This window comes from Microbacterium sp. Mcb102, from assembly GCF_024519805.1.
GTDB lineage: Bacteria > Actinomycetota > Actinomycetes > Actinomycetales > Microbacteriaceae > Microbacterium.
The window spans coordinates 115,344-172,217 of sequence record NZ_JALJRG010000008.1; the positions used below are offsets into that span (position 1 = coordinate 115,344).

Here is a 56,874-nt window from a genome sequence, read left to right on the forward strand (position 1 = left end):
TTTGCTGTCTCCTCTCTCATCATCGTTTCAGGTTGCGGCAGCCATCAGTGACATCTCCGCAACCCGCGAGCTTCCTTTGCTCGCCTACTTGGTCGCGGAAGACCTCCTCAGCCGTAAGTCTGGTTCCATCGCCGGCTACCTGCGGTCCGCAGGAACGTCCCTCGAAGACGTGCTGGGCCAACTGAAAGAACGGCTCGGCGAATCGCTTCTAAACGCAGCCTTCTCCGTCACTTGGCAAAGGCGCGCAGTTTTCTCACGGCTGCTGAACGCAGCCCGCTCCTACTTGGATTGGATCCATCAAGGGCAAGTTCTCGAAGGGCGCTCGCCGCGACGCGGCGTCCAAACGAGACTCGGCATCACCGTCGTCCTGGGCGCACGGTTTGGAGCGGTCTCGGAACACGACCTGCGGACCGCTCGACAGATGTTGATCGATTCTCATGTTCAAGGGTCTGAGCGAGCTCTTGAGTACTACGTCGAGGCTTCCATCTGGCTGTATGACCTGTTCGAGGATCGCGAATCGATTCAAGAGGCGGCCCAGCAACTAAAACGCAACCCTGGGTCAGATGCGGCCGAGTCAATCATGGCCGCGCACCTCGCACTTCGTCTCGCTGGCATAGGCTCACGCCCGCATGGGGTTCAGGGCTTTGTCGACCAAGGTCGGTCGATTACGGCCCGCTGGGAAGATTGGGTGACCAACCGCGTCGAAGACGCAACATTAATCCTCCTCGACGCCGCCTTCGATCAGCTCGAAGACGACTTGCTTTCGGGTAGAACGGACTTGTCGACTCGCGGGCTGCTGTTTCCCTTCGGTCACCGCAGACCGGATACGCCAACATCTCCCATCTTCGAACGCAGCCTCCCGCGCCTTATCGCTGGGCTCCAGCAGTCCGAGAAGGCTACCGACTTCGTCTTTCGCGACCTGACCGCGACATTCTTGTCCTTGCTTGCGCGTTCAGAAGAGACTGCTCCGTCGTCGGCGGCACGAATCCTCCAGGAAGCGATTCGGACTCGCGAAGGAAGCCCCCGGGAACGCACGCGCCCTATCAACAGACTTGGAATCGAGGCCGATCAAGCATCCGATCTCTTCCTTCTCAGCCATCTTCTCGGAGGCTCCGAGACAAGACGACGCGGCTTCGCCGATCTCGCGAAAGCAACGACACCCGAAGACCTTCGCCCGCGATACCTCACCATGATCGCAAAAGAGGTTGAAGAACATGGCCCTCTGTCCGGAGGTTTTATACCCGGGCCCGCCGAAGTCGCGCTAGCTATTCGTCAGGGTGACTCCGCCGCGATCTTCGAAGCAGCCGCGCAAGCCGCTTACAACAGTGCGGACCTGACCCAGGTTCTCCTCGGCGGTCGCGGCGGAGTCGTGACATTGCGCGACTCGGACGGCATCGCCGGACAGACCTTCGTCTACAAACGAACTCTGGAGGCTGCGAAAGCGCGCGACGAAGCATACTGTCAGCTGGTTGCACAAGAGGTACAGCGGCGGGAGCTCTCCTCCCGGTTCGGCTTGATCGAGCACCTGACCAACATTCCAGACGTAGGACAGGCTTCCCCAGATCCTGACCTAATTGTGTCTGTGCGCAGATTCCGAGATGGGGTTCCGCTACTGGACCACCTGCAGGTACAAGAGACTCGCGCAGTCTCGGCAACGCTGGCTGATGTCGCTGAGTTCCTCGCACTTATCCACTCGGCAGGCTTGCCCGCGCTGGACATCAACGGCACGCGCACCACCATCAAACAGGCCGAGTTCGGACGATGGTTGCGCTCACTTCAGCTGACGGATGACGAACGAACGGCACAATTCGAAGCGTGGTGGAACGTCGTCCAGACTGCACCCCTCGTCCCTCGACGAGACGCTCATCCGTTGAACTGGATCATTGGCTCCGACGACAAGCTACTGGCGGTCGACCTCGAATCGAAGGGCGCGCGCCCGTTCGGGTATGAATTGGCTCAGCTAGTCGAGGACGGCCAAGTTCTTCCTCCGTCACAGTACGAGTTGCGCCGCGCGATCGTCGATAGATATGCGGACTCCTGGGAGAAATTCACGGGAGACACTACGGACCCTCAGCGGCTCCAGGAGTGGTATGACGCGAGCGCAATCGCTCGCGGGGTTCGTGCAATCTCTCATCCCGACTCATCTCCCAGCCAGCGCGCGTATGGAGGCGAGCTGTTGGCGGCGCTTGTAGATCAGGGAACCACTATCCGCGTTCGAAAGATCGCGGCCGACCTCGCCCAACGATGGAATCGAATTACAGGTCGGGTCGGACAGGAGAATTCCAAAGCACTCTCCGAGGCGGACCGCCGTCGGATCAGTCGAGCAATGTCTTACCACCTGAGACATGACCCCGCGGTTCCGGCCACGAAGTCGGGATGGGTTCATGTAGACGAGCTAGCTCAGTTGATGCGCGCGTCCGGACATAAGGTGTCGTCGGCGCAACTGCTTCTTATCGCCGGAGCGCTCGGCGAGCCTCGTTTTCACCTGGAAGGCGAGGACGTCCGCGCTGCCTATGGTCATTCCGTTCCGATCCAAATCGAGTATGAATCCCGACGTGCCCCTCAGACGTTGTATCACGCGACACCTACACGAAACCTTCGATCAATTTTTGAGGCGAGGGCGGGACTGCTCTCACGTGCGCGGAACTGGGTTCACCTTTCCGAATCATGCGAGGTAGCAGTCAGAGCAGCTCGTCGACAGCATGCGGCCGTTTCAGTGCTTGAAGTGGATGCGCCCAGCGTGATCGGGCTTGTTCACGCCTCTGGGCCAACCTGGTTGGCGCCAACAGTGTCGATCGATTCGATTCGAATCCTTCCCCTCCGACGAGTGCGAGACCTGACCACTGTTCTTACGGTCGGAACGCACTCCTAGCGTGAAGCCTGGGGATCGTCTCAGCCTTTCAAGCGACTCCTTCGATGCCACGTATGACCAAGGTCTTCGCGGCGCACGCTAGGAGATCATCGTCATCGCTCTCGTATCTCTTTCTCCCGCCGCTCAGTGTTGAGCATGACTGAGCAAACATCATTCGTGATGTGCTCGTCCACGTCGAGTACGAGCTGGATATCGCCGACGTGACGAAGCGGAGACCACAGTGTGAGTGCGCCGCCATGTCCATCACTGCTGTGCGCGCTGGGCCTGCTCCTCGCGCCAGCCGGCTTCCTTCTCGATCCACTCGTTGTCGGCCGGGAAGTCCTCGACGCCGGTGACCCGGCGCACTTCGAGGAACGATCCGGCGCCGAGGGGTGCACGGCTCGCCCATTCGGCAGCCTCCTCGCGCGACGAGACCTCGAGGATCCAGAAGCCGTTGAACAGCTCCTTGGTCTCTCCGTAGGGGCCGTCGGTGATGAGCGGCTTCTCCGCGCTGAAGTCGACGACGAAACCCTCGGCGGCATCGGTCAGGCCCTCGCCCGCGACCAGCACGCCGGCCTTCATCATCGACTCGTTGTACTTGCCCATGGCCTCGATGACCTGCTCGAAGGGCATCTCCTTGTATGCCTCGACGGCGGTGTCGTCTGCGCGCATGATGAGCATGAACTTCATGATGTTCTCCTTGTTCGAAGGGCCGTCTCTCGACCCTCTCATTCCAGACGTCGAACGGGAATGCCGCGGATCGACATCGGCGACGGAAATCTTCGAGATTTCTTTCGCGGTCGCGAGGAGCCCCTCGTCACGCCGGCTCCGGCACCGAGGAGAGAGCGGGGTGTCAGCGACGCGGTGGCGCAGAGGCGACCGCAGCGATCACGGCAGTGAGGGCATCGAGTGAGTGCTCCGGGCTCCACGCCGCAGCGACCGTCGGGGCCTCGGCGCTCAGCGCCGCGAGCCGATCGGGTTCGGTCAGCAGGGAACGGATCGCGTCGCCCAGCGCGTCGACGTCTCCGCTCGGCACCAGGGCACCGCCGCCCTGCTGCAGCACGTCGCGGATGCCGTAGCGCACGTCGTACGAGATCACGGGAGTGCCGTGCAGCAGCGCTTCGACCACGCCGAGGGGCTGCCCCTCGAAGGCCGTGGAGGTGACCAGGATCGACGCCCGGTCGAGAACCGTCGCGGGTGAGTCCGTGTATCCGGCGAGCACGACGCGGTCTCCGGCGTCGTGCTCCTCGATCAGCGCGTGCAGGCGCTCCTGCTCCGGGCCGCCGCCCCAGATCTCCATCCGGGCGCCGGGCACGTCGGCCGCGAGGAAGGCGCGGATCGCGTGATCGACGCGCTTGCCCGGTGCGAGGCGGCCCAGCACCACGACGAGGCCGTCTTCGCGCAGGTCGTCCCGACCCTCGACGGGAGCGATCGGATTGGGCACGACCGCGTGCAGAGCCGAATCCCCGAAGCGGGCCACGACGTCGTCACGCTGCGTGGCGGTGGGCCAGATCACGGCGTCGAAGCGGTCGGCCAGGCGGAACCACCGGGTCCAGAGCGTGTTCATCGACGCATCCGGCGTGTAGGGCGCCTCGACGTGCATGGTGTGAATGGTGTGGACGATGCGCACCCGCGGATCCGACCAGTCCGCGATGAGCTCTCCGAGCTGGCGAGACTCACAGATCACGATGATCCTGCGATCACCGAAGGCCGCGGTCACGTGCTCGAGCCACGCGCGGTAGAGACCACGGAAACCGTGCAGGGCGCCGACGACCTCGCCCGCGCCGTCGTAGACCAGGACCGGCTCCGCGGTGAGGTGCCAGTCGGGGTTACCCGGAATGACCGGGAGCGCCGCGAACGGGCGCCCGTCGGCATCGGTCAGCACACGGTACTCGACGTCGGGGTCGGCGGTGACGGCGGCATCCGCTGCCGCACGCAGCCATCCGGCCGCTCCCCCGTCGGACGCGACCGCTTCATCGAAGAGGTTGCGCATCCGCGACGGGTCGGTGAGCGCCCCCTGTTCCGCGAACGTCCTGCGGTGGGCAGCGTGATCGGCCGCGGTTCCCGGGTCGAACGTCAGGAGCTGCGGGCCGGCCCCCTCGGCGACGCCGGCACCGGCCAGCTGCCGGGCGCGCGCGAGCGTCGCGATCGTGTACCCGCCGTCCAGACCCGGGATCAACCGGCTGGACAGCACCAGGTACTCGGCGTCGGGCAGAGCCGGCGCCGCATCAGGGAGCATGGCGCTCCCTACTCCCACTCGATCGTCCCCGGCGGCTTCGACGTGACGTCGAGCACGACGCGGTTGACGTCACGGACGCCGTTCGTGATGCGGTTCGAGATCTTCGACAGCACGTCGTACGGCAGACGCGTCCAGTCCGCCGTCATGGCGTCTTCGCTCGACACGGGGCGCAGCACGATCGGGTGACCGTAGGTGCGGCCGTCGCCCTGCACGCCCACCGAGCGCACGTCGGCCAGCAGCACGACGGGGCATTGCCAGATCTCCTGGTCGAGACCCGCCTTCGTCAGCTCTTCACGGGCGATGGCGTCGGCCTCACGCAGAATCTCGAGACGGTCAGCGGTGACCTCACCGATGATCCGGATGCCGAGACCGGGCCCCGGAAACGGCTGACGTCCGACGATGGCCTCGGGGATGCCGAGCTCGCGACCGATCGCGCGCACCTCGTCCTTGAACAGGGCTCGCAGCGGCTCGATCAACTCGAAGTCGAGGTCGTCGGGAAGGCCGCCCACGTTGTGGTGCGACTTGATGTTCGCGGTACCCGCGCCGCCGCCGGACTCGACGACGTCGGGGTAGAGCGTGCCCTGCACGAGGAACTTCACCGGAGCGCCGCCCGAGGCCTTGGCCTCGGCGACGAGGTCGAGCTGCACCTTCTCGAACGCGCGGATGAACTCGCGGCCGATGATCTTGCGCTTCTCCTCCGGGTCGGTGACACCCTCGAGGTGACCGAGGAAGGTGTCTGCCGCGTCGACGGTGATGAGACGCACACCGGTGGACTCGACGTAGTCGTTCTCGACCTGCTCGCGCTCGCCCTTGCGGAGGAGGCCATGGTCGACGAAGACGGCGGTCAGCTGGTCGCCGATCGCCTTGTGCACGAGTGCCGTGGAGACCGCGGAGTCGACGCCGCCGGAGAGAGCGGAGATGACACGGGCGTCACCGACCTGCTCGCGGATGCGCTCGATCTGCTCGGCGATCACGTTGCCGCTGTTCCAGTCGGAGGCGAGCCCCGCACCCTTGTGCAGGAAGTTCTCGATCACGCGCTGGCCGTGGTCGGAGTGCTTGACCTCGGGGTGCCACTGCACGCCGTAGAACCCGCGCTCCTCGTTCGCGAACGCCGCGACCTTCGTGGCCTCGGTCGTGGCGAGCACGTCGAAGCCCTCAGGCGCCGTGGCGACCTGGTCACCGTGGCTCATCCACACGTTCTGCTCCGCCGGCTGACCGCCGAGCAGCGTGCCGCCGTCGCCGGAGATCGCGGCATCCGTCGCGCCGTACTCGCGCAGTCCGGTGTGCGCGACCTCGCCGCCGAGCGTCTGGGCCATGTACTGGAAGCCGTAGCAGATGCCGAGCGTCGGGACGCCGAGGTCGAAGACCGCCGGGTCGAGCTTCGGCGCGCCCTCCTCGTACACGGACGAGGGCCCGCCGGAGAGGATGATCGCGACGGGGCTCTTGGCGGCGATCTCCTCGGCCGTGGCGGTGTGCGGCACGATCTCGCTGTACACACCCGCTTCGCGGACTCGACGGGCGATCAGCTGCGCGTACTGCGCGCCGAAGTCGACGACGAGCGCAGGACGCTGCTGGGTCTCGGACTGTTCGGTCAACGGACACCTTCCGGGGCGGGGGTGGAGGCCTCGGCGGCCTCTCGGGTGGCGAGATAGGTCTTGACCTCACGGGCGACGACCGCCTCCATGAAGAACGACAGCAGCGGGATGACACCGCCGAGCGCGAGGAGGATGAAGCGCGGGAAGCGCCAGCGCATCAGGCTCCACATGCGGAAGCACGCGAAGAGGTAGACGACGTAGAACCAGCCGTGCGCCACCAGGATGAACAGCGAGAGGTTGAACCCGTCGCCCAGCGAGGTCATCTCGCAGGAGTTGGTCATCGGGGCGAACAGCGACCACCACTGGCAGTCGGGGCCGGCGAGCACGCCGGCGAACCAGAGCGGTCCTCCGGAGCCTCCCAGGAAGAGCTCGAGGTGGATCGGCGTGTACTTCAGCACCATCTCGGTCAGCAGCAGGAGCAGCATGACTCCTGTGATAATCGACGCGATCTGGTAGAACTTCAGCGCACCGCGGATCGCCGGAAAGCTGGCGACTTTCGGTTCGGGCATGTGTCCAGTCTAGCCGCCGGGAAATCGTGCCGATTCCGGCCTCCGAGGCATCGGTCAGGAATCGAGAAGCAGGTGCCGGCGCACGTCCGTAGCGTCGTCGATATGAACACCACGATCGATTCCCTCACCCTCGACGTTCCCGATGTGGACGCCGCCCGCTCCTTCTACGCGCGGGCCTTCGACCTCGGCGATCGTCTGCGCCTTCGCGCCGCGGATGCCGAGTCCTCCGGCTTCCGCGGTTTCACGCTCTCGCTGGTGGTCTCTCAGCCGGCGAACGTGCACGCCCTGATCGATGCGGCCGTCGCCGCTGGGGCCACCGTGATCAAGCCCGTCTCGAAGTCCCTGTGGGGCGTCGGCGGCACGATCCAGGCCCCGGACGGCACGATCTGGAAGGTCGCCACCTCGGCGAAGAAGGACACGGCCGCGCCGAGCCGCACGGTCGACGAGATCATCCTGCTGCTCGGCGCCGCGGACGTGGTCGCCTCGAAGACGTTCTATGCGGACCGCGGCATCCCCGTCGGCAAGAGCTTCGGGCGCAGTTACGTGCAGTTCGACACGGGGTCGGGACCGATCGGCCTCGGCCTCTACCGACATGCCTCGCTCGCCAAGGACGCAGGCGTTCCAGCAGAGGGCTCCGGTTCGCATCGGATCACGGTCAACGGCGTGCTCGGCGCGGCCGTCGACCCAGACGGCTTCGTCTGGGCTCCGGTCGCGGTGACAGCCTGACACGGAGACAAGACGACGAAGGCCGCCGGGATCGCTCCCGACGGCCTTCGCCTGTGTCATCCGACTAGCGGATCAGAAACACTCTTCCCCGATCAGAACCACCGGGTGAGCAGCTCCCAGAGCCAGTCGAGGATCGCACCGATGATGCCGCCGGCGCGGTTGACGGTGACCGTGGCGGTCGCCGCATCCCCGTCGGCCTGAGACGCCGCCACGGTGTACTTGCCCGACGGCGCGCTCTTCGGCACGGTGACCTGGGTGCTGAACGTGCCGTCCGCCCCCACCTGGACCGTGCCGACCTGGACCGGCTTGCCCTTCTTCGGCCGCAGCTCGATGTTCACCGTCTCACCGGGCACGTAGCCTTCGCCGGTGACCTTGAGGTTCTTGCCCGCTGCCACCTTGGAAGACCCCAGGGTGATCGTGCCGGCGAACTCCTCCTCACCGACGATCGTGAACGGCACCTGCACCGTCGTTCCGGTTCCGGCGACCGCGACGGTCAGGACCTGCTCGCCGAAGACGCCCGACGGAACAGTGAATGTCAGGCTCGCGCGCCCGCCCTCATCGGTGGTGTCGACCACGGCCGGGTCGACGGCTCCGGTGGCGAGCACCGTGTCGCCCAGCGAGAGCGTCACCTCGCCCGGTGCCGGCTCACCCGCGCTGAAGGCCAGCGAGGAGAGCGACACCGTCACCTGGTCGCCGGCGCTGTAGCCGTCGGCATCCGCCGCGCTGACGGCGACACCGACTGCCCGCTGGGCGTAGTCGGGGCTCGCGGTCTTGTTCGCGTCGAACCAGTCGACCATCGACTGCAGGTCGATCTTGCCGGTGTCGCGCTTGCCCGCGCCCTCCTTGAAGGTGAAGAAGTTGTCTCCACCCGCGGCGAGGAACGAGTTGGCGGCGACCGTGTAGTTCGCCGCCGGGTCGACCGGCGTCCCGTTGAGCGTGATCGACGTGATCCGCGAGCCCTGTGCCGCGGCGGGGTCGTAGGTGTAGACCAGCCCCTCCGAGACTCCGAGCTTCAAGAACGGACGCGCAGAACCCGCCGGCTGCCACTGCTCCTCGAGCACGCCCTTCAGCTGCGTGCCGGTGAGCGTCAGCGTCACCAGCGTGTTGGCGAACGGCTGGACCGTCGCCGCCTCGCGATAGGTGACGTTGCCGTTCGGGTCGTTCGCGTTGGACGAGGCGTAGGTGAGGTTCGCGCGGATGCCTCCCGGGTTCATGAGTGCCAGGTCGGCGCCCGTGGACCACTGCTGCACATCGGCGACGAAGTTGCCGATGGTGGACTCGCCACCGCGGTTCTCCGTCTTGCCATCGCTCTGGCGTGCACGGTTGAAGTCGGCCGTGATGTCGCCGACCTTGATCGCGCCCAGGACGTCGGCCTCGGCCTTGGCCTGGTCGACGATCGCCTGCACCTCGGGCACCGCCGGGTACAGCGGCTTGCCGGCAGCGGTGAGGGGCTTGATCTCGTTGGTGATCGAGATCAGGTCCGACGTCTCCGGGTCGACCTTGATGTTCATCAGGCCCAGGTTCTCGCCGTACTGCCCCGCGGAGACGACCGGGCGGCCGTCGATCACGTGGTTGTAGGCGAGGTGGGTGTGCGCCGACACGATCGCGTCCACGTCGTCGTCGACGCCGTAGACGATCTCGCCGAGGGGCGAATCCGGGGTGATGCTCGACAGCTCGACGCTGGATGCGCCCTCGTGTACGAGCAGGATGACGACATCCGCCTCACCGTTGGACTCGTCGCCGTCGCGCAGATCGTCGGCCACCGCGTTCACGGAATCGACGATGCTGCGGACCTCGAGATCCTTGATGCCCTCGGGCGAGACGAGCGAGTCGAGGTCTTCGGTCACCGCTCCGACGAAGCCGACCTTCACGCCGTCGAGTTCCTTCACCCAGGCCGGTGCGAGCGCGGGCTCGCCGGTCTCGGTGACGAACACGTTCGACGAGATGTACTCCCAGTCCGCGCGCTCCTGCACGCGGTCGCGCAGATCTTCCCAGCCCTGGTCGAACTCGTGGTTGCCCGCAGCGCTGACATCGAGACCGGCCGCGTTCAGCGCGTCGATCGTCGGGTTGTCGTCGTTGATGAACGAGGTGAACGTCGACGCACCGATCAGGTCGCCGGCACCGGCGAAGATCGTGTTCGGGTTCGCGTCGCGGAACTGCTTCACGGCTCCCGCGAGGACGGCGGCACCGGCGGCGGCACCGTCGGCCTCGACCCGGCCGTGGAAGTCGTTGACCGTGACGACGTCGATGCTCACCGGCGGGATCTCCGAGGAGACGCCGACGATGATCGGGTCATGGTCGCTGGAGCGGTAGGGCGTGCCCTCCTCGGTGGCGCCGTACGCGTAGCCGCGGTCGCTCCATTCCGGCGAGTTGATGCCCCACACGCCCGCGCCCGTGATCGACGACACGAGCGACGGCGACGCGATCACGTGGTCCAGCGAGCCGAGCTCGCCGTCGTACGTGTACGTGTACTGGCCATCGGCCTTGTCGGCGACGAGGTCGCTCCACCCGTTCGACGTGAACACGTCGATCGGGTCTTCCTTGCCGTAGGCGTTGAAGTCGCCGATCAGCAGCATGTCACTGCTGCCGGCGGTCTCCTCGAGGTCGGCAGTGAAGGCGAGGATCGCATTCGCCTGCTTCACGCGGTCGGCGTTGAAGAAGCCCTGGCCGTCGGCCGGCTCGGCACCTGCGCCCTCGGGCGGCGACTTCGACTTCAGGTGGTTCGCCACCACGGTCACGACGCGACCGTCGATGTCGAACGCCTGCGCGATCGGCTCGCGGGCGTTGCCCCACACGGTCTCGTCGGTGACCGTGGCGCTGTCGCCCACGGTCTCGACGGCGTCTTTCTTGTAGATGATCGCGTTGGTGATGAAGTCGGTCGTCGCCGCGTCGTTCAGCGCGGCGGGCGTGGGAACGTAGCCCCACACGTCGCTGCCGGCGTCGGCGTTGAGGCCGGCGACCAGATCCTTGAGGGCCGTGTCGACGGGCTTGCCGAGCTTCACCGAGTTCTCGATCTCCATGAGGGAGACGATCTCGGCGTCGAGTCCGTTGATCGCCGCGACGATCTTGGACTTCTGGATCGCGAACTGCGCCGCGTTCGCGGCCCCGCGGGCGTTCGAGTTCTCGCTCTTCAGCGTCGTGAAGTAGTTGTAGACGTTGAACGACGCGACCTGCACGTCGCCGCCCACCTCGGGGGCGGATTCGGTGCGCGGGTTCGTCGCCTTGAAGCCGACCTTGAGGTCGGCGGACGATGAGTCGTCGATCGGCACGACGGGCTGCAGACGCCAGTCGTTGAAGCCCCACTGCAGCACGTAACCGTTGTCGCCGAAGTCGACCGTGTCGCCATTGCGGACGACGGCATCCTTCGTGAAGTACGGCTGCTCGCCCGGGTGTCCGCTGTTGGACACCTGGATGGACCAGCCGTCGTCGAGCAGGATGCGGTTGGCGCGGTTGGCCGCGGCGATCGCCGCCGCCTCGTCGCCGGGACGAGTGGTCTCGGTGCTCTTCACCGCGAGGTCTGCTCCGGCGTTCAGCCACAGCGTGCCGAAGTTGAAGAGCTGGTGGCTGGAGGCGAGACGGTAGCTGCCCTCGGGAGCCACGTACATGTTCTCGTACTGCTCGCGGTCGGCACCCTGCACCGTGGCGGGCAGCGGCGTGACGGCAGGAACGCCGACGCCGGCAGTCAGCACCTCGATGTCGGCTGCTGCGGCCGGGCTGAGCTGTGTCTGCCCGAAGTACTCGCTCACGGAGCCGGTGACCGAGACGAGGTCTCCGATCTCGAGGCTCGGAGACAGAGCGTTCAGGAAGACGAACACGCCGTCGGAGGCACCGGGAGTCGCGTCCGCCGCGCCGCCGGAGCCCTGCGTCTGGATGACGATGCCCTTGTAGCCGCCGGTGCGGTAGTCGGCCGTGACGACGCCTTCGACCTGCACGGTCTTGCCGCTCAGCGGAGAGACGTCGGTCGTGCCCTGCACCTCGGCGATCGTCGCCTTCGTCGGCTCGCCGCCCGGGTCCGTGCCCGGGTCGGTGTCGCCGGAGTTCTGCGGGGTGATCGTGGCCGAGAGTGTGAAGTCGGCGCTGTTGTCGTCGGTGTCGACGCCGTCGGTGCGGTTCAGCGACTTCACGTCGGTGTTCCCGGCGGGCGGGGTAGCCGCTTTGGTCTCGAACGTGTTGGAGGTGCCGTAGCCGAGCAGGTCGACCACGCCGTCGACGCCGACGACCGAACCGGGAGTGAGAGTCACCGCCGCCGTGCCCTCGACGAGCGCCAGCGTTCCTGTGGTGCCGCTCGGGGTCAGTGTGCTCGTGGCGTCCGGAGCGGGCAGTTCGGCGCCGTTCGCGCCGTTGCTGTTGCCCTGCACGAGGTAGTGGCCGCCGGCCGGGATCACGCCGGAGAGCGTGGCGACGCCGTTGGCGGCGCCGGTCCCGGTGCCGGAGCGGTACTGCAGCGACATGCCGTCGAGGGTGATCGGTGCCGAGGTCGGGTTGTAGAGCTCGACGAACTTGTTCTTGAACGCCGCTCCCGCGCTGCCGCCGGAGAGATACGCCTCGTTGATCACCACCCCCGTACCGGTGGTGTCGGCGGTGGCGGGCACAGCGGCCAGCGAGCCGAGGCTCAACGCGGCGACGCAGGTCACGGCGAGAGCGCCGATGCGCCCCCGACTTCTACGGTGCGAGACGGAACCCATGCGGTTCTCGTCGTCTGGAGCGGACATCATCGGTGCTGTCTCCTCGGTCGGGTTCGACACTTCTCAGGACTGACGCTGCACACAGGGGAAACTCCCAGCATGCTCACATGGTGCGAGCATACGTAGCGGTCCGGACATCCTCAACGGAGTTTTCCGATTCGACATCCAGCGCTCACCGGATGGCCTCGACGACCCCTGACGAAGGTCGCTATCGCGAGGCGGCGGCACGCAATTGCGCACGGACTCGCGCGCCGATGCGCGGATCGATCAGACGGTTTCCGCCGCGGCCGCGTCTTCGAACTCTTCGACCTCGCGCTCCCAGGCATCCTTCGCGAGGCGATACCAGAGGTAGAACGCGAACCCCGCGAAGATCGCCCACTCCACCGCGTAGAAGACGTTGAGCCAGTTCACCGGCGACATCTCCTCGGGGGCCGGCGACGAGATGTCGACCAGACCGGCCGTCGCCGTCGTCGTCGAGGCCAGGTAGGGGCGGTAGACGTCGAGCTGCTCGATGTCGTGCCAACGGCTGAGGAGGGCCGCGGGCGACATCCGATCCAGTTGCTCGGGATCGGAATGCGGCGGGACCTGGGGGCCCTCGTCCGAGATGATGCGCCCGGTGATATCGACAGGAGAGCCGTCGGCACCCGCCTCGAGCTCCTTCACCGCAGCGTCCGCGGTGGCCCGGTCCGGCGCCCAACCGATCGCGACCGCGATGGAGGTGCGCTCGTCGACGCGCAGCTGCCCGGTGACCCAGTAGCCCTGGACGTCGTCGTTGAACCGGCTCGACACGACGATGAAGTCCTCGGGAACCCAGACACCGGAGGTCTCCACACGCTGCCCCACGAGCGGCTCGGGAAGATACTGGCCCGGTTCGAGGACCTCGGTGAGCTGCTGCACCTGCTCGGTGGCGCCGGGGTCGGGCGGATCCGTCTCGATCGCACGCTCGAGCTGCCACTGCCCGAGCCAGGCGAACACGCCGGCGACGAGGAGGCAGAGCAGCAGCATGCCGATCCAGCGTCCCCGGAGCATGACCTCACGCAGGGTCGGGGGGAACAGAGCAGGAGTCGTCACGGTGGTGCGCTGAACCTCAGGCCTCGTACGGTGCGAGCACGACCTCGACCCGCTGGAACTCCTTGAGGTCGGAGTATCCGGTGGTCGCCATCGACTTTCGCAGCGCACCGATCAGGTTCGCGGTGCCGTCGGCGACCGGCGCGGGGCCGTAGAGGATCTCCTCGAGCGTGCCGATGCCGCCGACCTCGACCCGACGACCGCGCGGGAGCTTCGGGTGGTGGGCTTCGGGACCCCAGTGGAATCCGCGGCCGGGCGCATCGGTGGCGCGGGCCAGCGCGACGCCGAGCATGACGGCGTCCGCCCCCATGGCGAGCGCCTTGACGATGTCGCCCGAGGTGCCGACGCCGCCGTCGGCGATCACGTGCACGTAGCGGCCACCGGATTCGTCGAGGTAGTCACGGCGCGCGGCGGCGACGTCGGAGACCGCGGTCGCCATCGGCGCGTGGATGCCGAGGGTCGCGCGGGTCGTGGACGCCGCTCCCCCGCCGAAGCCGACGAGGACGCCGGCTGCTCCGGTGCGCATGAGATGCAGTGCCGCGGTGTAGGTGGCGGCTCCGCCGACGATGACGGGGACGTCGAGGTCGTAGATGAACTTCTTGAGGTTGAGGGGCTCGGCGACGCTGGACACGTGCTCGGCGGAGACCGTGGTGCCGCGGATGACGAACAGGTCGACGCCGGCGCGGGCGACGGTGTCGTAGAACTCCTGCGTGCGCTGCGGCGTGAGCGAGCCCGCCACCGTGACGCCGGCCTCGCGGATCTCCGCGAGGCGACGGGTGATGAGCTCGGGCTTGATCGGCTCGGCGTACAGCTCCTGCATGCGGACCGTGGCCGTGCCCTCGTCGAGACCGGCGATCTCGGCGAGCAGCGGCTCCGGGTTCTCGTACCGGGTCCACAGACCCTCGAGGTCGAGCACACCCAGTCCGCCCAGCTGACCCAGCATGATCGCGGTCTGCGGGCTGACGACGGAGTCCATGGGGGCTCCGAGCACCGGGATGCCGAAACCGAAGGCGTCGATCGTCCAGGCGGTCGACACGTCCTCCGGGTTGCGCGTGCGCCGAGACGGCACCACCGCGATGTCATCGAACGTGTACGCGCGACGTGCGCGCTTTCCTCGGCCGAGCTCGATCTCCATGGTCACCCCTCCAGCCTACCCGGGCGCGGCGGTCGACTCGGGCAGAGCTCGAAGCGTCGCGGAACCGCGACAGCGCTCGAAGACATCGAGCACCGGGTGCACCGCCTTTCACCCGGATGGGGGGATGACCGACCTTCCCATCGCCAGCGATCGTTGGCCTGCGGGATCCGAGCGGGTCCCGTTCTCTATGAGAGGTGACTTCATGACCCTGTGGGCCAGTTTCTGGGACATCGTCTGGTGGTTCCTGGCGGTGTTCGTCCTGTTCGCGTACCTGTTCGCGCTGTTCGCGATCATCACGGACCTGTTCCGCGATCACAAGCTGAACGGGTGGGCGAAGGCGGCCTGGCTGCTCTTCCTTGTCTTCGTCCCGTTCCTCACCGCGCTGATCTACCTGATCGCCCGCGGTGGAGGGATGGCGGAACGCGGCGTCCGCGAAACGCAGGCCGCGCAATCCGCCGCCGCCGACTACATCAAGTCCGTGGCCGGCAGCAGCCCGAGCGACGAGATCGCGAAGGCGAAGGCCCTCCTCGACGGCGGCACCATCACCGCTGCGGAGTACGAGCAGATCAAGACGCGCGTGCTCGCGGGCTGATCCGAGGCGAAGCAGGGGCTCGTGGTCTCACGCGACGGCGAGCCCCTCCCCGTGTCGATCCGGTCAGAGCAGACCGACACGGCGAGCAGCCTCGACCGCCTCGGCACGTCCGTTGACCTGGAGCTTGCTGTAGATGCTTCGCAGCTGTGACTTGACGGTGTTGGCGCTGACGTACCGACGCCCTGCGATCTCGGCGATGCTCTGGTGGGCGGGAAGCTCCCGCAGCAACTCCTGTTCCCGCGCCGTGAGCTTCGCGATCGTGACGGTCGCGGCCTTCTCCGACATCGCCATGTCCGGATGCGCGAGGATCTCCTCTGCCACAGGCCGCCACGCCCCCAACCGTTCGATGCGTGCACGCAGCACGACCGACGGCTCGTTCCCCTCCTGGAGGAACGGCCGCACGGCCCCCAGCGGCGCCGCGCACATCAGCGCGTTCAGGATCGCCGCGGTCGCCGACGCGTCGCGTCTGTGGCGGTGCGCGTGAACGGCAAGAGCCACCCAGGCACAGGCCAGAGCCAGCGGGGTGAATCGTGGAGCACCGCCCGCCAAGGCCTCACGGAGGACGTGATCGCCCTCACGGTTCGGATGCCGGAGGAAAGCCGCTGTCGCCGATTCGACGCTGTATTCGCCGAGAACACGACGACAGCGCGCCAGGAGCCGGTCTGCCAGCGGCACGTCACCCTGGCGGATGGCGGACCCGATCGCAGGAACCACGGCATAGGCGAGGCTGGAGACCGTGTCGGAGAGGTCGTTCTCGATCAGAGCCACCACCCGCGCGAGCGCGGCGCCGCCCCCACGGCGGGTGAGCTCGTCGAGCGCGAGGAGCATCTGCGTCAAGTGGTCGAGGCGTGCGCCGGCACGAGGACTCCAGTGCTCCAGCACGCTCGTCGAGAGAGGGTCGGCCCGGTGATAGGCACGCGTCGCCTGGAGGCAGACGGCGCGCGCAGCCACGGTATCCCGCTCATCGGCGCCACTGAGCCGGTCACGTTCGATCTGGAGGAGGACAGGCTCCATGTCGACCCGACTCGGCGCCCGGGAGACGATCGACAGCGCACTCTCCAGGATGAGCATCCGCAACCACCGCAGTTCCGAGGTGTCGGCGGTCGGCGAGCCGAGGTGCACGAGCGCCGCGCTCATGTTGTCGTTCATCTCGCCATCCACCCCTCCCGTGGTCCACACCTGCACATACTCGAGAAGGAGTGCGGTTCCGCGGGAGCAGGACGCGTCGACGGCTAGTGGCGGCCGGTCCCGCATGTCGCCCCGCCGCCGATTCGCGTGCGCCCACAGCGCGTCCACGATCTCGTCCACGGCGGTCCGCTCAGCCCTCCGCTGGGCGTGGGTGCGGACACGGAGGAGCTGCGCTGCCCCTGGGCGATCGGGGAAGTGCGGAATCGCGAGAAGCAGCCCCATATCCGCCTCCAGCCTCTCGCGGTCCCGGGGCGCGACCGCGCGAACGGCACGCATCACCGGGCCGGATTCGCCTTGGAAGATCAACTCGTAGCCGTGCTGATCGAGGAAGGCGGCGAGCGCGGCCGCGTCTGCGGCCCGGACTGTCTGAGCGAGGGCGCTGCGCAGATCGCCCCTCGCCGAGAACCACCGCGCCGCTGCTGCGTGGGCGCTGTTCGCCCGTGGGAGATCGCGTCGTCGCTGCTCTGCGGCGAGAAACGCCCAGAGGATGGGATGGAACCGATACGAATCCGCGTCCTGTCGCATCACGAGCGAGTTGGCACAGGCGAGCTGCTCGAGAACACGACCGGCGTCGGGACTCCCCGTCACCGTGACGGCGAGTGCTGCCGATACCGTCGGCGCGACAGCCGACCAGACGAGCACTTCTTCCTGCTCCGGATCGAGAGCGGACAGTACCTCGGTGACGAGATAGTCGGCGACAGGGCGACTGTCGCCGTCGAACCGATCCACCACCGAGCCGTCGCCCGTCTCCCGCAGACGGCGCACGAGCACGAGTGCGGTCGCCCACCCACCGGTGCGGGCGAGGAGACCGCGGAGCTGCTTCCCGGTGGGGGCTGTCACATCCGCGAGAAGGCTGGTCGCCTCGTCGGCGGTGAAGGCGAGATCGGCACCGGAGATCTCGCTGGTTCGCACCCACCTGGCGGGCGACACCGGAAGTGCATCGAATCTGCCGGCGAGAACCACCCGAAGGCGGCCATCGCCGCTGTCGACCGCCGCCGCGATGGCCTCCCGCGCTTGCGCCGACGACCGATCCAGCTGGTCGATCACGAGATACACCCGGGAGGCACCTGCCGCCCTGCTCCGCTGGATCGCGTCGAACACCTGCGCCTCATCGGCGGCATCTGCGAAACACACCAGGCCGTCGACGGTGGCCATCCACTGCCGGAGAAGCACGGACTTGCCCGAGCCGGCGGGAGCCCAGATACCCACGACCCTGATCTCACGCTCGAAGGCGTCGAAGATCCGCCGCAACCGAGGTCGGTCGACCAGGCCGCTCCGTTGCAGGAGCGCAACCACTGATCCGCGTGCGTGAGTGATGTCCCCGAGATCTATCATCTCGGTATTATTTCACCCTTTACCCGCGGACTCGCGTCGGTCGTGGTTCTGCTCTCGTCAGCGCGTCCGAGCGACCCGCTTCTCGTCCCACACGGGCTCGTCCGATTCGTAGACGTCGCCGTCCGACCCGAAGACCAGGAAACGGTCGAACGACCGGGCGAACCAGCGGTCGTGCGTCACCGCCAGCACGGTCCCCTCGAATCGCGCCAGGGCCTGCTCCAGCGCCTCGGCCGATTCCAGATCGAGGTTGTCGGTGGGTTCGTCCAGCAGCAGCAGCGTCGCCCCGGAGAGCTCGAGCAGCAGCACCTGGAACCGCGCCTGCTGCCCGCCCGACAGCGAGTCGAACGTCTGCTGCGCCTGCCGCACGAGGCCGTACCGATCGAGCGCCGAACTCGCGGCATCCCGCGGCATCCCCGCCCGACGGTCGTCGCCGCGGTGCAGGATCTCCAGCAGCGTGCGCCCGACGAACTCCGGATGCGCGTGAGTCTGGGCGAACAGTCCGGGCACGACGCGTGCGCCGAGAGTCGCCGTGCCGGTGTGCGCCACCGTGGTCACCTGCTCTCCTGTCGACGTGACGTGACCGAGCGTGGCATCAGGGTCGCTGCCGCCACGGGCGAGCAACCGCAGGAAGTGCGACTTGCCCGATCCGTTGGAACCGAGCACCGCGACCCGGTCGCCGTACCAGACCTCCGCGTCGAAGGGACGCATGAGCCCGGTCAGCTCGAGACGCTGTGCGACCACGGCCCGCTTGCCGGTGCGTGCGCCGCGCAGACGCATGTCGAAGTCCTGTGTGGGCGGACGCTCCTCGGGCGGGCCCGCCTCCTCGAACTTGCGCAGGCGCGTCTGTGCCGCCTGATAGCGCGACGCGAACCCGTCGTTCGCCGACGCCTTGACTTTGAGGTTCGCGACGAGGGTGCGCAGCTTCTCGTGCTGCTCGTCCCAGCGCCGACGCAGCTCGTCCAGTCGGTCCATCCGGTCGGTCCGCGCCTGCTGATACGTCGAGAAGCCTCCGCCGTGCACCCATGCCGTGGCACCGGCGCCGCCGGGCTCCAGCGTGATCAGGCGGTCGACGGCGCGTGCGAGCAACTCGCGGTCGTGCGACACGAGCAGCACGGTCTTCGGCGTCTGACGCAGCTGCTCCTCCAGCCACCGCTTCGTCGGCACGTCGAGGTAGTTGTCCGGCTCGTCGAGCAGCAGCACCTCATCGGGTCCGCGCAGCAGGGCTTCGAGCGCGAGCCGCTTCTGCTCACCCCCCGAGAGGGTGGTGAGTTCGCGATACCGCGCCCGCTCGAACGGCACGCCGAGCGCCGCGACCGTGCACTGATCCCAGACGGTCTCGTGCTCGTAGCCGCCGGCGTCCGCGTACTCGGCGATCGCCGTGGCGTAGGCCATCTGCGTGTCGTGCTCGTCGCGTTCGATCAGTGCGTTCTCGGCGGCCTCGAGAGCCTCGGCCGCCGCGCGGATGCGAGCCGGCGCGACGCGCACCAGCAGCTGGTGCACGGTCTCGCCCGCCTCGCCGTGACCGACGAACTGGTCCATGACACCGAGACCGCCATCGATCGTGACCACGCCGTCATCGGCGGGCTGATCACCGCGGATGATGCGCAGCAGAGTGGTCTTGCCCGCCCCGTTCGGGCCGATCAGGGCGCTGGTGGAGCCGGCGCCGACCCGGAAAGTCGCCTCATCGAGAAGCGGTCTGCCGTCGGGGAGCGTCAGTGAGACGCTGGAGACATCGATGTAGCCCACGGTGCGTGGCCGTCCTTCCGCCCGCGCATGCCGAGCCGACCAGGCTATCAGGCGCGGGTGCCGCGCACCGAACCGCGCTCAGCCGAGAGCGCTCGATGTCGGCACGGGCGCCGCGAAGAGGTCGAGCACGGGGCAGTGCGCATCCACGACGGTTCGCAGGTTCTCGTACTGCTCGGCGCTGTCCGGGCCCGTGATGTCGACCGAGACCCGGACATCGTGGAAACCTGCCCTCCCCGATTCGTCGATGCCGAAGAGCTTGCGCACATCGAGGTCGCCCTCCGCGGTGATCTCGATCTGGTCGATGGTGAGACCGAGCGCCTGCGCGTAGAGCCGGTACACGACCACCTGACACGAGATGAGCGCCCCCAGCGCGTACTCGACGGGGCTCGCCGCCACGTCGTCGCCGGCCAGCGCACCGGGCTCGTCGACCAGGAAGCGGTGCTTCCCTGCGCGGATCTCGGTGGCGACGGAGCCGATGCCCCGCCCGCTCACGCGGTAGGTGAGCTGTGCGTTCGCGGCATCCGCGGCGATCCGCTCGTTCCATGCGGTTCCGGCGTCGGTGAGTCGCCGAGCGCGTTCGGCGGGAGTGACATCGGCGATACCGGCGAGCTGGTCCTGGAGGAGAGTCATGGCCCGACGGTAGCGATCCCTGCGCTCGGGCGGCATGAGGACCGTCATCCGGCTTCACACCCGGAAACGGAGCGTCACGGATGCGACGCTCCGCCGTTCAGATCACCGCCGGAGCTGCTCGACGCGTTCAGATTCGCCCCAGGCGCGATCCGCCGTGAGCGCGACCGCGTCGAGACGCGCCGCCACCGCGAGGCACAGCCGATCGCCGAGCGAGAGGCCGCTCCCACGCTTCCACAGCCGGGCCGCCTCCTCGGCGTCACGGTGCGACACCGGCTCGACGCGCAATCGATAGCTGAGCAGCAGTCCGGACGCCACGCCCCAGTCGGCACCGGATGCGCGCACCTTCTGCGCGACCTCGGACCAGTTCGCCGCTCCGACCACCGCATCGTCGAGAACCTCCTCCACGCGATCGGCTCCGGGTTCGCCCTGCAGGAATGCGAGGAGTGCGGACGCATCCAGGACGATCACGCAGCGGCGTCCTCGGAGCTCGCGGCCGCCCGACGTTCGGCGAGGAGCGATTTCAGAACGTCTTTGCCTTCGAGCTGAGACCTGACGAGGGCCTTGGCCTGCTCGCGGGTGACCAGGATGACCCCACCCACAGTCTCGATCATCAGCAGCGGCACGCCCTGCTCCCAATGCTGGCGGCTGCGGAGCTCAGCGGGGATGACCAGCCGACCGCGATCACCCATCGGCGCGACGAACGTGGTATCCATGGATCCACGGTACCACTCATGCGCACGCAGTGGGATGTCAGTCGGCGCGGCTCAGGCTCGTCAGCACCTCGGTGCGGGGTGCCGACGGGAGGACGAAGCGAAACTCGGTGCCCACGCCCTCCTGACTCGTCACGTCCATGCTCCCGCCGTGCGCCAGGACGATCGCCCGGGTGATCGTGAGCCCGAGACCGACACCCGGCACGGCATTGCGCGTCGCAGTCGACGCACGGAAGAACCGGGTGAACAGCATCCCCTGTTCGTCTTCCGGGATCCCGACGCCCGTGTCCTGCACGGCCAGCTCCACTCCCCCGTCGACCGGACGGACGCGGGCGTTGACGCGCCCGCCACGCGGGGTGAACTTGATCGCGTTGGACAGCAGATTGTCGAGAGCCTGACCGATCCGCCCGGAGTCGATCAGGAGAGGAATGGCGTCGGAACCGACCTCCGCCGCGATCTCTATGCCCTCGCGCTGCGCGTGCGGACCCGCCGAGACAACCGCCGATCGGACGAGCTCGGCGATATCGACCTCTTCGCGCTCGAGCGGGAACCTCCCGGACTCGACCTGCGCGGTGAAGAGCAGATCACCGACGAGGTTGAGCAGACGCTTCGCATTGCGCTCGATGATGCCGACGAACTCCTGCTGGTCGACGGTGAGCGGCTGACCGGGATCGTTCTGCAGCAGATCGAGGAAGCCGATGATCGCGCTCAGCGGCGTGCGGAGCTCGTGGGAGATCATCCCGACGAACTCGTCCTTCATGCGCGCGACCTCGACCGCCCTGGTCTCGTCGGTGAGCACGAACAGGTATCCCTGCTGCGCGCCGGCGCCGTCCTTGTGCGGGGTGACGGTGACCCGGGCGGGAACCGTCGTACCGCCCGCCGTCGTCACCTCGACGTCCCCGTCGACCGGGAGCCCGGCATCAGCCTGCGAGAACAGCGCCTGGATTCCAGGAGAGAGCTCCGCATAGCCGGGCAGAAGCTCGTGGTCCGAGCCGGGACGGTCGACGTTGTCGGCGGCCAGCATCGACAGGACCGCCGTCGAGAAGAAGCGGTCGATGCGCACGTCGTCGCGGGCCTCCTCCGCCGAGAGTCCCAGCAGGCGTTCCGCTCCGGGATTCCAGGCCGTGATCTTCCCACTGCAGTCCGTCGCGATCACCGCCTGCGCCGTGATCGACGCCCACAGGCTCTCGAACGAGTCCAGCAGCTCGCGGTACTGACGTTCCTTGTCGCGGAGCTGCACGATCATCGCGACGTTCTCCGACAACGCTCTCGTGCGTTCGACGACGAGCTCCTCCGCCTGGTCGACGCGCATGCGCTGCTGCCGGGAGAGCTGGTTGATGACCGCGGCCACCGCAGAGAACACCAGCGGACCGACCACCCCGCGCAGCCACTCGACCGAGGTGTCCGGGGGGTTGGTGAAGTACGGCATCAGGAGCGCGATCGAGGTCAACCCGCCGACGACGAACACCCACCGGATGCCGGGAGCCGCGGCCAACCAGACCACGGGCAGGAGCACGAGCGAGGAGAAGAGCGAGGTGGCGCCGCCTGTGCCGGTACGGAAGAGACCGAGACCGACGATATCGACGATGGGGATGAGCAGTACGGCCCAGCCGTCATGCATCCCCCGCGTCGTGAGCACGGCGGCGAGCACGGTGGCCGCGAGGACGACGGCGATCCCTGCCACCGCGGGCATGACATGCGTGATCGGAAGATCGGGGACCCACCAGGTCAGGATCGCCGCGATGATCGTGGCGATGACCGTCGGCGCCTGCTTGAGCAGCGGGCTCGGGTTGTCGAAGACCTGATACCAGCGGTTCTCCGCGCGGCCGAGCGGCGTCGCCCTCATCGTGGCACCCTTTCGACGATGGCGTGCAGGTCGGCGCCCGTGATCGGTTTCGGCAGCGCGGCATCCGCCGGCGGGTAGTCGGCGGCATCGAGCACCGAGCTGATCACGAGGAAGCAGTCGGGGAATCGCTCCTGCACCAGGCGCGCGCAGGCCTGCCCGGAGATTCCCGGGAGCAGCAGATCGAGCACGGCGACGACCGGATCGATGTCCGGGAAGGCCGCGATCGCCGACTCGGCGTCGTGCGCGATGAAGACATCGAAGCCCTCACGATCGAGATAGCGCCGCAGGAGCGCAGCCTGGTCGGGAGCGTCCTCGACGACGAGGGCCAACGGCCTCCCGGTCATCGAAGGAACAGCTCTCGCACGACGACGACCACGACGACGACGACGAGCGCGAGAACAGCCTGCGGGATCAGTCGTCGCTCGCGCCGGGCATCCGCGACGATCTCCTCCCGCTCGGCTTCGGGTGACGGTGCAGCGTTCATGAGTCGACGCGTCCGATCTTCTCGGTCTTGATCCAGGAGGCGTCAGCACGACGCCACTCTTTGATGTAGGAGTCCACGGTGATCGCGCACAGCAGGGAGCCGTAGCCGCAGATGTAGAGCAGGAGCCCGGCGAAGAAACGCCCGCCCGGAAGCTTCTCGACCGCGCGCGCGAGCCAGATCCCGAGCATCGAGATCGGGCCCCAGAGGTAGAAGATCACGGCCCAGAGGATGCGCGTCTCGTCGGTGAGATCCAGTCCGACGGCCTCGAGACCGGATTCGAATGCCCACGGGAAGAGGGCGATCGCCATCAGGAGGAGCGCACCCAGCCCCGGGAACATGATCGCCTCGCGCCAGGAGTGCCGGCCCGTACGGGGATCGAGCTGCACCGCGTACAGCATCGAATACAGGTAGATGCAGGCCGCCGAGATCCACATGAAGCGGAAGACGAACTCCGCGATGTCGCTGTGCAGCACGAGCAGAGCGAGCATTCCCGCCGCGGCGAGCAGCATGAACGCGGGCAGCAGGAGGATGGTGAACCAGGCCAGTCCGAACGAGAAGCTGCCCAGGTTGTGCTCGCGGCTCGGACGGAACCACAGCTTGCGGTAGATCGAGGTCAGCTGCACGTTGCCGCGGGCCCAGCGCAGTCGCTGCTTCCAGAGGCTGTCGATCGTCCGTGGCTCTTCGGCGAGCACGACGGCGTGCGGCTCGAAGACCATCCGGCGCCCCTTGAGCTGGCCCTCGAACGTGGTCATCGTGTCTTCGGCGAGAGTCCCCGTCGGGATCCGCCCGCCGATCGCCTCGAGGTTGGCCCGCGAATGCAGCTGGGCGCCGCCGGCGAGACAGGCGATCGCGCCGCCGACGTTCTGCACCCGACGGGCGGAGAGCTGGCCGATCACGTACTCGATCGCGATGAACCGCGTGAGGTAGTTGCGGTCGCGGCTGCCCTCGGCGATGTAGGCGGTCACCGCCCCGACCTTGTCGTCGGCGAGATGCCGGCTGAGTTTGCGCAGGGAGTCGCGCGCGAAGATCACGTCGGCGTCCATGATGAGCACGGCTTCGGTCCAGACGTCGGCGAGCACCACATCCAGGCCGTGGTTGAGCGTGTGAGCCTTGCCCTCGCCACCCTTCTCGCGCCGCAGGTGCACGACCCGTCCGGGGTGGGCATCAGCCTTGGCCCCGACGATGGCGGGGGTGTCGTCGGTGGACGCGTCGTCGACGACGAACACGCGCAGGCGATCGGCGGGGTACTCCAGCTGGAGCAGCCGCTCGATCGCCGGGCCGATGACAGCCCCCTCGTTCCACGCCGGGATGATGACGGCGACGTTCGGATGGTACGGCGCGGCCTTGCCGTAGTGGTTGCGGAACGCATGCACCGGCAGCATGAGGAACTGCAGTCCCGTGTTGATCACCGGCAGCGTGCCGACCAGGACGCAGAGCAGGAGCACGATGACGAGTGCCGTCTCGAGCCAGGTCAGATCGGCCATCAAGACACCTCCACCGCATCGAGCAGCGGGATCACGCGCGAATAGCGGCCGACCTCGGCGGCGTCGTGGCTGTCGGTGGAGGCGACGATCACGCCCCCGGCGCGGCGGAGGGCCGACAGCGCTTCGGAGCCGGGGCACCCCCACTTCTCATTGACCTCGACCAGGGTGTCGGTCTGCGCCGCAGCGAGCGCCCACGCCTGCGTGCGCTCCGGGCCGAGATCGAACTCGGACAGACCGATCTTGGGGAGGATCGAGAAGCAGTGCGCAAGCTGATTCCCGGGGTACCGACGCATGGTCGCGATGAGCGCGTCGACGAACTGATCCAGCACGTCGTCCGGGGCCCACCCCGCGGCGATCCGATCGCGCACGGTCGAGGGGCCGAGGGGGCCGTCCGTCCCGGGGAACTGGTGGTCGGCGATCAGGATCCGGTCGATGCCCTCCGGCAGCACCGGGATGTCGAGCGACCCCGCAGCATCCAGGATCTTGGCCTCGACGCCCGAGAGCACGGTGAGTCCATCGGGCACCCGCAGCGCGCGCACGGCGGCCAGGTACTCGGGCACCCACGTGGTGCTCTGACGCACGTGGTCGACGAGACGCAGCGAGGTCAACCCGGCCGCGACCGCGGCATCGACGTTCTGGGCGAGCGTCGAGACGGCATCGTCCGAGAAGGTCGAGTGCACGTGATGGTCGCCGCGCAGTACGGCGTGGGTCACAGCTCCTCCTGATGACCCGCGTGCTCGGAGACCAGCAGGTCGTCGACCTCGACGATCACATCTTCGAGGAAGCGCACCGACGCGACTTCGCGGAACGGAACGCGCACCGGCAGCTCGCGTCCGAGGAACAGGTCGGCCACGAGTGACGGGATGTCGACACCGGCCGCGATCGTCAGCGGCAGCGCGCCGGGGAAGCGCGGATTGACCTCGAGCAGCACGGCCCGGCCGGCGCGGTCCCGGCGCAGCTGCACGTTCGCGACGCCGACGAGTCCGATGGCGCGGGCGATCGATGCCGCCGCCTCTTCGAGCTCCGGGTCCTGCACGGTGCGTCCGGCGATGGCGACGCCGGAATCGACCCGCGCACGGGTGCGGGGCACCGCGGCGACCACGTGACCCGTCGCATCCGCGATGACGTCGACCGAGTATTCCTCCCCCGGAAGGAAGTCCTGCACGATCAGACCCTCGTCCGTGGGGAGCGCCTCGAGTGCCGCACGATCGGGCACGAGACGCACGCCGCGACTGCCGGCGCCCTGGCGCGGCTTGGCGAAGACCGGGAACTCCCAGTCGACGGCCTGCGCGTCAGGGCCGGCGAGGACCGTGCGAGGAGTGAGACCGGTCGGCGCGCACCGTTCGGCGAGCGCGAGCTTGTCCAGCGCGGTGTTCAGCGTGTCTGCCGACGGTGCGGCGAGCACGGCAGGTGCCAGTTCGTCCCGTCGCTCGGCCAGGGCGATGAGCTCGACGTCGACCGTCGAGATCACGAGATCGAGCTGATCGGCCTCGACCATGCGCGCGATCGCCGGCACGAAGTCCTCGTCCCTTCCTGGTGGGACCAGGCGACGCTGGGCCGCCGGCACCAGATAGATACCGCTCGCCCAGCCGTCCATGTCGGCGGCGAACACGGTCAGATCGGATCGGCGGAGGAGGGATCGGATCACGGCGACTCCGGCCGGTCCGCCTGCTCCGGTCACCAGCACACGCTTCGTCATCAGCTCTCCCGTCGACTGAGTTCATGGGCGCCGATGAACTCAGCCGTCTCGCGCACCACTTCCAGGGGTTCCACGGCTGTTCCGCCACCGAACCGCGACCAGTACCGCGCGGTCGCGGTGACGAACTCGGGAGCCAGGTAGTCGCGACTCGCCGTCTGCGAGCCGAAACGCTCCAGCAGCCGAAGCTTGTCGTCGAGGTACTGATCGATCCGCACGAACCGGGTGGGACGGAAATCGATCGTCGACGACGGGCTCTGGTAGCAGGCGACCGTGCCCACGCGACGGGTCGCCACGATCGTGGCCTCGCTCACCGCACGGTGATCCTGGTGCCGGTCGTTGCTCGAGTGCGTGTAGACGATCGTCGGCTGGATCTCCTGCACGACCTCCTCGATGAGGCGCACGGTCGAGCCGCCGCCGGAGATCTCGGTGTCCACGAGATCCTTCAGGAACAGCCGGGCGCCGAGCATCTCCGCCGCCGCCAGCGACTCGTCCTGTCGGCTCGCGGCATCGCCGCCGCGGGCTCCGCGGGACAGGGTGAGGATCGTGATCTCGTCCTGCGCCCGGGAGTGCGCAGCGAGGAGTCCACCGACCCCGATCTCGACGTCGTCGGGATGGGCGCCGATCGCGAGCACGCGCTCCGTCGGGCGCGCCTCTTCCCGGCGACGGCGTCCTTCCTCGACCAGTCGCAGGACCGACTCGACGAGCTTGGCGTTGTCGAGGGGTTTGGTGAGGAACTCATCGGCCTGTGCGCGCAGAGCCGAGACGGCGTACTCGACCGACACGTGGGCGGTCATCACCACGACGGGAACGGTGGGGACCGTGCGCCGGAGTTCGGCGAGCAGTTCGAGTCCGTTGAGTCCGGGCATCTCGATGTCGGTCACGACGACGTCCGGGCGCACCTGCGCCACGCGTTCGACAGCGGCCCGCCCGTCTTCGGCGACGTCGACGATGCAGCCGGCCCGCCTCTCGAGCACGGTCTTCACGAGCAGGGCGACGTCGGCGTCGTCGTCGACGACGAGGACTCTGGGAGCATCCTCAGGCATGTGTACAGCTCTCCTTGGGGAGGTTCCCTGACCGATGGGGATCGGCGAGTGCGATCTCGGCGCCTTCAACACCGGGACCGCAGGGAAAGTCGAGCGGGGTACGTCGATTCTGGCATAGCCCGTTCGCCACCCGGGCCCGCGCGGATCACGACCTCGCGGCAGCGGCCTTCTTCTCCTGTTGGTAGACCCGGATCGCCTCGTAGCGGTCGGCCGAGCGGGCGCGACGCTTGGCCGCCTCGTCATCGCGATTCTTCGGCGGGGCGGTCGTGACGAGTTCGTCCAACAGGGCACGGGTCGCCTGCGCGATCTCGGCGACCGCGCGGTCGAACACGGCGCGATTGGCACGCGACGGCGCGTTCGCCCCGGAGATCTTCCGGACGAACTGGAGGGCCGCCTCGTGGCACTCGTCGTCGGTCGCGGCGGGCTCGAGGTTGTTCAGCGGAACGATGTTTCGGCACATACCGGCACGGTACGCCGGGCCGTCGACAGACGGAAGGGGCCGGATGCGCGCGGCATCCGGCCCCTCTGCGAAGATCCCGTCGGGATCCGACGTCACTTCTTGTAGTTCGGTGCTTCCACGACGATCTGCACGTCGTGCGGGTGCGACTCCTTGAGCCCCGCCGAGGTGATGCGCACGAACTTGCCGCGCGTCTTGAGCTCTTCGATCGTGCGCGCTCCGACGTAGAACATCGACTGACGGAGACCGCCGACCAGCTGATAGGCGACGGCGGCGAGCGGGCCGCGATACGGCACCTGCCCTTCGATGCCCTCGGGGATCAGCTTGTCGTCGCTGGGGACGTCGGCCTGGAAGTAACGGTCCTTGGAATACGAGGTCTGCTTGCCGCGGGTCTGCATCGCGCCGAGCGAACCCATTCCGCGGTACTGCTTGAACTGCTTACCGGACTGGAAGACGATCTCGCCCGGGGACTCGTCGGTTCCGGCCAGGAGCGAGCCGAGCATGACGGCGTCGGCACCGGCGACGAGAGCCTTGGCGATGTCACCGGAGTACTGCAGTCCCCCGTCGGCGATCACGGGCACGCCCGCCGGTCGGGCCGCCAGCGAGGCCTCGTAGACGGCCGTGACCTGGGGCACTCCCACCCCTGCGACGACGCGCGTGGTGCAGATGGAGCCGGGCCCGACGCCGACCTTCACGGCGTCGACGCCCGCGTCGACCAGAGCCTGGGCACCCTCGCGGGTCGCGACGTTGCCGCCGACGATGTCGATGTGCTCGAACGACGCGTCGGCCTTCAAGCGGCGGACGAGGTCGATGACGCCCTGGGACTGCCCATTGGCGGTGTCGACGACGAGCACGTCGACACCGGCGTCGCGCAGAGCCTCGGCACGCTCCCACGCGTCTCCGAAGAAGCCGATCGCGGCGCCGACGCGCAGGCGGCCCTGGTCGTCCTTGGTGGCGAGGGGGTACTTCTCGCTCTTGTCGAAGTCCTTGATGGTGATGAGGCCCGCGAGCTTGCCGTTGTCATCGATGAGCGGCAGCTTCTCGACGCGGTGCTTCGCGAACAGCGCGATGACCTCTCCGGCGGCCACCCCGACCGGCGCGGTGACGAGGTTCTCGCTCGTCATGACGTCTTTCACGAAAGTGCTCTGACGCTCGAAGCCCGACACGAAGCGCATGTCGCGGTTGGTGATGATGCCGACCAGCTTGCCCTCATCGTCGACCACGGGCAGCCCCGAGATGCGGTACTTGGCGCACAGGTTGTCGACCTCTTCGACGGTCGCATCCTGGGTCGTGGTGATCGGGTCGGTGATCATGCCGGACTCGCTGCGCTTGACGCGGTCGACGTGCGCGGCCTGGTCGGCGATGGAGAGGTTGCGGTGCAGGATGCCGATGCCGCCCTCGCGCGCCATGGCGATCGCCATGCGGGATTCGGTGACCGTGTCCATCGCGCTCGACAGCAGCGGGGTGGCGACCGAGATGCGGCGGGTGATCCGCGACGAGGTGTCCGCTTCGCTGGGGATGACGTCGGTGTGCCCCGGCAGGAGCAGCACATCGTCGTACGTCAGTCCGACGAAGCCGAAGGGATCGTGCTGTTCCATGGATTCTCCTTCTGCGCGAGTCGCGCATGTCCGAGTGCGAGGGGGTGGTCGACGTCGGCCTTTGCGGGGCCACGGCCCGTATGAAGATTCTAAGCGCGACGCGCCCGAGAACATTCCCGGAGCCCGCCGTTATCGGACCGTTGACCGCGACGGTAGGTGATTCGGGGATCGCGCACTACGCTCAAATGCGTCGTCCATCCCTGCGGTTCATACCCGATGCCGCAGTGACAGCACTCACAGTGGAGGTTGCGTGGGACCCACAACAATCGCCGTGCAGCGAAGGCGCCCCTGGGCCGTCATCTGCCTCGGTATCCTCATGGCGCTCATGGCGTTCCTGTTCCTGCCCCCCTCATCGGCCTCGGCTGAGACGACGGACGACGGGCAGGAGGTCACGGACTTCTACTTCGCCGGTGTCGTCACCAATGCGGATGAGCCGGTCGAAGGCGTCGTCATGTCCATCGAGGGCAACGGCTTCGAAGCCGAGACGGAGACCGACGCCGAAGGCAAGTGGCGCCTCTACGTGCCGGAGATGGAGACGTACACCCTCACGGTGGACGAGTCCACGCTGCCGAAGGGCGTCATCGTCGACGCGACCCAGCTCCCCGAGGGCATCCAGCCCGTCTCGGGGACCACCGCGTCGTTCGAGCTCGAATTCGGCCTCACCGGCACGAAGATCGTCAACTTCTTCCTCGGAGCGGGCGAGCGGGTCACCGTGTCGTTCCTCGATCAACTCCTGTCGCGCATCGTCGGCGGCCTGAACTTCGGGCTCCTCCTCGGACTCGCCTCCATGGGCGCCGCGCTCATCTACGGCACCACCCGCCTGTCGAACTTCGCCCACGGCGAGATGGTCACCTGGGGCGCGGTCGTCGCGCTGCTCTGCACGACGTTCTGGCACCTGCCGCTCTGGCTCGGCATCATCGCCGCCGTCATCGGCGGAGCCGCGCTCGGGTGGGCGCTGGATGCCGGGATCTGGAAACCCCTGCGGCGAAGAGGCCTCGGGGTGGTCCAGCTCATGATCGTGAGCATCGGGCTCTCCCTCGCGCTCCGGTACGGCATGCAGTACTTCATCGGCGGCGACACGTACCAGCTTCCGGGAGCGAGCCCCGAGCCCATCCGCCTCGGACCCATCTCGCTGTCGTACATCGACATGATCGCGATGGGGACGAGCATCGTCGTGATCCTCGGTGTCGCGTTCTTCCTCACCAGGACCCGCACCGGAAAGGCGACCAGGGCCATCTCGGACAACCCGCAGCTGGCCGCGGCATCCGGCATCGACGTCGACAAGGTCATCCGCACGGTGTGGATCCTCGCGGGCGCTCTCGCCGCGATCTCCGGCATCCTGTGGGCGTACTTCCGCCCCGGGGTGAAGTGGGACATGGGCATGCAGATGCTGCTGCTGATGTTCTGCGCGATCACCCTCGGCGGCCTCGGCTCCGCGATCGGCGCCCTGATCGGCTCGATCATCGTCGGTCTCGCCGTCGAGGTGTCGACCCTGCTGGGTGTGCCGTCCGACCTCAAGTACGCCACGGCACTCGTCGCGCTGATCATCATTCTGCTGGTGCGACCGCAAGGCATCCTCGGACGCAAGGAAAGGTTGGGCTGACGCATGGACTTCGGAAGCATCTTCGGCAACACCGCCTCCTATCTCTTCAGCCCGACGACGATCGCCTACGCCCTGGCGGCGACCGGCCTCGCCGTGCACTTCGGCTACACCGGCCTGCTCAACTTCGGCATGGCCGCGTTCATGGCCATCGGCGGCTACGGCTACGCGATCTCGATCCTGACCTTCGGGTTCCCGTGGTGGGCCGGCGTCCTCGTCGGCATGCTGGGCGGCGCGGCATTCGCTCTGATCCTGGGTATCCCGACCCTGCGTCTTCGTGCTGACTACCTCGCCATCGCGACCATCGCCGCCGCCGAGGTGGTGCGGCTCATGTTCGTCACCGAGCTCTTCAAGGACTGGACGAACTCCGCCGGCGGACTCTCCGGGTACCACCAGAGCTTCCGCGACTCGAACCCCTTCCCGCCGGGCACCTACGGCTTCGGCCCGTGGACCTACAACGCGACCGATCTGTGGGTGCGGGTGGTCGGACTGATCGCCCTCGTGATCGCCGTGCTCGTGGTCTGGGCGCTCATGCGCAGCCCATGGGGTCGGGTACTCAAGGGCATCCGTGAGGACGAGGATGCGGTGCGCTCGCTCGGCAAGAACGTCTTCGCCTACAAGATGCAGGCGCTCGTGGTCGGTGGTGTGATCGGCGCCGTCGGCGGCATCGTCTTCATCCTGCCGTCCGCGGTGATCCCCGGCAGCTACTCCACGTCGCTGACGTTCTTCCTGTGGACGATCCTCCTGCTCGGCGGCGCGGCCACCGTGCTCGGCCCGACGCTCGGCGCGGTGCTGTTCTGGGTGGTGTTCGCCTTCCTCGGTGCGCTCCTCCCCGCCATGGCGAACGCCGGCTACCTGCCCATGTCCGGCGCACAGGCCGACGTCGTGCGGTACATCGTGATCGGCGTCGTGCTGATGCTGATCGTCATTTTCCGCCCGCAGGGCATCCTCGGAAACAAGAGGGAGATGACCTTTGTCAAGTAATGACGACGCGGTGGTCACGCCCGCGAAGAGCACGCCCCGCGCCAAGACCGGAGGCCTGGCCGCCGGTCCCGCCGCGCCCGGCGTCAAGAAGGTCGACCCGATCCTCATCGTCGATGCGGTGGAGCGCCGTTTCGGCGGTCTCACCGCGGTCGATGTCGACCACCTGGAGATCCCGCGCGGAGCCATCACGGCGCTGATCGGCCCGAACGGCGCCGGCAAGACGACCCTGTTCAACCTGCTGTGCGGCTTCGACAAGCCGAACGCCGGCACCTGGTCGTTCGACGGGAAGAACCTCTCCGGCATCCCCTCGTTCAAGGTGGCGCGGATGGGACAGGTGCGCACCTTCCAGCTCACGAAGTCGCTGTCGCTGCTGACCGTGCTCGAGAACATGAAGCTCGGCGCGAAGGACCAGCGCGGCGAGGGCTTCTGGGCGGGGCTGTTCCCCTTCCTCTGGCGCAAGCAGGATCAGGAGATCGAGGCACGGGCGCACGAGCTGCTCACCCGCTTCAAGCTCGACGCCAAGGAGCAGGACTTCGCCGCATCGCTCTCGGGCGGTCAGCGCAAGCTCCTCGAGATGGCCCGCGCGCTCATGAGCGACCCGACCCTGGTGATGCTCGACGAGCCCATGGCCGGTGTGAACCCCGCGCTCACGCAGTCGCTGCTGGAGCACATCCTCGACCTCAAGGATCTGGGGATGACGGTGCTGTTCGTCGAGCACGACATGCACATGGTGCGCCACATCGCCGACTGGGTGGTCGTGATGGCGGAGGGCCGTGTCGTCGCCGAGGGTCCGCCCGACCAGGTCATGGAGGATCCGGCCGTCGTGGACGCCTACCTGGGCGCACACCAGGACGTCGATCTCGGGGCCGTCACCGGTCGTCTTCCGGTGATCTCGGAAGAGGACGCGATCCGGATCCGGGAGCAGATCGAGACCGAGGTCGAGGCCGAAGTCGAGGCCGAAGACGTCGAGGAGGAGAAGGCATGACCGACGCATCCGCCCCCACGCCCGCGCCCGCGCCCGCGGAGCGCAACGAGATCAAGAACGACGACGTGATCGTCGAGCTGACCGATGTGCACGCCGGATACCTGCCCGGGGTGAACATCCTCAACGGCGCGAACCTCGTGGCCCACAAAGGTGAGCTGATCGGCATCATCGGCCCGAACGGCGCCGGCAAGTCGACGCTGCTCAAGGCGATCTTCGGCATGGTCGAGATCCGCTCGGGCGATGTCACGGTGAAGGGCGAGAGCATCGTCGGGCTCAAGGCCGACAAGCTCGTGCGCCGTGGCGTGGCCTTCGTGCCGCAGACGAACAACGTGTTCCCGTCGCTCACGATCCAGGAGAACCTGGAGATGGGGCTGTACCAGAACCCCAAGATCTTCGCCGAGCGCCTGGAGTTCGTCAGCAGCATCTTCGGCGAGTTGGGCAAGCGCCTGAAGCAGCGCGCAGGGTCGCTCTCGGGCGGCGAGCGACAGATGGTCGCCATGTCGCGGGCGCTGATGATGGATCCGTCGGTGCTGCTGCTCGACGAGCCGTCGGCTGGCCTCTCCCCCGTGCGTCAGGACGATGCCTTCATCCGCGTCTCCGACATCAACAAGGCGGGCGTGACGACGATCATGGTCGAGCAGAACGCGCGCCGCTGCCTGCAGATCTGCGACCGCGGCTATGTGCTCGATCAGGGCAAGGACGCCTACGAGGGCACCGGGCGCGAGCTGCTGAACGACCCCAAGGTCATCGGCCTCTACCTCGGCACGCTCGGCACCGACGCCGCCTGAGCGCGTCACGCGGGAGGGGGATGCCACGCGGCATCCCCCTCCTGCGTGCATGGCGGGCATCCGTCGCCTCTCGGCGCGAGCGTCCGTCGGGAGTTCGTGCATCCGTCGGGTCCTCGCCCGGCGTTTCTCCCGACATCCGTGCGAGCTCCCGACGGATGAACCGGGACGGGACGGGGCGGGACGGGGCGGGGACGGGGCGGGACGGGGCGGGGACGGGGCGGGGACGACGAAGGCCCCGGATGCTGAGCATCCGGGGCCTCGTCTGTGCGCTTACTTGAGGCGCGTGGTGGTGTTGTCGGCGCCGAACTCGTAGACGCCGATCGCGGCGCCCTTCGGGTCGTTGTTCTCGTCGAACGTGATCTCGCCGGAGAGGCCGTCGTAGTCCGCCGTGCCGCCGCCGTTGATGATGTCGGCGCACTCGGCGTACGTGGTGCACTTCTCGCCCTCGTCGCCACCGCCGGACACGGTGCCCATCTGCTCGGCCATGTCGGCGCCCTCGACGGAGCCGGCAGCCAGAGCCGACAGCGCCATGAGGATGACGGCGTCGTAGGCCTCAGCCGAGTAGGTCACGGCGTCGATCGGGTCGTTGCCGTCGGCGGTCCAGACCTCGTTGAGCTGGTCGAGGAAGTCCTGCGGCAGCTCAGCGCCGGCGCGGGTGCCCTTCGAGCCCTCGAGGTTGACCGAGACGTCGGTGCCCCAGTCCTTCAGGTTGCCGTCGACGAGGTACAGCGAACCCGTGTCGACGCCCGCGTTGCCGAGCAGCGGCGCGATGGTCGCGAACTGGTCGTACGAGACGACCGCGACGGCGTCGGGCTTGGCGGCCGCGATCTCGGAGACCTGAGCGTTGAACTGGCCGTCGCCCTGGTTGAACGATGCATCCGCGACGACCTCGCCGCCGGTGCCCTCGAACGTCGACTTGATGGCTTCGAACAGGCCCGTGCCGTAGGGGTCGTTCTGGTAGATGATGCCGAGGGTCTTGTGACCGTCTTCAGCGATCTGGTTGCCGAGGACCTCGCCCTGCAGGTTGTCGCTCGGTGCCGTGCGGAAGTACAGCGGGTTGATGCCCGAGAAGTCCGGCGACGTGTTCGACGGCGAGACGGTGAGGATACCCGCGCCGGCGTTGCCGTCGAGGATGAGCTTGGTGACGCTCGACGACGCGGCGCCGACCATCGCGGTGATGCCCTCGTTCTGGAGGTTGGTGATCGAGGTCTCGTACGCCTTGTTGTCGAGGTCACCCTCGTCGGCGGTGGTGAGGTCGATGGTCACGCCGGCGTCGGCCTCGTTGATCTCGTTGACAGCCAGCTGGACGCCGGCTTCCATCGGAGCGCCGAGGAAGGCGAGCGAGCCGGTCGCGGGAAGCAGCGAGCCGAGCTTGAGCGTCAGATCGACGGCCGGCTTCTCACCACCCTCGCTGGGCTCAGCGTTCGGCGTGCTGCTGCAGCCGGCGATGACGATGGCGGATGCGCTGATCAAAGCGATCCCTGCGAAGACCTTCGCGGTGCGCGAACCCTTCATTGCGTTCATGGTGCTCCCTTGCGTAACTGAACGTGGATTGTGACCACGGGCGGGTGCTCTAACACTAGGGCGTGATACCCGTCCACAGGGGGTGCAAGTATCTCGGTGCGTTAACGATCCGACACCGGGATTCCGGGCCGGAGAACCGCGGGTTCAGACGAGTTCGGGCGGGGCGACCCGGCGCCCTCGGCGGGCGGCGATCAGCAGGTCGACGACGAAGACGCCGATCGCGATCCACACGATGACGAACCCCGCCCAGCGCTCCGGCGGCATGGGCTCGTGCAGGATCGCGACGCCGATGAGGAACTGCATCACCGGGGTGATGAACTGGATCATCCCGATCACCGTGAGGTTGATCCGGCGGGTTCCCGCCGCGAACAGCAGCAGGGGCACGGCCGTCGCCACACCGGCGAAGGCCAGCAGCACCGCGTGCACCCAGCCGTTGCCGCCCATCGTGATGCCGGCGGGAGTCGTCGCGACCACGATCAGCTGCACGACGGCGATGGGGATCAGCCAGAACGATTCGAGGGTGAGACCGCTGACGGCGTCCACCGCCGGACCGATCTTCTTCTTGATGAGCCCGTAGACCCCGAAGGACGCGGTCAGCGAGAGCGCGATCCACGGGAAGGCGCGGTAGGCCACGATGATCACGACGACCGCGATCGCGGCGATGGCGATCGCGGCCCACTGCAGCTTCCGGATGCGCTCCTTCAAGACGAAGACGCCCAGCAGCACGGTGGTGATGGGGTTGATGAAGTAGCCCAGACTCGTCTCGACCACGTTGTCGCTGAGGGTTCCGATGAGGAACACCTGCCAGTTGACGTAGATCAGGAGGCCGGCGAGCGCAGTCCAGCCCAGCAGCTTCGGCTGCCGCAGGATCACACCGAACGGCGCCCAGCCGCGCGTGACCGTGAGCAGCAGGATGCAGAAGACGAACGACAGCAGCACCCGCCACGCGACGACCTCCCACGGACCGGTCGGCACCAGGAGGAGGAAGTAGAGCGGGAGCACGCCCCAGAGGAGGTAAGCGGCTCCGGCGTAGGCGACTCCGGCGGTCTGCGTTGCGCGGGTCGTCTCGGGGGTCACCGCACAACACTATGCCCGCGCCGGAGGCCCGGAGAGCGGCGGCCCGTCGCCCCTCGGAGATCGGCAGGAATCGGATGCCTGATGGCGGGATGCAGAAGGGGGCTCGGATGCCGAAGCATCCGAGCCCCCTTCGAGGACCTGGGCACCACCTCTTCGAGAGGGGCGGAACCCGGTTCCGCAGATCAGCGGACGACGACCGCCAGGACGTCGCGAGCGGACAGGACGAGGTACTCGTCTGCGCCGAACTTGACCTCGGTGCCGCCGTACTTGCTGTACAGGACACGGTCGCCGACAGCGACGTCGATCGGAACGCGGTTGCCGTTGTCGTCGATGCGGCCGGGGCCGACGGCCACGACCTCGCCCTCCTGGGGCTTCTCCTTGGCGGTGTCGGGGATGACCAGGCCACTCGCGGTGGTCTGCTCGGCCTCGACCTGCTGGATGACGATGCGGTCTTCGAGCGGCTTGATGGAAACCGACACGGTCTACCTCTTCTTTCTTGACACTGACACGAAAGACTTGTTCGCACTCTCAACCCGAGAGTGCTAATCCAGTCTATGCGCTGGGCTGGCACTCATGCAATGCGAGTGCCAACGCACGCCGTGATTCAGTGATGCGAGCGGGAATTAGGCTGAGGACGTGGAGATGTCCGAGCTGCGTGCCCTGCTGACCCCCGCCGGTCTCGAACTGCTCGACACGGTCGGGACGATCGGGTCGACCGCCGACGTCGCCCGCGCCGTGTCACGGCTGCGTGCCGCCGGGCACTCCCCCGAGCTGGTCTCGGCGGTGGTCGGCCAGGCGCACCTGCGGTCCAAGGCGTCGGCGAAGTTCGGCCCCTTCGCCGCGCGGATGCTGTTCACCCGAGCCGGGCTCGAGCAGGCGACGCGGCTCGGTGTGGCCGCACGACACGCCCAGCGGATCCGCAGCGCGGGGTTCACCACCGTTGCCGACCTCGGCTGCGGGATCGGCGGCGACGCCCTCGCGTTCGCCGGAGCCGGACTCGATGTGCTCGCCGTCGATGCCGACGAGGTCACCGCCGCCATCGCGGCCTACAACCTCGCGCCCTTCGGAGAGGGCGCGGTGGTTCGGCACAGCACGGCGGAAGACGCCTTCGAGGGCTCGGATGCTTCGAACGCACGCGCGATCTGGATGGATCCCGCCCGGCGCACCTCCGGGCACAGTGAGACCCGCCGCGTCTCTGCAGACGACTACTCCCCCTCGCTGGACTGGGCCTTCGACGTCGCGGCGCGCGTGCCGACGGGCATCAAGCTCGGCCCCGCGCACGACCGCGACGCTCTTCCCGCCGACGCCGAGGCGCAGTGGGTGAGCGCCGACGGCAGCGTCGTCGAGCTGGTCGTGTGGAGCGGCGCCCTCGCCCGAGAAGGCGTGCGACGCTCGGCGCTCGTGATCCGCGGCGACCGATCGCACGAGATGACCGCACCGGCCGACGTGGCCGATGAGCCCGTGCGCGAGCTCGGCGCCTTCGTGCACGAGCCGGACGGCGCCGTGATCCGCGCCCGCCTGATCGGCGATGTGGCCCGGAGCCTCGATGCCGGGATGCTCGACGAGCACATCGCCTATCTCACCTCGGATGCCGCGCTGACGAGCCCGTTCGTGCAGTCGTTCCGCGTGCGCGAGACCCTGCCCGCCAACCCCAAGGCGATCAACGCCGCTCTCAAGGCGCACGGCGTCGGTCGCATCGAGATCAAGAAGCGCGGTGTCGACATCGACCCTGCGGCGTTCCGGAAGAAGCTCACGCTGCGCGGTGATCAGGAGGCCACGCTGATCCTCGCGCGTATCGGCGATCAGCGGCGGGCGATCCTCGCCGATCGGGTTCCGGCCGCGAGCTGATCGCGACCCGCCCCGCCGGGGTCAGCCGTCGTCGCCCGGGTCCTGGAGCTCGATCCGACCGCCCGGCGACAGCTGGATCATCAAGGGGTCATCCACCGCATCGGACACCTCGTCCACGCCATCGGGCGCTGCGGAGTCGACGGAGACAGTCAGGTACGGCGTCTGCTGGTTCGTGAACTGCAGGTCCAACGCCGCGGTCGCGACCCGCGCACCCGAGGGGTCGACGGTCTCGAGTTTCACAGTGAGTCCCTCCGCGAACGCGGTCTCGAAGCCCTTGCAGACGACCGGCCCGGCGGCATCCACGATCAGGCACCGCTCGGTGGCGCCCTGTTCCGATAGCCGATCCCCCAGCCACACCGGCGCGTCCCGGAAGACACCGACGAGCGAGAGACCGAGCTCGAACCCCTCCGTCGTCAGCGATTCCGCCCGGTCGCGCACGTCTTCGGGGAACTGGGCCAGGAGCGAATCGACCCCACCCCACCGTTGGATCGCGACCAGCGGCTCCCCCGCTGTCGAAAGGAGCATCGTGGCCTGGATGATGTCGGAGCCCGTCTCCCCCGGGAGCGACAACGACGCCGACAGTCCGCGCTCCGACTCCTCCGCGGCGAGACAGTTCGTCTGCGACTGCACGCCGACGTCGAGGACCAGGCAGGCAGCCGATCCCTCGTCCTTCGTCGCGTACCAGACGAGGGCATCACCATCCTGCGCGACCGCGCGGACCGAACCGGGATCGAACGCCTCGGTGACCAGCTCTCCGAGGCGCTGCTGCTGCTCCGCCGTCAGCGGGATGCCGCCGGCTCGCGGCGCGAACAGCCCCCAACCGATGCCGACGCCGAGCGCGAGCAGGACGGCGGACACGGCGACCAGCGTCGCCACCACCTGCCGGCGCATCGAGCCTCGAGCCGGGGTCGGGGGCGTCGGCTGCGGCGTCGGCGATGCCTGCGCATCCGGAGCACGCTGCGTGAGCGCTGCGGAGGGAACCTCGGCCGCCTCAGAGGCCGTGTTCGCAGCGAACGCTTCGTCGACGGGCCCGATCGCCGGCTCCGTCTGGTCCCGCCTCATGGATCCGCCATCGCCGTCGGTACCGTGGCCGGCCTCCGACCGCTCCGGGGACGCGGCCGCGGCGTGCGAGCGACGCGAATCCTCGAGCGCGCGCAGCCGCTGCGATTCCGTTGCGGTCAGCAGCCCTCCTCGGCCATAGGCCTTCCGCTGCAGTGCCCGTAACTCTTCGGCCTCAGTCTCCGACGGCACCCGAGGCATCTCCCTCCCGGGTGATGGTCAGATACCCGGGCCCCCGATTCGACATCATCTCCAGGTGCGTCACGCCGCCCGTCTCCGTGTCGACGACGTTGAGCACGAGGCTCGAGGCCTGCTCCTGCATGGTCTGCGGGTCGGCGCAGGTGACCGGAGCCTCATCGGTCGATCCGTCGTAGATGAGGCACTGGTTCTGCGACTCGGTCTGCGAGGCCATCCAGATCGGCACGTCGCCGTCGTAGCCGACGACCCAGAGCGAGCCGGCGTCGAAGCCGTTCTCCGCCAACCGGGCCGCCGTCTCCGATTCGGCCTCGTTCGCGTAGGTGATGCCGCTCTCCGTCGGGTCGTAGTCGTAGACGCTCACCGCGACAGCGGGTTCGCCCGATGCGGTGAACAGCATCTGCGCGCTGACCTCGCGCTGCAGGCCCTTGTGACCCTTGACCGAGATCGAGCCGTAGATCCCGGTCTCGGCGATCATCTCCGTACGGTCACAGGACGGAACCGTCGCCTCACCCGTGCCGAGGATCAGGCAGGTGCGCTCCTTCGTGTCCTTCGTCGCCGTCCAGATGACCACGTCCTCCTCGACGCTGAGCGCGCGGATCGAACCGGGATCGTACACGCCGGCCGCGACGAGATCGTTCTGCCATCCCTGCTGGTCGGCGGTCAGCTCCACCGCCGCGGCTCCGGATCGGCCGAACGCGAGCCAGCCGACCCCCACCCCGATCGCGAGCACCGCGACGGCCACCAGGGCGACCGGCCGCCAGCGCGTGCGGAGCAGCGAGAACAGGGAGCGCCAGGACGACGATGCGGGCGAGAGGGCGTCGACCGCGTCGTCTGCCGCGTCTTCCCCCGCGGACACTCGGCCCTCGTCGGCGGGCGCGGCTTCGGAGACGGCGACCGCGGTATCGGGCTCGGCGGCGGCGCTCCGCTCCACTTCGCCCGGGTGTGCGGCGGGTGCAGCCTCGGCGACCGGTGCGAGCCTGAGGTCCTCCAGCTCGCGGAGGCGTTCGGCTTCGGCCGATGTCAGCGAGGAATCGCGACCATACGCCCGCGCCTGCAGGGAACGCAGCTCCTCCGACTCCTCCGGCTCGAGCATCCGGTCAGCCGAGCTTCTCGAACTGCATGCCCGCCCAGACCAACCAGCCCAGGCTGTACGCGGTCGCGCAGAGGCCCAGCACGAGCGCCCACAGCGCGATGGAACGGCTCTCGAGCGGACGACGCAGCGACATGATCGCGGCGATCACCGCGACGACCGCGACGGGGATCCCCCAGCCGACGAAGAACGATGCTCCGAGCGCCACGATCGCGGCGAGCAGGGCCCACGGCGCGAGGCGGGTGTCGTCGACCGGGATGGCCCCGGTCGTCGGCTCCCACTCCGCCTCGCCCGGGGCATCGATGTCGGGCCCGCTCACCACCACGGGCTCGATGCCGACGGGGCCGGTGGGCAGTTTCGTGTAGCCCTCGCGACGGGCGCCGGGAAGCCGCGGCGCCGCCCCGGGATGCTGCTCGACCTCGTCACTGGCGCGTTCGACGCGCGCCGGCGGAGTCCGGGGGGTCTTCGCGTCGGACGAGCCGGAGACGTCGCTCATGCGGGCACCGCCTCGGCGATCTGGATCTCGGTGACCGGAAGGGTGGAGTCCGCCCCGAACGCCAGAGTCGAGGGGCGCCGCCCCGAGGAGATCAGCTCGGCGGCCAGCGCGGCGATCATCGCGCCGTTGTCGGTGCACAGCGAGAGGGGCGGGATGCGCACCGTGACTCCCGCCTCATCGGCACGCCGGAGGGCGACCTCGCGCAGCCGACGGTTCGCGATCACGCCGCCGCCCAGCAGCAGGCGCGGCACCCCGAGGTCGGCGCAGGCCGCGAGTGCCTTGGTCACCAGCACGTCGACGACCGCCTCGCGGAAGCTCGCGGCGACATCGGCCACGGGCACCTCGACCCCGTCGGCCTCGCAGCGCTCGACCCACCGGGCCACCGCGGTCTTCAGACCCGAGAACGAGAAGTCGTACCGATGCTGCGCCAGATCCGATGCCCGGGAGAGACCGCGCGGGAACCGGATCGCGTTCGGGTCACCGTCGGCCGCCGCCCGGTCGATCTCGGGACCGCCGGGGTACGGCAGCGAAAGGAGCCGGGCGACCTTGTCGAAGGCTTCGCCAGCCGCGTCGTCCATCGTCTCGCCGAGCAGCTCGACGTCGGTGGTGAGGTCGCGGACGTGCAGCAGCGAGGTGTGACCACCGGAGACGAGCAGCGCGATGGTCGGGTACTCGAGCGGCGCGGAATCGGCCGTGAGGATGTCGGCGGCGATGTGGCCGACGAGGTGGTTGACGGCGTACAGCGGCTTGTCGATCGAGACGGCCAGGCCCTTGGCGGCGCCCACTCCGACCATGAGCGCGCCCGCGAGGCCGGGGCCGCTCGTGACGGCGACCGCATCGAGGTCGTCGAGACGCACCCCTGCTTCGGCGAGTGCCGCATCGATGGCGGGCTGAAGCGCCTCGAGGTGCGCCCGCGCGGCGACCTCGGGCACGACGCCGCCGTATCGGGCGTGCTCGTCCATGCTCGACGCGATGGTGTTGGAGAGCAGGGTGCGCCCGCGGACGATGCCGATCCCGGTCTCGTCGCAGCTCGTCTCGATGCCGAGGACCAGAGGTTCGCTCATGCCTTCGCCTCCTCGGTCGTGTCGTGCGATGCCGGGTGGCGGCGCAGTTCCAGACGCATCACGATCGCGTCCACGTCGTCCGGCTGATAGTAGCGGGGGCGACGGCCGATCTCCTCGAACCCCTCCGCGAGGTACAGGCCTTCCGCCGCGGGGTTGTCGGCCCTGACCTCGAGGAACACCTCACGGGCACCGCGCTCGGCCGCGGCGGCCAGGAGAGCACGCAGGAGCGCGCGGCCCCGACCCTGCCCGCGGTGCTCGGCGAGGAGCGCGATGGTCTGGATGTCGGCGTCGGCACTGCCACGCAGCGCGCGCACGCCGCCGTAGCCGATGACCGCGCCGTCGTGGTCGTCGACGAGGTAGCGGCCGTGGATGCTCTCGAGCTCGGCGGCCATGGTCTCGCGGCTCCACGCGTCGGTCGGGAAGGACCGCTCCTCGATCGCCATGATCGCGTCGAGGTCGTCCGCGGTGGCGTCGCGCAGGGTCATGAGCCGACCTTCTTCGGTGCACCGGGCACCGTCACGTCGGGGTGGCGCATGTAGAGCGGCTCGTCACCCGTGAGCGTGCGACCGGCTGCCAGGGCGCGTGCTCCGACGCGCGCCAGGTCCGCCGCCGACAGGGTGGCGACATCGATGCGGCGGATGCCGTCGAGGTGCGCGTCGGCGTCGGCCGCCCGCACCAGGACGGTGTCGGCGACGATGTGCGGGACCCCGTCGGCATCCACCCCGTCGAAGACGGTGATCGCGACCTCACGGCGGCGGGCGTCGGTGACGATCGCGAACGGCTGCGACTCGGTCTCGAGCGCGGTGAGAGCGGCGGCGAGATGGCTGGGGACCGGGACGACCGGGATGCCGCGCCCGAGGGCGAAGGCGCGGGCCGCGGCGATGCCGATGCGGAGCCCGGTGAAGGGTCCGGGGCCCATGCCGGCGACGACATGCGTCACCTCGCCGTCACCCGCATCGCTGAGCGCCGCGACGAGCAGGTCGCCGATCACCTCGGCGTGGCCCAGCGGGTCGGTGGCGGCGGCTTCGGCGCGTCGCGCCCCGTCGGCATCGATGAGGGCGACAGCGGTGCCCAGGGAGGTGTCGACGGCAAGGATCACGTCTCCAGGGTAGCCGTGGTCGCGCTGTGAGAGCGGCCCGGAGTGCCCGCGGCTCGCGCCTCAGCCCAGTGGAGCCCGGAGCGGGTAGTCCTGATCCTCGAGGATCACCTGCGACGCGGCTCCCGTGGTGCGATTGACGATCACCGGCGCCATCAGGTTCACGCTCACGCCTTCCGTGGAGGGGTGGGCGACCACGAGGACCAGTGCGTCGTCGGCCGAGGCGAGCGCGAGGCTCTCGGCCTGGTCGTCGGTGAGGATCGGCGCATACTCGCCGAGCACGGTGCTCGGGTCGACGAGGTACAGGCGCAGATCCGCGTCGTCCACGGCTCGCATCGAGAACAGACCGTCCGCACCGTCGACCGGTGCGAGAGCGAAGTCGACGTGCGGCGCGAGTCCCGGAGGGGGCGTCAGGAAGCTGAGAGCCGCGGTCATCGCAGGAAGTCCATCAGCGAGGGCTGGAGAACGCGCGCGTTCACCGCGAGCGCGGAGCGGTACACGAGCTCCTGCGCTTGCAACCGCACGAGCACCTCGATCGAATCGACGTCCTCGACCGCCGTGCGGCGGGACTCGAGGGACACGGAATTCTGCACTGCCGCCTCCTTGGCGCGTTCGATCTGGGACTGGCGGGTTCCGACGGAGCCCTGCACTCCGAGCATGGCGGTGCGTCGATCGTCGATCTCCGCGAGACGGGGGCCGACGTTCGTACCGGAACGGAGGTCGGCGACGATCTTGTCGACGAGGGCGAACACCGAGTCGTCGCCGGTGCCGAAGACCGCGGCGCCGTCGGTGTCGACGCGGACGGATGCCGCGTCGGAGACGCGGCGGCTGACCTCGGAGCCCGCCACGCCGCTGTACGAGTAGTCCGCGGCGAAGGCCGCCGTGTCCGAGGTGCCGGCGAACACCGAGCGACCGAGGAGTCGGGTGTTGGCCTGGGACAGGAGCTCCTTGCGGATGCCCTCGAGCTCGACGGCCAGGGCCTCCTTGGCGGTGGCATCCAGCGCACCGTCGTTCGCCCCCTGGGCGGTGAGGTCGCGGACCCGGCCCAGCAGCGAGGTGCTCGCGGTGATCGCGACATCCGCCGCCGTGACCCACGCGAGCCCGTCGTCGATGTTGCGTGCGTACTGGTCGTTGCGGCGCTGCTCCGCATGCAGGGCGAGGGCCGCGGCCGCGGCCGCCGGGTCTTCGGACGGAGTGGCGAAAGCGCGCTGCGACGTCGCCTGCTCCTGCAGACGCGCCAGCTCGGTGAGGTTGGACTGCAGCTGGCGCATCGCCGTCTGCGTCATGGATGACGATGTCACTCGAGAGATCACGATGCTCCTTTATCAGCGTCCGACGAGGCCGGTGCGGTTGATGAGGACGTCGAGCGCCTCGTCCACCGCCGTCATCACGCGGGCTGCAGCCTGGTAGGCGGTCTGGTAGGTGAGCAGGCTGATCGTCTCCTCGTCGCCGTCGACGGCGGCAACGGACTGCTGCGCCCCGACCGCCGCGACAGCCGCCGAATCGGAGACCTTCGCCCGCTGCACGTCGGCTGCCGTCGCCACCCCGAAGCGCGTGACGTGATCGGACCAGAGCGCGTCGGGCGAGGTGGCGCCGCGCCCGATCTGCGAGATCAGGTCGGCGTTGGTCGCATCCAGCGCACCGGCACCCGGTGCGGCGAGCGCCAGCTCGGACGGGGTCGTCACGGCGACCCGCAGTCCGAGCGCGGCCGACCCGGTCGTCGGAAGGGTGAAGAAGTCGCCGCCCGGCTGCCCGGACGAGGTGACACCCGCACGGTGCTGCGCGTTCAGCGCACCGGCCAGGGCTGTCGCCACCGCGTCGTAGGTCGAGGCGAGCTGCGCGAGCATGCCGCCGTCGGCTGCAGGTGCGAGCACGGCGAGCGAGCCGCCGAGCTCGCCGCCGTCGATCGAGGCCGGGAGATCGGGCGCGGATTCCCACGAGACGGTGAAGCGCTGCCCCGCGTCGATCGTGGCCGGGCCGTTGAGGACGAGGTGGCGCGCATCGGAACCCGAGACCAGCGCGTTACCGCCGACGCGGAGGGTCATCGACCCGTCGCTCTCGATGGTGGCCGCCGCCCCGGACATGCGGGCGACGTTCTGCGCGAGCACGCTCCGCTGGTCCATGAGCTCGTTCGCCGAGCGCCCGGAGGCGAGGGCGTCGCGGATCTCGCCGTTGAGCACCGCGATCTGGTCGGCGGCGGCATTGACCTGCGTGACGGTGCGCTCGGCGGTGGCCCGCGCGTCGCTCCACTGGGTGGCCACGGTGCGGTAGCCGCCGGCGATGTGGGACGCGAGCTCCTTGGCGGATTCGAGGATGGTGGATGCCGCTGCACCGGAGTCCGGTGTGTTTGCGAGATCTTGCCAGCCGGACCAGAACTTCGACAGTCGCGCCGCCAGTCCGTTCTCGGTGGGCTCGGCGAGCGAGGCCTCGATCGTGGTCGCGGCGACCGCGCGCGTGGACCAGAAGCCCGATGCGGCGAGCGAGTCGCGGACGCGGGCTTCGAGCAGGGCATCGCCGAGACGGGCGACGCCGTCGATCGAGACGCCGTGTCCCGGCAGAACGCCGACGCTGAATCGGCCGGTCTGGGCGATCGCGGCGATGGCCGAGGTCTGGACCCGCTGGCGCGTGTACCCCTCGGTCTTCTGGTTGGCGATGTTCTGCCCGACCACGTCCATGCCGCGTCGGGCGGCCGCGAGTCCGCTGGCCGCGGTGTTCAATCCGCTGAAGGTCGACATGATCCCCTTCCGGTCACATCTCGGTATCGATGATGCGCGCTGCGTCGTCGCGCGCGCGGTCACCGTTCGTCGTGTATTCGCCCGTCTCGTGCCCCAGCGCGGCGAGCGTTTCCTGAGTGGCACGGAGCACGCCGCTGAGCTGCTCCGTGTTCGCGTCGCGCAGCTGCTCGACTTCGGCGGCGAGTTTCGTCAGCGCGCGCATGTGGTCGGCGAAGACCTCTTGCCACGCGCCCTCCGGCGCGTGTGCGACCAGTTCTCGGATCGTCGCACCCTCCGGAGCCCCCCACTCCTCGGCGACCGCGGCGACCTCGACCGTGCGCGCGAGTCCCGCGCCGCGCAGGCGATCGAGGACCTGATCGATCTCACGCGCGGCGAACTGGATCCACTGGGATCGTCCGGCCGCGAGCAGCAGCTGCTGTTCGTCTAGTTTGAAGAGCAGCATCTCGAGCAGTTCACGCTCGCGCCACAGCTGTATCGATAGTTCGTTGGCTCCCATGATCCCCTTTTCCCCAGTGATCGCCACGCCTGTTAACGCGGCCAAAGGTCACTATCGGCTGCCGCGCCCCTAAGGTTACTATGTGGAACGGCGATGGGTAGTTCTCCCCATGTACAGATCACAAAAAGTGTGATATGTGCATCTACTCGTCTCCTTGGAGCTTCCGGAGTGAATCCAGAGAGGTGGATCATCCCCCATGTCGTCGCGCGCTGAGCGCAATCTCCTCATCGAGAGCAACCTCCCCCTGGTCGGCTACCTCGCCTCTGAAACGCACGCCCGAGCAACCCATATCCCCCGTGACGAGCTCGCGGCCGTCGGAGCGCTCGCGCTCGTGACCGCCGCCGATGCCTTCGACCCGTCGCTGGGCGTCCCCTTCGGCGCCTACGCGCGCCGCCGCATCCTCGGCGCGTTCGCGGATGAGATGCGTTCCATGGACTGGGCCTCCCGCGGCATCCGCAAACGCATCAAAGAGACGGTCGCCGTGCGCGAGACCCTCACCGCAGGACTCGGCCGGACGGCGACGGCGGCCGAGGTCGCCACCACGATGGGCGTCGCGAAGGACGTCGTCCTCGAAGCCCTCGGCGATGCCGCCCGCAGCGTCACCACACTGGAAGACCCCGCCGCCCGCGATGTGACCGCTGACATCCTGCTGCCCGAGGAATCGGCGCTCGTCGGTGAGCGCCGCGAGGTGCTCGAGCAGGCCGTCGCCGCGCTGCCGGAGCGCATGCGCCGGATCGTGCAGGGCGTCTACTTCGAAGAACGCCCCGTCAAGGAGATCGCCGAAGAGCTCGGGGTGACCCATTCCGCCGTGTCGCAGCAGAGGTCGGAGGCCATCCGCCTGCTGCGCGACGCCCTGGACCGGTACTTCGCCGAAGGCGCCGCCCCCGCCACGACGACCCGGGTGTCGGCCGGAGCGCGGGACGCCTACTTCACACGGATCGCCGACGCGGCCAGCGCGCGGATCGCCGGCGTCTTCCGCGAATCGGCCCCCGCCTAGCCTGCTTTCCCCGACGCGCCCGGCTAACGCCCGCGCCGCCTCCGCCGATAGGTGTGTGCGGGAGACCACGGATGGTCTCTCGCACAACGAAATTCACGGAGGAGAACCCTTATGGGTATGCAGATCAACACCAACGTGTCGGCGCTCAACGCCTACCGCAACCTGTCCAGCACGCAGAACGACCTGTCGAAGTCGCTCGAGAAGCTCTCGAGCGGTCTGCGGATCAACCGTGCAGCGGACGACGCCGCCGGCCTCGCGATCTCCGAGGGCCTGCGCTCGCAGGTCAACGGCCTGAACGTGGCGGCGCGCAACGCCCAGGACGGCATCTCGGTCATCCAGACCGCGGAAGGCGCCCTGACCGAGGTCCACTCGATCCTGCAGCGCGTTCGCGACCTGACCGCTCAGGGCGCGAACGACTCGAACAACGCGAAGTCGCGCGAGGCGATCCAGAAGGAGATCAACACCCTGGGTGATGAGCTCACCCGGATCGCCGAGAGCACGAACTTCAACGGCATCAAGCTGCTCTCGGGTGGCACGACGCTGACGTTCCAGGTCGGTGCGGGCGCGGTCGCCGCCGAGGACCAGATCTCGGTCGGCCTGACCAACTTCGCCACCCTCGGAGCAGACATCAAGGGCTACGCGGCGACGATGACGGATGCGGCCACCTACGGTGCCGCGCTGGCTGACATCGACACGGAGATCCAGGCGGTCTCGACCGCACGTGCCGGTTACGGTGCGCTGCAGAACCGCTTCGAGTCGACCATCAACAGCCTCAACGTGTCGGCGGAGAACCTGTCCGCCGCCGAGAGCCGTATCCGCGACACCGACATGGCGTCCGAGATGGTCAAGTTCACCTCGGCGAACATCCTGTCGCAGGCGGGCACGGCCATGCTGGCCCAGGCGAACCAGTCCAACCAGGGCGTTCTCCAGCTCCTGCGCTGAACCACGCCATAGGGTCCGGGCGGCGGTCGCGACCGTCGCCCGGACCCCGTCCGCTCCCGACCTGCAAAGGCGAACATGTCTCTCTCGCTCGACGGCCTCGTCTCCGGCCTGAAGACCACAGAGGTCATCAAGGCCCTGATGGACGTGCACGCCATCCCGCGTTCGCTGCTCAAAGCGAAGATGGATGACAAGAACGGCATCGTCACCCAACTGCAGACACTGAACACCGCGATCCAGAACCTCGCCACGGCCGCCGAGAAGGCCGCATCGCGCGACGGACTGGCACGCTTCACGACATCGTCGTCGTCGAACACCGTCACGGTCGCCACCCGCACCGGCGCCGCCCCGGTCTCGGCGGAGATCGTCGTCGACAAGGTCGCGAAGAATCACACCATCGTCTCGGCCGCGTCGAACGGCTGGCCCGTCGACCCGCCGGTGATCACCCTCGAGAACGCCCAGGGCGAGCGTCTGCAGATCGAAGCCGACGGCGCCTCGATGCAGGAGGTCGCCCAGGCCATCAACGAAGCGGGCTTCGGAGTCGTCGCGTCAGCAGTGCCCGCGGGCCGCGACGCCGACGGCAACCCCCTGCACCGCCTGCAGCTGCGCGCGGCCGACTCGGGCGAGGGCGGCCAGTTCCGCGCCTATCGCGGTGACGTCGCCGCGGTCGAGGCCGGCACCGCATCCGACATCGCCACCGAAGCGGGGGCGGCCGTGATCGCGATGGGCGCCGACGCACAGTTGCGGCTGTGGGCGGGCACCAGCGCCGAACAGGTGCTGACCTCGTCGAGCAACACCTTCACCGATCTGTTCGACGGCGTCGATGTCACGGTCTCCGCGGTATCCGCCGACCCGATCACGATCGGCGTCACCATCGACACCGAGGCCCGCACCAAGGCCTCCGCGGAGTTCATCGCCGCAGTCAAAGACATCCTGACGCGTATCGACAACGGGTCGAAGGCCACCGTCGCCGCGAACCAGGGCGACAAGACCACCCTGGGCGTCTTCACGGGCGACAGCACCGTCCGCTCGCTGCGGACGGCGATCGCCGATGCCATCCAGCATCCGGTCGATGGGGTGTCTCCCTCCTCCATCGGCATCGAGACCGACATGTACGGCGTGCTGAGCTTCGACGAGGAGAAGTTCGCCGAAGCCCTCGCGAAGGACCCGGATGCGGTCGCCGGACTGTTCTCCGACGTCGCCTCGCGCGTGCAGGACACCGCGAAGGTGTACTCCGACAAGTACGACGGCCTGCTCACCTCCCGCATCACCGGCCAGGAGAGCGAGGTCAAGAGCCTCGGCGAGCAGATGGAGCGCTGGGACGTGCGCCTCGCCCAGCGGAAGGCGACGCTCGAGCGCACCTACGCCCGCCTCGAGGTGATGCTGTCGCAGCTGCAGTCGCAGTCCACCTACCTGTCGTCGCAGATCGCCGCCCTGCCGACCTCGAGCTCGGGGAAGTGAGCATGAACGCCGCCCTGCGTGCGCAGCAGCGCTACCGTGACGATGCCGTCCTCTCGGCACCACCCGAGCGTCTCGTGACGCTGCTGTACGACCGGCTGCTGCTCGACATCGAGCGCGGCGAGGCCGCACAGCGAGCCGAGGACTGGACCGAGGCGAATGCCCAACTGCAGCACGCGCAGGCCATCGTGTCGGAGCTGACCTCGTCGTTGACCGACGACTGGAACGGCAGCGCGGGCCTCCGCTCGGTGTACGTCTTCCTGTCGCAGACCCTGATCGGCGCCAACATCGGCCGCGATCCCGAGCGCACTCGTGCGTGCCACGGGATCGTCGCCCCGCTGCGGGATGCCTGGCACGAAGCCGCCAGGGCCGTCGCGGAGACCCGGTCGTGAGCGCCGACGACGTGACGGCGGAGTGGACCGCGCTCCTGGATCGACTCGAGCTCGACGCCGACCGGATCCTCGCGGCCGCCCCCGGCACCGCCGACACGGCCGTCATCGAACCGTGGACGCCGCCCTCCACTCCCCTGCCCGTGCATCTCGCCGATCGCGCCCGCCGGGTGGTCGAGCGTCAGCGCCTCGCGATGGAGCGCGCCCGCACCGATCTCGACGACCTCCGACAGCACCTCGGCGCGGTGGACCGGATCCCGGGGACCCGTCGCCCCGATGCTCCCGCATTCCTCGACGTGGACGGCTGAGACCGCTCCCTAACGTCGTGCGCGACCCTGCCGATAGAACAGGGAGAGCACGGATGGCTCGCAAGACTCGGCCATGGATCGGCCACACCACCACACACGGGGAGCGGTCGTGTTCGATTCTGTGACCATCAACGCGCTGACGAGCGCGCTCGACGGCCTCGCGCTGCGCCAGCGTGCGATCGCCGACAACATCGCCAACATCAACACCCCCGACTATCACGCCAAGCGGGTGCGCTTCGAAGAGGCGCTCGCGGACTCGGTCCAGGCGGGTGACGGACGGGTCGACTCGACGGTCGGCACCTCGCTCGAGCCCACGCGCCTGAACGGCAACAACGTCAACCTCGACACCGAGACCCTGTCCAGCGTCGACACGATGCTGCGCTACCAGTTCGCCACGCAGGCCGTGAACGGCTCGTTCGCGTCGATGCGCGCGGCGATGAGGACCTCATGACCTTCGACGCGATCGGCATCGCGAGCACCGGCCTGACCGTGCACCGCAAGTGGCTCGACGCCATCAGCGACAACATCGCGAACATCAACACCGTGACGGCGACCGACGGCGCCGCCTTCCGCGCACGGTATATCACCGCCCAGACCAGCGACCAGTCGCCGGGTGTGTACGTGGCGGGCTCCGCGCAGGGCAGTGCGGAGGGGCGGCTCGTGCATCAGCCCGACCACCCGCTCGCCGACGCCGACGGCTACGTCCGCTACCCCGACATCGACCTCGGCGACCAGATGAGCCAGCTCATCCTCGCGCAGCGTGGCTACCAGGCCAGCGCCGCGATCGTCGACCGTGCCCGCAACGCCTACGAATCCGCCCTCCAGATCGGACGCAGCTGATGGATCCCCTCTCCGGCGTCGAGGGCATCTCCTCGGCGTTCACCCTCGCCCCGCCCACCGCTCCGGCGAAGGCGGCCGACGACACCGCCTTCGCGAACAGCGTCACCGGGGCGATCGACGAGCTGCGCTCCCTGCAGTCCGAATCCGACGCGCTCAAGGTCGCCGCCGTCACGGGTGACCTCGACGACATCCACTCGGCCATGATCGCCTCCTCGCGCGCGTCGGTCACCCTCGAACTCGTCGCCGCCGTGCGCAACAAGGGCGTCGACGCGTTCAACGAGATCATGCGGATGCAAGCCTGATGCCCCAGGCCGTCACCAACGTCTTCCAGCGGATCGGACGCGTGATCGCGGGCTTCACGCTCGCGCAGCGCACCATCGCGATCATCGGCGTGGCCGTGCTCGCGCTCGGGATCGTCGCGCTCTCCAGCTGGCTGACCCGCCCGACCTACACCCCGCTGTTCTCGGGGATGAGCGCCTCCGATGCGAACGCCGTCGTCGAGCAGCTGCGATCGTCTTCCGTCCCCTACGAGCTCGCCGACGGCGGTGCCACCGTGCTCGTGCCGGAGAAGGACGTCTACGACCAGCGGCTCGCCGCCGCCTCCGCCGGGCTGCCCGGTGCGAGCTCCGGCGGGTACTCACTGCTCGACGACATGGGCGTGACCACCTCGGAGTTCCAGCAGTCCGTCACCTACAAGCGCGCCATCGAGGGCGAGCTCGCCGCGACCATCTCGTCCATCGAGGGCGTGACGGCGGCCTCCGTACAGCTCGCCATCCCGGAGGAGAGCGTCTTCGTCTCGGAGACCGTCGACGCCACCGCATCGGTGTTCGTGGAGACGTCGGGCAGCTCGTCGCTCACCTCGAAGCAGGTCGAGGCGATCGTGCACCTGACCTCCGCAGCCGTCAGCGGCATGAAGCCCGAGAACGTCGCCGTCGTGGACCAGAGCGGCCAGACCCTCTCGGCTGCCGGCGTCGGGGCGATCGGCGGCGTCGACCAGCAGGCCGGCGACTACGAGGCCCGGGTGACCGCGAGCGTGCAGCAGATGCTCGACACCGTCGTCGGCCCCGGCAATGCGACCGTGACGGTGGTCGCCGAGATCGACCGCTCGGTCAACGAGCGCGTCGAAGAGACCTACACCCCGGCGGAGGGCGCGCCTCCGCTGACCGAGCAGTCTCGAACGGACACGCAGAACGGTTCGAGCTCGAACGCCGGCGTGCTCGGACCCGACAACATCGCGGTGCCGTCTGCGGGCGCGGACGGCACGTCCGAATCCACGGAGACGTCGAAGACCAACGCCGTCAACAAGAGCACCCAGAGCACCTCGACCCCCGCCGGCAACGTGCTGCGCCAGTCTGTCTCGGTCGCGGTCGACGCGGGTGCCGGTGGCGACCTGAGCACCGCGCAGCTGACCGAACTGGTCGAGACCGCCGCGGGGATCGACACCGCACGCGGCGACTCCATCGCGGTCGAACTCGTGTCGTTCAGCCAGACGGATGCCGAAGCTGCGCAGGCCGCCCTCCAGGCCGCCAAGGACGCCGAGGCCGCGGAACGTCAGTCGGTTCTGCTGAACACCGCGATCATCGCCGCAGCGATCGCACTGCCCCTGCTGCTCGCGGTCATCGCCGCCCTCGTGCGGATGCGGCGTCGCGCCAACTCGGCGACCGAGTTCGATCAGCTGTTCGGCGACCGGCCGGCTCCGCTGTCGGCGGCCCTCGGCCCCGGTGCGGCCACCGTCGCCATCGACCAGGCGGCCACGACCCCGCTGGCCTTCCTCGAGACGACGCCCGATCCCGAGCCGGAGCCCGACCCCGAGCCCGCGCAGGTGAGCCTCGAGCGCCGCCGCGCCGAGATCGACTCCCTCACGCGACAGGACCCGAAGCGCACGGCCGAGCTGCTGCGGACCCTCATCGACGACAGGCAGCACGTATGAGCGGGCTGACCGACCGGCAGACGGCGGCCGTCGTGCTGATGAACCTCGATCGCGCGCAGGCGATCGAGGTGATGAAGCATCTCTCGGAATCGGAGGCTGAGGCCGTCGCGGCCGAGATCATCGAGCTGCAGGACCTGGATGCCGCCACCACCGCTCAGGCGCTCGGGCAGTTCCACCGCATCGCGACGGGACACCTGCCGCCCGCCCGCGGTGGCCGCGACCTCGCGGCCGGCCTGCTGGAGGCCTCGTTCGGTGCAGAGCGGGCGGCGGCCGTGCTCGGCAGGGTGGGTTCGACGTCGATGAACTCGTCGTTCGAGTTCCTCGGCTCCGCCGACCCGGCACAGCTGGCGACGCTGCTCGACGGCGAGCTTCCGCAGACCGTCGCCCTCGTGCTCGCGCACCTGCCCACCGACCGGGCGGCGGCCGTGCTGGCAGCGCTCCCCGACCCGACCCGCACCGATGTCGCCCACGCGATCGCCACCATGGGCACCGCGTCGCAGGAGGCGATCGCGATCGTGGCCGACGCGTTGAAGACCCGCACCGGGAGCTTCGCGAGCCGCGACGCACCGGAGACCCTCGGCGGCGTCGAACCGCTCGTCGAGATCATCGCCCGCTCCGGAGCGACTGTCGAGAAGGCGCTGCTCGCGAGCATCGAGGACCGCGACAGTGCCCTCGCGGAAGACATCCGGTCGCGCATGTTCACCTTCGCCGACGTCGTCAAGCTCGACGACCGCGACACCCAGCGGGTGCTGCGCGGCATGGACATCCGCTCGCTCGCCCTCGCGCTGAAGGGCGCCAATCAGGGGATCGCCGACCTCATCCGCCGCAACGTCTCCGAACGCAACCGGGAGAACCTCGACGAGGAGGCACGGACGCTCGGCCCCGTGCGCGTCTCGCAGGTCGAGGAGGCCAGAGCCGAGATCGTGCGCACCATCCGCGCCCTGGAGGCGGCGGGCGACATCACGGTGCAGCGCACCGACGAGGACGAGTATGTCTACTGACGCGTTCTCTCCGGTGCTGTTCCCTCGTCTCGACGGACGCGCGGACGGCGCGGAGCATGCGCGCGCCCGGATGCGCGGCTACGCCGAAGGACACGCGGAGGGCTTCCGCGCCGGACTCGCCGAGGCCGAGTCGGCGCAGCGCGTCGCCGCGGCGGAGCAGGCGGCCCGCGACGCGGCAGCCGCGCGCGAGGTGGCGACCGCGGTGTCTGCGCTGCAGGCCGCCGCCCTCTCACTGGGCGAGCGGGAGCGCGAGCTCACCGCTGCTGCGCGCGATGAGGTGCTGCGCGGCGCGATCGAACTCGCCGAGCTCATCCTCGTCGCGGAGCTCTCGTACGCCGGCTCGTCTGCCGCGGCCGCCGCGCGGCGCGCACTCGCGGTCGCCGACCCCGCCGACATCCGCGAGGTGCGCCTGCACCCCGACGACCTGCGCACGATCCAGACCGCGGAGTCGGACCTGTCCACCTTCGCGCTCGTCGCCGATGACACGCTCGAGCGCGGCGATGCCGTCGCGATCCTGGCGCACGGCCACATCGACGCCCGGATCGGCAGCGCGCTCGAACGTGCCCGTCGCGCCCTCGCGGAGGCCGGGTCGTGACGGCCTGGACCGCCGTCCGCGAGGCGGTTCGACCGGAACGCATCGGCGTCGTCTCCCAAGTGCGCGGCCTGAGCGTGCAGGTGCGCGGTCTCGAAGGGGCTGTCGGCGACGTCGTGACCCTCGACGGGGTCGATGCCGAGGTCGTCGCGATCGGCGAGGGCGGGCTACGGTGCATGCCCCTCGGCGCTGTCGCGGGGCTCACCGTCGGGGCGCCCGTGCGGGGCCGCGGTGGCGCCCTGCGCGTACCGACCGGGGCCGCTCTGCTCGGCCGCGTCCTGGACGGACTCGGCCGACCGATCGATGGCAAGGGCCCGTTGACGGGTGCGATCCCGGTGAGCCTCGACCACGCTCCCCCTTCGATCATGGGACGCGACCGGATCGACTCCCCTCTTCCGCTCGGGGTGCGCGCGCTCGACACGCTCGTCAGCGTGGGTCGCGGGCAGCGCGTCGGGCTCTTCGCCGGCTCGGGAGTGGGCAAGTCGTCACTGTTGTCGATGATCGCGCGCGGCACCGAGGCCGAGGTGACGGTGATCGCCCTCGTCGGCGAGCGCGGACGTGAGGTGCGCGAGTTCATCGAAGACGACCTGGGGCCGGAGGGACTCGCTCGTTCGGTGGTCGTCGTCTCGACCTCCGATCAACCGGCCATGGCGCGCATCCGGGCCGCGTACACCGCCACCCGGATCGCCGAGGCCTTCCGTGACGACGGTGCGCACGCCATCCTCATGATGGACTCGCTGACCCGCGTCGCGATGGCGCAGCGCGAGATCGGCCTGTCGGCCGGAGAACCCCCCGCAACCCGTGGGTACCCGCCGTCGACGTTCTCGCTCCTCGCCGGTCTGCTCGAACGCGCCGGCACCGACCGGGGCGGCTCGATCACCGGCATCTACACGGTGCTCGTGGACGGCGACGACCACAACGAGCCGATCGCCGACACGGTGCGCTCGATCCTCGACGGCCACGTCGTGCTCGACCGCGCACTCGCCCTCTCCGGACACCATCCGGCGATCGACGTGCTCGGCTCCGTCTCCCGCGTGGTGGGGAAGATCACGGCGCCGGAACAGCGCTCGCACGCGGCGACACTGCGCGCGGTTCTCGCCGCGCGTCGCCGGGCCAACGACCTCATCGACATCGGCGCCTACCAGCCGGGCGCCGACGCCCGCATCGACGCCGCGATCACCCACGAACGCGCGATCTCCGCCTTCCTCACCCAATCGCTCGACGAGACGAGCGACATCGAGGAGTCCTGGCGGCGGCTCGACCAGCTGGTCTCGGCATTCGGAGGAGTCTCATGACACGGTCGTTCTCCCTGGCTGGCCTGCTGCGCGTGCGCGAGATCCAGGAGCGCGCCGCGGCCCAACGACTCTCCCGCGCGGTGCTCGACGCCCGGCACACCGAGGCCCGCGATCGCTCCCTCCGCGCGCATCTGGCCGGGGCCGGGAGCGAAGCCGTGGACGTCCGCTCCCTGGCGGCGCTCGCGGCCGCCCGGGTCGCCGGGCGGACGCTACTCTCCGACCTGACGATGCTGGCGGAGCTGCAGGAGCAGACCGTCGACCAGGCCCGCACAGAGCACTCGGAGGCGCGACGAGCGATGCGCGGACTCGACCGTCTGGCCCAGGCCCACGCCGTGCGGGTGCGGGCGGCCGAGCTGCACGCCGAACAGGCGGAGCTCGACGAGATCGGATCGCGCACCGACACGGAGGGGCAGTCATGACCGCTCTCGGCATCGTCGACATGCTCGACCCTCGCGGGTCGCGGCC

56 protein-coding genes (2 of these 56 running past the window's edge) are annotated in these 56,874 nt (G+C 68.7%); 22 read left to right on the top strand and 34 right to left on the bottom strand.

Annotated features, from left to right (window positions below; translation table 11 throughout):
* Positions 1-2,872 carry the 3' portion of an RNA 2'-phosphotransferase gene (locus OC372_RS17680; protein ID WP_262003323.1) on the top strand. 197 nt of this gene lie to the left of the window's left edge, so 2,872 of the gene's 3,069 nt are visible here — the last part of the coding sequence; its start codon lies off the left edge, out of view; its stop codon occupies positions 2,870-2,872.
* A gap of 243 nt (positions 2,873-3,115) precedes the next feature.
* Here the strand turns inward: OC372_RS17680 and OC372_RS17685 are convergent, their stop codons facing one another.
* The 4 genes from OC372_RS17685 to OC372_RS17700 all read right to left on the bottom strand — a co-directional run bounded on the left by OC372_RS17685 (position 3,116) and on the right by OC372_RS17700 (position 7,194).
* Positions 3,116-3,541, bottom strand: coding sequence for a YciI family protein (locus tag OC372_RS17685; protein ID WP_029262274.1), 426 nt, complete (start codon positions 3,539-3,541; stop codon positions 3,116-3,118).
* A gap of 163 nt (positions 3,542-3,704) precedes the next feature.
* Complete coding sequence (locus OC372_RS17690) at positions 3,705-5,090, bottom strand: glycosyltransferase (RefSeq protein WP_262003326.1); 1,386 nt, start codon at positions 5,088-5,090, stop codon at positions 3,705-3,707.
* 8 nt (positions 5,091-5,098) lie between these two features.
* Positions 5,099-6,685, bottom strand: a complete 1,587-nt coding sequence (gene guaA, locus OC372_RS17695; RefSeq protein ID WP_262003328.1) for a glutamine-hydrolyzing GMP synthase — start codon at positions 6,683-6,685, stop codon at positions 5,099-5,101.
* Complete coding sequence (locus tag OC372_RS17700; protein WP_029262271.1) at positions 6,682-7,194, bottom strand: DUF3817 domain-containing protein; 513 nt, start codon at positions 7,192-7,194, stop codon at positions 6,682-6,684. The genes guaA and OC372_RS17700 overlap by 4 nt, the downstream gene beginning before the upstream one ends.
* A gap of 102 nt (positions 7,195-7,296) precedes the next feature.
* Here OC372_RS17700 and OC372_RS17705 point away from each other — a divergent pair, with 102 nt between their 5' ends.
* Entirely contained in the window at positions 7,297-7,920 is a 624-nt protein-coding gene (locus tag OC372_RS17705; RefSeq protein ID WP_262003331.1) for a glyoxalase, read from the top strand.
* A 92-nt stretch (positions 7,921-8,012) separates the two neighbouring features.
* Here the strand turns inward: OC372_RS17705 and OC372_RS17710 are convergent, their stop codons facing one another.
* The 3 genes from OC372_RS17710 to OC372_RS17720 form a co-directional block, all read right to left on the bottom strand.
* Complete coding sequence (locus tag OC372_RS17710) at positions 8,013-12,635, bottom strand: ExeM/NucH family extracellular endonuclease (RefSeq protein ID WP_262003332.1); 4,623 nt, start codon at positions 12,633-12,635, stop codon at positions 8,013-8,015.
* 237 nt (positions 12,636-12,872) lie between these two features.
* Positions 12,873-13,634 (bottom strand): SURF1 family protein, encoded by a 762-nt coding sequence (locus OC372_RS17715; RefSeq protein ID WP_262003594.1) that lies wholly within the window; start codon positions 13,632-13,634, stop codon positions 12,873-12,875.
* Positions 13,635-13,692: 58 nt separating this feature from the next.
* A complete protein-coding gene (locus OC372_RS17720; RefSeq protein ID WP_029262261.1) occupies positions 13,693-14,808 on the bottom strand; it encodes a GuaB3 family IMP dehydrogenase-related protein in 1,116 nt (371 codons plus the stop codon).
* A 202-nt stretch (positions 14,809-15,010) separates the two neighbouring features.
* On the opposite strand from OC372_RS17720, the gene OC372_RS17725 reads away from it, so the two are divergent.
* Positions 15,011-15,400, top strand: coding sequence for a PLD nuclease N-terminal domain-containing protein (locus tag OC372_RS17725; RefSeq protein ID WP_105711660.1), 390 nt, complete (start codon positions 15,011-15,013; stop codon positions 15,398-15,400).
* 63 nt (positions 15,401-15,463) lie between these two features.
* On the opposite strand, the gene OC372_RS17730 is transcribed toward OC372_RS17725, so the two are convergent.
* The 14 genes from OC372_RS17730 to guaB form a co-directional block, all read right to left on the bottom strand.
* On the bottom strand, positions 15,464-17,923 hold the full coding sequence (locus tag OC372_RS17730; RefSeq protein WP_262003335.1) for a LuxR C-terminal-related transcriptional regulator: 2,460 nt from the start codon (positions 17,921-17,923) through the stop codon (positions 15,464-15,466).
* Positions 17,924-17,980: 57 nt separating this feature from the next.
* A complete protein-coding gene (locus tag OC372_RS17735) occupies positions 17,981-19,669 on the bottom strand; it encodes an ABC-F family ATP-binding cassette domain-containing protein (RefSeq protein WP_262003337.1) in 1,689 nt (562 codons plus the stop codon).
* A gap of 78 nt (positions 19,670-19,747) precedes the next feature.
* Positions 19,748-20,299 (bottom strand): OsmC family protein, encoded by a 552-nt coding sequence (locus OC372_RS17740; protein WP_262003339.1) that lies wholly within the window; start codon positions 20,297-20,299, stop codon positions 19,748-19,750.
* A 102-nt stretch (positions 20,300-20,401) separates the two neighbouring features.
* Entirely contained in the window at positions 20,402-20,767 is a 366-nt protein-coding gene (locus OC372_RS17745; RefSeq protein WP_029262256.1) for a type II toxin-antitoxin system VapC family toxin, read from the bottom strand.
* Complete coding sequence (locus tag OC372_RS17750; RefSeq protein ID WP_029262255.1) at positions 20,764-21,012, bottom strand: AbrB/MazE/SpoVT family DNA-binding domain-containing protein; 249 nt, start codon at positions 21,010-21,012, stop codon at positions 20,764-20,766. The genes OC372_RS17745 and OC372_RS17750 overlap by 4 nt, the downstream gene beginning before the upstream one ends.
* A gap of 37 nt (positions 21,013-21,049) precedes the next feature.
* Positions 21,050-22,855 carry a sensor histidine kinase gene (locus OC372_RS17755; RefSeq protein ID WP_262003341.1) on the bottom strand — a complete coding sequence of 602 codons (1,806 nt, stop codon included), beginning with the start codon at positions 22,853-22,855 and terminating at the stop codon, positions 21,050-21,052.
* Positions 22,852-23,199 (bottom strand): response regulator, encoded by a 348-nt coding sequence (locus OC372_RS17760; RefSeq protein ID WP_105711611.1) that lies wholly within the window; start codon positions 23,197-23,199, stop codon positions 22,852-22,854. The genes OC372_RS17755 and OC372_RS17760 overlap by 4 nt, the downstream gene beginning before the upstream one ends.
* A complete protein-coding gene (locus OC372_RS17765) occupies positions 23,196-23,339 on the bottom strand; it encodes a hypothetical protein (protein ID WP_167381624.1) in 144 nt (47 codons plus the stop codon). Before OC372_RS17765 ends, OC372_RS17760 begins: the two co-directional genes overlap by 4 nt.
* Complete coding sequence (locus OC372_RS17770; protein ID WP_262003344.1) at positions 23,336-24,823, bottom strand: glycosyltransferase family 2 protein; 1,488 nt, start codon at positions 24,821-24,823, stop codon at positions 23,336-23,338. The genes OC372_RS17765 and OC372_RS17770 overlap by 4 nt, the downstream gene beginning before the upstream one ends.
* Positions 24,823-25,536: a PHP domain-containing protein gene (locus OC372_RS17775; protein ID WP_262003346.1), complete on the bottom strand. Its 714-nt coding sequence runs from the start codon at positions 25,534-25,536 to the stop codon at positions 24,823-24,825. The genes OC372_RS17770 and OC372_RS17775 overlap by 1 nt, the downstream gene beginning before the upstream one ends.
* Positions 25,533-26,522 carry an ATP-grasp domain-containing protein gene (locus OC372_RS17780; RefSeq protein WP_262003348.1) on the bottom strand — a complete coding sequence of 330 codons (990 nt, stop codon included), beginning with the start codon at positions 26,520-26,522 and terminating at the stop codon, positions 25,533-25,535. The genes OC372_RS17775 and OC372_RS17780 overlap by 4 nt, the downstream gene beginning before the upstream one ends.
* Positions 26,522-27,565: a response regulator gene (locus tag OC372_RS17785; protein WP_262003350.1), complete on the bottom strand. Its 1,044-nt coding sequence runs from the start codon at positions 27,563-27,565 to the stop codon at positions 26,522-26,524. Before OC372_RS17785 ends, OC372_RS17780 begins: the two co-directional genes overlap by 1 nt.
* 145 nt (positions 27,566-27,710) lie before the next feature.
* Positions 27,711-28,025 (bottom strand): DUF2277 domain-containing protein, encoded by a 315-nt coding sequence (locus tag OC372_RS17790; RefSeq protein ID WP_262003352.1) that lies wholly within the window; start codon positions 28,023-28,025, stop codon positions 27,711-27,713.
* A 92-nt stretch (positions 28,026-28,117) separates the two neighbouring features.
* Positions 28,118-29,620 (bottom strand): IMP dehydrogenase, encoded by a 1,503-nt coding sequence (gene guaB, locus OC372_RS17795; RefSeq protein WP_262003354.1) that lies wholly within the window; start codon positions 29,618-29,620, stop codon positions 28,118-28,120.
* Positions 29,621-29,870: 250 nt separating this feature from the next.
* On the opposite strand from guaB, the gene OC372_RS17800 reads away from it, so the two are divergent.
* From OC372_RS17800 to OC372_RS17815, 4 genes are read left to right on the top strand one after another with little or no spacing between them, the layout of a single operon-like run.
* Positions 29,871-31,223, top strand: a complete 1,353-nt coding sequence (locus tag OC372_RS17800) for a branched-chain amino acid ABC transporter permease (protein WP_410054875.1) — start codon at positions 29,871-29,873, stop codon at positions 31,221-31,223.
* 3 nt (positions 31,224-31,226) lie between these two features.
* Positions 31,227-32,204, top strand: coding sequence for a branched-chain amino acid ABC transporter permease (locus tag OC372_RS17805; RefSeq protein ID WP_029262245.1), 978 nt, complete (start codon positions 31,227-31,229; stop codon positions 32,202-32,204).
* A 10-nt stretch (positions 32,205-32,214) separates the two neighbouring features.
* Positions 32,215-33,189, top strand: coding sequence for an ABC transporter ATP-binding protein (locus OC372_RS17810; RefSeq protein WP_105711616.1), 975 nt, complete (start codon positions 32,215-32,217; stop codon positions 33,187-33,189).
* Positions 33,186-33,977, top strand: a complete 792-nt coding sequence (locus OC372_RS17815) for an ABC transporter ATP-binding protein (RefSeq protein WP_051662550.1) — start codon at positions 33,186-33,188, stop codon at positions 33,975-33,977. Before OC372_RS17810 ends, OC372_RS17815 begins: the two co-directional genes overlap by 4 nt.
* 270 nt (positions 33,978-34,247) lie before the next feature.
* Here the strand turns inward: OC372_RS17815 and OC372_RS17820 are convergent, their stop codons facing one another.
* The 3 genes from OC372_RS17820 to groES form a co-directional block, all read right to left on the bottom strand.
* Positions 34,248-35,501, bottom strand: coding sequence for an ABC transporter substrate-binding protein (locus tag OC372_RS17820; protein ID WP_029262242.1), 1,254 nt, complete (start codon positions 35,499-35,501; stop codon positions 34,248-34,250).
* 144 nt (positions 35,502-35,645) lie between these two features.
* Complete coding sequence (gene rarD, locus OC372_RS17825; RefSeq protein WP_262003358.1) at positions 35,646-36,578, bottom strand: EamA family transporter RarD; 933 nt, start codon at positions 36,576-36,578, stop codon at positions 35,646-35,648.
* Between the two features lie 182 nt (positions 36,579-36,760).
* Complete coding sequence (gene groES, locus OC372_RS17830; protein ID WP_028502311.1) at positions 36,761-37,057, bottom strand: co-chaperone GroES; 297 nt, start codon at positions 37,055-37,057, stop codon at positions 36,761-36,763.
* Positions 37,058-37,214: 157 nt separating this feature from the next.
* Between groES and OC372_RS17835 the strand changes: the two genes are divergently transcribed.
* Positions 37,215-38,426: a class I SAM-dependent methyltransferase gene (locus OC372_RS17835; RefSeq protein ID WP_262003365.1), complete on the top strand. Its 1,212-nt coding sequence runs from the start codon at positions 37,215-37,217 to the stop codon at positions 38,424-38,426.
* Between the two features lie 21 nt (positions 38,427-38,447).
* Here the strand turns inward: OC372_RS17835 and OC372_RS17840 are convergent, their stop codons facing one another.
* From OC372_RS17840 to flgN, 10 genes are read right to left on the bottom strand one after another with little or no spacing between them, the layout of a single operon-like run.
* Positions 38,448-39,677: a hypothetical protein gene (locus OC372_RS17840; RefSeq protein WP_262003367.1), complete on the bottom strand. Its 1,230-nt coding sequence runs from the start codon at positions 39,675-39,677 to the stop codon at positions 38,448-38,450.
* Positions 39,661-40,776, bottom strand: coding sequence for a hypothetical protein (locus tag OC372_RS17845; RefSeq protein ID WP_029262238.1), 1,116 nt, complete (start codon positions 40,774-40,776; stop codon positions 39,661-39,663). Before OC372_RS17845 ends, OC372_RS17840 begins: the two co-directional genes overlap by 17 nt.
* A 4-nt stretch (positions 40,777-40,780) precedes the next feature.
* Positions 40,781-41,269, bottom strand: a complete 489-nt coding sequence (locus tag OC372_RS17850) for a hypothetical protein (protein WP_029262237.1) — start codon at positions 41,267-41,269, stop codon at positions 40,781-40,783.
* Positions 41,266-42,333 carry a tRNA (adenosine(37)-N6)-threonylcarbamoyltransferase complex transferase subunit TsaD gene (gene tsaD / locus OC372_RS17855; protein WP_262003370.1) on the bottom strand — a complete coding sequence of 356 codons (1,068 nt, stop codon included), beginning with the start codon at positions 42,331-42,333 and terminating at the stop codon, positions 41,266-41,268. Before tsaD ends, OC372_RS17850 begins: the two co-directional genes overlap by 4 nt.
* Entirely contained in the window at positions 42,330-42,818 is a 489-nt protein-coding gene (gene rimI, locus OC372_RS17860; protein WP_262003372.1) for a ribosomal protein S18-alanine N-acetyltransferase, read from the bottom strand. Before rimI ends, tsaD begins: the two co-directional genes overlap by 4 nt.
* Complete coding sequence (gene tsaB / locus OC372_RS17865) at positions 42,815-43,432, bottom strand: tRNA (adenosine(37)-N6)-threonylcarbamoyltransferase complex dimerization subunit type 1 TsaB (RefSeq protein ID WP_262003374.1); 618 nt, start codon at positions 43,430-43,432, stop codon at positions 42,815-42,817. Before tsaB ends, rimI begins: the two co-directional genes overlap by 4 nt.
* Before the next feature lie 60 nt (positions 43,433-43,492).
* Positions 43,493-43,864, bottom strand: a complete 372-nt coding sequence (locus OC372_RS17870) for a flagellar assembly protein FliW (protein WP_029262233.1) — start codon at positions 43,862-43,864, stop codon at positions 43,493-43,495.
* The gene (gene flgL, locus OC372_RS17875) at positions 43,861-44,742 is read right to left on the bottom strand and encodes a flagellar hook-associated protein FlgL (RefSeq protein WP_029262232.1); all 882 of its coding nucleotides are present in this window, start codon (positions 44,740-44,742) and stop codon (positions 43,861-43,863) included. The genes OC372_RS17870 and flgL overlap by 4 nt, the downstream gene beginning before the upstream one ends.
* A gap of 12 nt (positions 44,743-44,754) precedes the next feature.
* Positions 44,755-46,164, bottom strand: a complete 1,410-nt coding sequence (gene flgK, locus OC372_RS17880) for a flagellar hook-associated protein FlgK (protein ID WP_262003377.1) — start codon at positions 46,162-46,164, stop codon at positions 44,755-44,757.
* A gap of 13 nt (positions 46,165-46,177) precedes the next feature.
* Entirely contained in the window at positions 46,178-46,660 is a 483-nt protein-coding gene (flgN, locus tag OC372_RS17885) for a flagellar export chaperone FlgN (protein WP_029262230.1), read from the bottom strand.
* A gap of 196 nt (positions 46,661-46,856) precedes the next feature.
* On the opposite strand from flgN, the gene OC372_RS17890 reads away from it, so the two are divergent.
* The 14 genes from OC372_RS17890 to OC372_RS17955 form a co-directional block, all read left to right on the top strand.
* A complete protein-coding gene (locus OC372_RS17890; protein ID WP_262003380.1) occupies positions 46,857-47,657 on the top strand; it encodes a sigma-70 family RNA polymerase sigma factor in 801 nt (266 codons plus the stop codon).
* A 111-nt stretch (positions 47,658-47,768) separates the two neighbouring features.
* Complete coding sequence (locus OC372_RS17895) at positions 47,769-48,599, top strand: flagellin (protein WP_262003382.1); 831 nt, start codon at positions 47,769-47,771, stop codon at positions 48,597-48,599.
* A gap of 75 nt (positions 48,600-48,674) precedes the next feature.
* Complete coding sequence (fliD, locus tag OC372_RS17900) at positions 48,675-50,057, top strand: flagellar filament capping protein FliD (protein ID WP_262003384.1); 1,383 nt, start codon at positions 48,675-48,677, stop codon at positions 50,055-50,057.
* Between the two features lie 2 nt (positions 50,058-50,059).
* Positions 50,060-50,446 carry a flagellar export chaperone FliS gene (fliS, locus tag OC372_RS17905; protein WP_262003386.1) on the top strand — a complete coding sequence of 129 codons (387 nt, stop codon included), beginning with the start codon at positions 50,060-50,062 and terminating at the stop codon, positions 50,444-50,446.
* Positions 50,443-50,751 (top strand): hypothetical protein, encoded by a 309-nt coding sequence (locus OC372_RS17910; protein WP_262003388.1) that lies wholly within the window; start codon positions 50,443-50,445, stop codon positions 50,749-50,751. Before fliS ends, OC372_RS17910 begins: the two co-directional genes overlap by 4 nt.
* Positions 50,752-50,860: 109 nt before the next feature.
* Positions 50,861-51,202, top strand: a complete 342-nt coding sequence (locus OC372_RS17915) for a flagellar basal body rod protein FlgB (protein ID WP_262003391.1) — start codon at positions 50,861-50,863, stop codon at positions 51,200-51,202.
* Positions 51,199-51,591 (top strand): flagellar basal body rod protein FlgC, encoded by a 393-nt coding sequence (locus OC372_RS17920; protein ID WP_262003394.1) that lies wholly within the window; start codon positions 51,199-51,201, stop codon positions 51,589-51,591. The genes OC372_RS17915 and OC372_RS17920 overlap by 4 nt, the downstream gene beginning before the upstream one ends.
* Entirely contained in the window at positions 51,591-51,893 is a 303-nt protein-coding gene (gene fliE, locus OC372_RS17925) for a flagellar hook-basal body complex protein FliE (RefSeq protein WP_029262222.1), read from the top strand. Before OC372_RS17920 ends, fliE begins: the two co-directional genes overlap by 1 nt.
* On the top strand, positions 51,893-53,521 hold the full coding sequence (fliF, locus tag OC372_RS17930; RefSeq protein ID WP_262003399.1) for a flagellar basal-body MS-ring/collar protein FliF: 1,629 nt from the start codon (positions 51,893-51,895) through the stop codon (positions 53,519-53,521). The genes fliE and fliF overlap by 1 nt, the downstream gene beginning before the upstream one ends.
* Positions 53,518-54,522 carry a flagellar motor switch protein FliG gene (gene fliG / locus OC372_RS17935; protein WP_091035019.1) on the top strand — a complete coding sequence of 335 codons (1,005 nt, stop codon included), beginning with the start codon at positions 53,518-53,520 and terminating at the stop codon, positions 54,520-54,522. The genes fliF and fliG overlap by 4 nt, the downstream gene beginning before the upstream one ends.
* A complete protein-coding gene (locus OC372_RS17940; RefSeq protein ID WP_262003404.1) occupies positions 54,512-55,117 on the top strand; it encodes a FliH/SctL family protein in 606 nt (201 codons plus the stop codon). The genes fliG and OC372_RS17940 overlap by 11 nt, the downstream gene beginning before the upstream one ends.
* Complete coding sequence (locus tag OC372_RS17945) at positions 55,114-56,409, top strand: FliI/YscN family ATPase (RefSeq protein WP_262003407.1); 1,296 nt, start codon at positions 55,114-55,116, stop codon at positions 56,407-56,409. The genes OC372_RS17940 and OC372_RS17945 overlap by 4 nt, the downstream gene beginning before the upstream one ends.
* Positions 56,406-56,828 carry a hypothetical protein gene (locus OC372_RS17950; protein ID WP_262003410.1) on the top strand — a complete coding sequence of 141 codons (423 nt, stop codon included), beginning with the start codon at positions 56,406-56,408 and terminating at the stop codon, positions 56,826-56,828. Before OC372_RS17945 ends, OC372_RS17950 begins: the two co-directional genes overlap by 4 nt.
* On the top strand, positions 56,825-56,874 hold the 5' portion of the coding sequence (locus OC372_RS17955; RefSeq protein ID WP_262003412.1) for a flagellar hook-length control protein FliK. The gene runs 1,399 nt beyond the window's last position; only the first 50 of its 1,449 coding nucleotides appear in the window; it begins with the start codon at positions 56,825-56,827; its stop codon lies beyond the right edge, outside the window. Before OC372_RS17950 ends, OC372_RS17955 begins: the two co-directional genes overlap by 4 nt.

Excerpts from the sequence above, each read along its gene's own strand:
- OC372_RS17685 (WP_029262274.1), bottom strand. The coding sequence starts at position 3,541 with ATGAAGTTCATGCTCATCATGCGCGCAGACGACACCGCCGTCGAGGCA.
- OC372_RS17690 (WP_262003326.1), bottom strand. The coding sequence starts at position 5,090 with ATGCTCCCTGATGCGGCGCCGGCTCTGCCCGACGCCGAGTACCTGGTG.
- OC372_RS17700 (WP_029262271.1), bottom strand. The coding sequence starts at position 7,194 with ATGCCCGAACCGAAAGTCGCCAGCTTTCCGGCGATCCGCGGTGCGCTG.
- OC372_RS17705 (WP_262003331.1), top strand. The coding sequence starts at position 7,297 with ATGAACACCACGATCGATTCCCTCACCCTCGACGTTCCCGATGTGGAC.
- OC372_RS17710 (WP_262003332.1), bottom strand. The coding sequence starts at position 12,635 with ATGATGTCCGCTCCAGACGACGAGAACCGCATGGGTTCCGTCTCGCAC.
- OC372_RS17715 (WP_262003594.1), bottom strand. The coding sequence starts at position 13,634 with ATGCTCCGGGGACGCTGGATCGGCATGCTGCTGCTCTGCCTCCTCGTC.
- OC372_RS17720 (WP_029262261.1), bottom strand. The coding sequence starts at position 14,808 with ATGGAGATCGAGCTCGGCCGAGGAAAGCGCGCACGTCGCGCGTACACG.
- OC372_RS17725 (WP_105711660.1), top strand. The coding sequence starts at position 15,011 with ATGACCCTGTGGGCCAGTTTCTGGGACATCGTCTGGTGGTTCCTGGCG.
- OC372_RS17730 (WP_262003335.1), bottom strand. The coding sequence starts at position 17,923 with ATGATAGATCTCGGGGACATCACTCACGCACGCGGATCAGTGGTTGCG.
- OC372_RS17740 (WP_262003339.1), bottom strand. The coding sequence starts at position 20,299 with ATGACTCTCCTCCAGGACCAGCTCGCCGGTATCGCCGATGTCACTCCC.
- OC372_RS17750 (WP_029262255.1), bottom strand. The coding sequence starts at position 21,012 with ATGGATACCACGTTCGTCGCGCCGATGGGTGATCGCGGTCGGCTGGTC.
- OC372_RS17755 (WP_262003341.1), bottom strand. The coding sequence starts at position 22,855 with ATGAGGGCGACGCCGCTCGGCCGCGCGGAGAACCGCTGGTATCAGGTC.
- OC372_RS17760 (WP_105711611.1), bottom strand. The coding sequence starts at position 23,199 with ATGACCGGGAGGCCGTTGGCCCTCGTCGTCGAGGACGCTCCCGACCAG.
- OC372_RS17765 (WP_167381624.1), bottom strand. The coding sequence starts at position 23,339 with ATGAACGCTGCACCGTCACCCGAAGCCGAGCGGGAGGAGATCGTCGCG.
- OC372_RS17770 (WP_262003344.1), bottom strand. The coding sequence starts at position 24,823 with ATGGCCGATCTGACCTGGCTCGAGACGGCACTCGTCATCGTGCTCCTG.
- OC372_RS17780 (WP_262003348.1), bottom strand. The coding sequence starts at position 26,522 with ATGACGAAGCGTGTGCTGGTGACCGGAGCAGGCGGACCGGCCGGAGTC.
- OC372_RS17785 (WP_262003350.1), bottom strand. The coding sequence starts at position 27,565 with ATGCCTGAGGATGCTCCCAGAGTCCTCGTCGTCGACGACGACGCCGAC.
- OC372_RS17790 (WP_262003352.1), bottom strand. The coding sequence starts at position 28,025 with ATGTGCCGAAACATCGTTCCGCTGAACAACCTCGAGCCCGCCGCGACC.
- guaB (WP_262003354.1), bottom strand. The coding sequence starts at position 29,620 with ATGGAACAGCACGATCCCTTCGGCTTCGTCGGACTGACGTACGACGAT.
- OC372_RS17805 (WP_029262245.1), top strand. The coding sequence starts at position 31,227 with ATGGACTTCGGAAGCATCTTCGGCAACACCGCCTCCTATCTCTTCAGC.
- OC372_RS17815 (WP_051662550.1), top strand. The coding sequence starts at position 33,186 with ATGACCGACGCATCCGCCCCCACGCCCGCGCCCGCGCCCGCGGAGCGC.
- OC372_RS17820 (WP_029262242.1), bottom strand. The coding sequence starts at position 35,501 with ATGAACGCAATGAAGGGTTCGCGCACCGCGAAGGTCTTCGCAGGGATC.
- OC372_RS17845 (WP_029262238.1), bottom strand. The coding sequence starts at position 40,776 with ATGCTCGAGCCGGAGGAGTCGGAGGAGCTGCGTTCCCTGCAGGCGCGG.
- OC372_RS17850 (WP_029262237.1), bottom strand. The coding sequence starts at position 41,269 with ATGAGCGACGTCTCCGGCTCGTCCGACGCGAAGACCCCCCGGACTCCG.
- tsaD (WP_262003370.1), bottom strand. The coding sequence starts at position 42,333 with ATGAGCGAACCTCTGGTCCTCGGCATCGAGACGAGCTGCGACGAGACC.
- rimI (WP_262003372.1), bottom strand. The coding sequence starts at position 42,818 with ATGACCCTGCGCGACGCCACCGCGGACGACCTCGACGCGATCATGGCG.
- OC372_RS17870 (WP_029262233.1), bottom strand. The coding sequence starts at position 43,864 with ATGACCGCGGCTCTCAGCTTCCTGACGCCCCCTCCGGGACTCGCGCCG.
- flgK (WP_262003377.1), bottom strand. The coding sequence starts at position 46,164 with ATGTCGACCTTCAGCGGATTGAACACCGCGGCCAGCGGACTCGCGGCC.
- flgN (WP_029262230.1), bottom strand. The coding sequence starts at position 46,660 with ATGGGAGCCAACGAACTATCGATACAGCTGTGGCGCGAGCGTGAACTG.
- OC372_RS17890 (WP_262003380.1), top strand. The coding sequence starts at position 46,857 with ATGTCGTCGCGCGCTGAGCGCAATCTCCTCATCGAGAGCAACCTCCCC.
- OC372_RS17895 (WP_262003382.1), top strand. The coding sequence starts at position 47,769 with ATGGGTATGCAGATCAACACCAACGTGTCGGCGCTCAACGCCTACCGC.
- fliD (WP_262003384.1), top strand. The coding sequence starts at position 48,675 with ATGTCTCTCTCGCTCGACGGCCTCGTCTCCGGCCTGAAGACCACAGAG.
- fliS (WP_262003386.1), top strand. The coding sequence starts at position 50,060 with ATGAACGCCGCCCTGCGTGCGCAGCAGCGCTACCGTGACGATGCCGTC.
- OC372_RS17920 (WP_262003394.1), top strand. The coding sequence starts at position 51,199 with ATGACCTTCGACGCGATCGGCATCGCGAGCACCGGCCTGACCGTGCAC.
- fliE (WP_029262222.1), top strand. The coding sequence starts at position 51,591 with ATGGATCCCCTCTCCGGCGTCGAGGGCATCTCCTCGGCGTTCACCCTC.
- fliF (WP_262003399.1), top strand. The coding sequence starts at position 51,893 with ATGCCCCAGGCCGTCACCAACGTCTTCCAGCGGATCGGACGCGTGATC.
- fliG (WP_091035019.1), top strand. The coding sequence starts at position 53,518 with ATGAGCGGGCTGACCGACCGGCAGACGGCGGCCGTCGTGCTGATGAAC.
- OC372_RS17940 (WP_262003404.1), top strand. The coding sequence starts at position 54,512 with ATGTCTACTGACGCGTTCTCTCCGGTGCTGTTCCCTCGTCTCGACGGA.
- OC372_RS17950 (WP_262003410.1), top strand. The coding sequence starts at position 56,406 with ATGACACGGTCGTTCTCCCTGGCTGGCCTGCTGCGCGTGCGCGAGATC.